Origin of the sequence: Streptomyces pimonensis (assembly GCF_041380215.1) — a bacterium.
In the GTDB taxonomy this organism is placed as follows: domain Bacteria; phylum Actinomycetota; class Actinomycetes; order Streptomycetales; family Streptomycetaceae; genus Streptomyces; species Streptomyces pimonensis.
The window spans coordinates 1-56,866 of record NZ_JAHWZY010000002.1 but is presented as its reverse complement, the minus strand read 5'-3'; the positions used below and the strand labels follow the sequence as shown (position 1 = coordinate 56,866).

General features: G+C 71.5%; 51 protein-coding genes and 1 pseudogene (1 of these 52 cut by a window edge). 16 read left to right on the top strand and 36 right to left on the bottom strand.

Translation table 11 applies throughout. The features are described 5' to 3' along the window. On the bottom strand, positions 1–197 hold the 5' portion of the coding sequence (gene fdxA, locus KYY02_RS02785) for a ferredoxin (RefSeq protein ID WP_004926152.1). The gene continues 121 nt to the left of window position 1, outside the view; the window shows 197 of its 318 coding nt (coding positions 1–197); it begins with the start codon at positions 195–197; the stop codon falls past the left edge of the window. 140 nt (positions 198–337) lie between these two features. On the opposite strand from fdxA, the gene KYY02_RS02780 reads away from it, so the two are divergent. Genes KYY02_RS02780 through KYY02_RS02770 form a run of 3 tightly spaced genes read left to right on the top strand, consistent with a single transcriptional unit; the run spans position 338 to position 2,759 of the window. Next, the gene (locus KYY02_RS02780) at positions 338–1,366 is read left to right on the top strand and encodes a GNAT family N-acetyltransferase (protein WP_371235771.1); all 1,029 of its coding nucleotides are present in this window, start codon (positions 338–340) and stop codon (positions 1,364–1,366) included. A gap of 17 nt (positions 1,367–1,383) precedes the next feature. Then, positions 1,384–2,238, top strand: a complete 855-nt coding sequence (locus tag KYY02_RS02775; protein ID WP_371235770.1) for a transglutaminase family protein — start codon at positions 1,384–1,386, stop codon at positions 2,236–2,238. A 47-nt stretch (positions 2,239–2,285) separates the two neighbouring features. Beyond that, on the top strand, positions 2,286–2,759 hold the full coding sequence (locus tag KYY02_RS02770) for a MarR family winged helix-turn-helix transcriptional regulator (protein ID WP_371235769.1): 474 nt from the start codon (positions 2,286–2,288) through the stop codon (positions 2,757–2,759). 751 nt (positions 2,760–3,510) lie between these two features. Here KYY02_RS02770 and KYY02_RS02765 read toward each other — a convergent pair. The 5 genes from KYY02_RS02765 to KYY02_RS02745 all read right to left on the bottom strand — a co-directional run bounded on the left by KYY02_RS02765 (position 3,511) and on the right by KYY02_RS02745 (position 9,569). After that, entirely contained in the window at positions 3,511–5,793 is a 2,283-nt protein-coding gene (locus KYY02_RS02765) for a hypothetical protein (protein ID WP_371235768.1), read from the bottom strand. Positions 5,794–5,987: 194 nt separating this feature from the next. Continuing rightward, positions 5,988–6,401 carry a DUF6113 family protein gene (locus tag KYY02_RS02760; protein ID WP_371235767.1) on the bottom strand — a complete coding sequence of 138 codons (414 nt, stop codon included), beginning with the start codon at positions 6,399–6,401 and terminating at the stop codon, positions 5,988–5,990. Beyond that, entirely contained in the window at positions 6,398–7,255 is an 858-nt protein-coding gene (gene mshB, locus KYY02_RS02755; protein ID WP_371235766.1) for an N-acetyl-1-D-myo-inositol-2-amino-2-deoxy-alpha-D-glucopyranoside deacetylase, read from the bottom strand. Before mshB ends, KYY02_RS02760 begins: the two co-directional genes overlap by 4 nt. 221 nt (positions 7,256–7,476) lie before the next feature. After that, a complete protein-coding gene (locus tag KYY02_RS02750; RefSeq protein ID WP_371235765.1) occupies positions 7,477–8,904 on the bottom strand; it encodes an amidase in 1,428 nt (475 codons plus the stop codon). Positions 8,905–9,374: 470 nt separating this feature from the next. Continuing rightward, positions 9,375–9,569: a hypothetical protein gene (locus KYY02_RS02745; RefSeq protein ID WP_030830707.1), complete on the bottom strand. Its 195-nt coding sequence runs from the start codon at positions 9,567–9,569 to the stop codon at positions 9,375–9,377. A gap of 184 nt (positions 9,570–9,753) precedes the next feature. On the opposite strand from KYY02_RS02745, the gene KYY02_RS02740 reads away from it, so the two are divergent. Next, the gene (locus KYY02_RS02740; protein ID WP_371235764.1) at positions 9,754–11,892 is read left to right on the top strand and encodes a S9 family peptidase; all 2,139 of its coding nucleotides are present in this window, start codon (positions 9,754–9,756) and stop codon (positions 11,890–11,892) included. Positions 11,893–11,992: 100 nt separating this feature from the next. On the opposite strand, the gene KYY02_RS02735 is transcribed toward KYY02_RS02740, so the two are convergent. The 10 genes from KYY02_RS02735 to KYY02_RS02690 all read right to left on the bottom strand — a co-directional run bounded on the left by KYY02_RS02735 (position 11,993) and on the right by KYY02_RS02690 (position 24,060). Then, the gene (locus KYY02_RS02735) at positions 11,993–13,066 is read right to left on the bottom strand and encodes an ABC transporter ATP-binding protein (RefSeq protein ID WP_371235763.1); all 1,074 of its coding nucleotides are present in this window, start codon (positions 13,064–13,066) and stop codon (positions 11,993–11,995) included. Continuing rightward, complete coding sequence (locus tag KYY02_RS02730; protein WP_371235762.1) at positions 13,059–14,033, bottom strand: ABC transporter ATP-binding protein; 975 nt, start codon at positions 14,031–14,033, stop codon at positions 13,059–13,061. The genes KYY02_RS02735 and KYY02_RS02730 overlap by 8 nt, the downstream gene beginning before the upstream one ends. Before the next feature lie 6 nt (positions 14,034–14,039). After that, a complete protein-coding gene (locus KYY02_RS02725) occupies positions 14,040–15,020 on the bottom strand; it encodes an ABC transporter permease (protein WP_371235761.1) in 981 nt (326 codons plus the stop codon). Continuing rightward, positions 15,013–15,936, bottom strand: coding sequence for an ABC transporter permease (locus KYY02_RS02720; RefSeq protein WP_371235760.1), 924 nt, complete (start codon positions 15,934–15,936; stop codon positions 15,013–15,015). The genes KYY02_RS02725 and KYY02_RS02720 overlap by 8 nt, the downstream gene beginning before the upstream one ends. A gap of 6 nt (positions 15,937–15,942) precedes the next feature. Further along, positions 15,943–17,568, bottom strand: coding sequence for a peptide ABC transporter substrate-binding protein (locus KYY02_RS02715; protein ID WP_371235759.1), 1,626 nt, complete (start codon positions 17,566–17,568; stop codon positions 15,943–15,945). Between the two features lie 216 nt (positions 17,569–17,784). Next, a complete protein-coding gene (locus KYY02_RS02710) occupies positions 17,785–18,915 on the bottom strand; it encodes an ABC transporter ATP-binding protein (protein WP_371235758.1) in 1,131 nt (376 codons plus the stop codon). 27 nt (positions 18,916–18,942) lie between these two features. Then, on the bottom strand, positions 18,943–20,004 hold the full coding sequence (locus KYY02_RS02705) for an ABC transporter ATP-binding protein (RefSeq protein ID WP_371235757.1): 1,062 nt from the start codon (positions 20,002–20,004) through the stop codon (positions 18,943–18,945). A gap of 11 nt (positions 20,005–20,015) precedes the next feature. After that, a complete protein-coding gene (locus KYY02_RS02700; RefSeq protein WP_371235756.1) occupies positions 20,016–20,993 on the bottom strand; it encodes an ABC transporter permease in 978 nt (325 codons plus the stop codon). A 114-nt stretch (positions 20,994–21,107) separates the two neighbouring features. Then, positions 21,108–22,907, bottom strand: a complete 1,800-nt coding sequence (locus KYY02_RS02695; RefSeq protein ID WP_371235755.1) for an ABC transporter substrate-binding protein — start codon at positions 22,905–22,907, stop codon at positions 21,108–21,110. 112 nt (positions 22,908–23,019) lie between these two features. Further along, complete coding sequence (locus KYY02_RS02690; protein ID WP_371235754.1) at positions 23,020–24,060, bottom strand: ABC transporter permease; 1,041 nt, start codon at positions 24,058–24,060, stop codon at positions 23,020–23,022. Positions 24,061–24,499: 439 nt separating this feature from the next. Between KYY02_RS02690 and typA the strand changes: the two genes are divergently transcribed. Next, entirely contained in the window at positions 24,500–26,407 is a 1,908-nt protein-coding gene (typA, locus tag KYY02_RS02685) for a translational GTPase TypA (RefSeq protein ID WP_371235753.1), read from the top strand. A gap of 58 nt (positions 26,408–26,465) precedes the next feature. Here the strand turns inward: typA and KYY02_RS02680 are convergent, their stop codons facing one another. Next, positions 26,466–28,652, bottom strand: a complete 2,187-nt coding sequence (locus KYY02_RS02680; RefSeq protein WP_371235752.1) for an ABC transporter family substrate-binding protein — start codon at positions 28,650–28,652, stop codon at positions 26,466–26,468. A gap of 290 nt (positions 28,653–28,942) precedes the next feature. Between KYY02_RS02680 and KYY02_RS02675 the strand changes: the two genes are divergently transcribed. From KYY02_RS02675 to KYY02_RS02660, 4 genes and pseudogenes are all read left to right on the top strand, one after another. Continuing rightward, positions 28,943–29,236 carry an Rv0250c family protein gene (locus tag KYY02_RS02675; RefSeq protein WP_371235751.1) on the top strand — a complete coding sequence of 98 codons (294 nt, stop codon included), beginning with the start codon at positions 28,943–28,945 and terminating at the stop codon, positions 29,234–29,236. Positions 29,237–29,280: 44 nt separating this feature from the next. Beyond that, positions 29,281–30,117, top strand: a complete 837-nt coding sequence (gene sdhC / locus KYY02_RS02670; RefSeq protein WP_371235750.1) for a succinate dehydrogenase subunit SdhC — start codon at positions 29,281–29,283, stop codon at positions 30,115–30,117. Positions 30,118–30,133: 16 nt separating this feature from the next. Next, positions 30,134–32,118: pseudogene (locus tag KYY02_RS02665) on the top strand (fumarate reductase/succinate dehydrogenase flavoprotein subunit). After that, entirely contained in the window at positions 32,115–32,882 is a 768-nt protein-coding gene (locus KYY02_RS02660; protein ID WP_371235749.1) for a succinate dehydrogenase/fumarate reductase iron-sulfur subunit, read from the top strand. The pseudogene KYY02_RS02665 and the gene KYY02_RS02660 overlap by 4 nt, the downstream one beginning before the upstream one ends. Before the next feature lie 8 nt (positions 32,883–32,890). Here the strand turns inward: KYY02_RS02660 and KYY02_RS02655 are convergent, their stop codons facing one another. The 12 genes from KYY02_RS02655 to KYY02_RS02600 all read right to left on the bottom strand — a co-directional run bounded on the left by KYY02_RS02655 (position 32,891) and on the right by KYY02_RS02600 (position 43,878). Further along, entirely contained in the window at positions 32,891–34,159 is a 1,269-nt protein-coding gene (locus KYY02_RS02655) for a glycoside hydrolase family 18 protein (protein ID WP_371235748.1), read from the bottom strand. Positions 34,160–34,248: 89 nt separating this feature from the next. Further along, on the bottom strand, positions 34,249–34,803 hold the full coding sequence (locus tag KYY02_RS02650; RefSeq protein WP_371235747.1) for a GNAT family N-acetyltransferase: 555 nt from the start codon (positions 34,801–34,803) through the stop codon (positions 34,249–34,251). Positions 34,804–34,835: 32 nt separating this feature from the next. After that, positions 34,836–37,490: a SpoIIE family protein phosphatase gene (locus tag KYY02_RS02645; RefSeq protein WP_371235746.1), complete on the bottom strand. Its 2,655-nt coding sequence runs from the start codon at positions 37,488–37,490 to the stop codon at positions 34,836–34,838. 265 nt (positions 37,491–37,755) lie between these two features. Further along, on the bottom strand, positions 37,756–38,163 hold the full coding sequence (locus KYY02_RS02640; RefSeq protein ID WP_371235745.1) for an ATP-binding protein: 408 nt from the start codon (positions 38,161–38,163) through the stop codon (positions 37,756–37,758). 164 nt (positions 38,164–38,327) lie between these two features. Further along, complete coding sequence (locus KYY02_RS02635; RefSeq protein WP_371235744.1) at positions 38,328–38,741, bottom strand: (deoxy)nucleoside triphosphate pyrophosphohydrolase; 414 nt, start codon at positions 38,739–38,741, stop codon at positions 38,328–38,330. A 49-nt stretch (positions 38,742–38,790) separates the two neighbouring features. Continuing rightward, on the bottom strand, positions 38,791–38,979 hold the full coding sequence (locus KYY02_RS02630; RefSeq protein WP_371235743.1) for an SPOR domain-containing protein: 189 nt from the start codon (positions 38,977–38,979) through the stop codon (positions 38,791–38,793). Between the two features lie 585 nt (positions 38,980–39,564). Further along, positions 39,565–40,317 carry a GntR family transcriptional regulator gene (locus KYY02_RS02625; RefSeq protein WP_371235742.1) on the bottom strand — a complete coding sequence of 251 codons (753 nt, stop codon included), beginning with the start codon at positions 40,315–40,317 and terminating at the stop codon, positions 39,565–39,567. 146 nt (positions 40,318–40,463) lie between these two features. Then, positions 40,464–40,778: a hypothetical protein gene (locus tag KYY02_RS02620; protein WP_371235741.1), complete on the bottom strand. Its 315-nt coding sequence runs from the start codon at positions 40,776–40,778 to the stop codon at positions 40,464–40,466. Positions 40,779–41,186: 408 nt separating this feature from the next. Further along, the gene (locus KYY02_RS02615) at positions 41,187–41,522 is read right to left on the bottom strand and encodes a beta/gamma crystallin domain-containing protein (protein ID WP_371235740.1); all 336 of its coding nucleotides are present in this window, start codon (positions 41,520–41,522) and stop codon (positions 41,187–41,189) included. Positions 41,523–41,682: 160 nt separating this feature from the next. Beyond that, entirely contained in the window at positions 41,683–41,835 is a 153-nt protein-coding gene (locus tag KYY02_RS02610; RefSeq protein ID WP_371235739.1) for a cupin domain-containing protein, read from the bottom strand. A 20-nt stretch (positions 41,836–41,855) separates the two neighbouring features. Then, the gene (locus KYY02_RS02605; protein ID WP_371235738.1) at positions 41,856–42,773 is read right to left on the bottom strand and encodes an aldo/keto reductase; all 918 of its coding nucleotides are present in this window, start codon (positions 42,771–42,773) and stop codon (positions 41,856–41,858) included. 64 nt (positions 42,774–42,837) lie between these two features. Continuing rightward, positions 42,838–43,878: a GlxA family transcriptional regulator gene (locus KYY02_RS02600; RefSeq protein WP_371235737.1), complete on the bottom strand. Its 1,041-nt coding sequence runs from the start codon at positions 43,876–43,878 to the stop codon at positions 42,838–42,840. Between the two features lie 389 nt (positions 43,879–44,267). On the opposite strand from KYY02_RS02600, the gene KYY02_RS02595 reads away from it, so the two are divergent. After that, positions 44,268–44,579 carry a hypothetical protein gene (locus KYY02_RS02595; protein ID WP_371235736.1) on the top strand — a complete coding sequence of 104 codons (312 nt, stop codon included), beginning with the start codon at positions 44,268–44,270 and terminating at the stop codon, positions 44,577–44,579. Between the two features lie 273 nt (positions 44,580–44,852). On the opposite strand, the gene KYY02_RS02590 is transcribed toward KYY02_RS02595, so the two are convergent. The 3 genes from KYY02_RS02590 to KYY02_RS02580 form a co-directional block, all read right to left on the bottom strand. Beyond that, positions 44,853–45,200 (bottom strand): hypothetical protein, encoded by a 348-nt coding sequence (locus KYY02_RS02590; RefSeq protein WP_371235735.1) that lies wholly within the window; start codon positions 45,198–45,200, stop codon positions 44,853–44,855. A 124-nt stretch (positions 45,201–45,324) separates the two neighbouring features. After that, positions 45,325–46,716 (bottom strand): amidohydrolase family protein, encoded by a 1,392-nt coding sequence (locus KYY02_RS02585; protein ID WP_371235734.1) that lies wholly within the window; start codon positions 46,714–46,716, stop codon positions 45,325–45,327. 238 nt (positions 46,717–46,954) lie between these two features. Continuing rightward, complete coding sequence (locus tag KYY02_RS02580; RefSeq protein ID WP_371235733.1) at positions 46,955–47,716, bottom strand: Atu4866 domain-containing protein; 762 nt, start codon at positions 47,714–47,716, stop codon at positions 46,955–46,957. Positions 47,717–48,177: 461 nt separating this feature from the next. Here KYY02_RS02580 and KYY02_RS02575 point away from each other — a divergent pair, with 461 nt between their 5' ends. Further along, entirely contained in the window at positions 48,178–48,477 is a 300-nt protein-coding gene (locus tag KYY02_RS02575) for an Atu4866 domain-containing protein (RefSeq protein ID WP_371235732.1), read from the top strand. Positions 48,478–49,142: 665 nt separating this feature from the next. Next, positions 49,143–49,904 (top strand): SDR family NAD(P)-dependent oxidoreductase, encoded by a 762-nt coding sequence (locus KYY02_RS02570; RefSeq protein ID WP_371235731.1) that lies wholly within the window; start codon positions 49,143–49,145, stop codon positions 49,902–49,904. A 179-nt stretch (positions 49,905–50,083) separates the two neighbouring features. Here the strand turns inward: KYY02_RS02570 and KYY02_RS02565 are convergent, their stop codons facing one another. Both KYY02_RS02565 and ychF read right to left on the bottom strand, forming a co-directional pair. After that, the gene (locus KYY02_RS02565; protein WP_371235730.1) at positions 50,084–50,482 is read right to left on the bottom strand and encodes a hypothetical protein; all 399 of its coding nucleotides are present in this window, start codon (positions 50,480–50,482) and stop codon (positions 50,084–50,086) included. 382 nt (positions 50,483–50,864) lie between these two features. Further along, a complete protein-coding gene (ychF, locus tag KYY02_RS02560; protein ID WP_371235729.1) occupies positions 50,865–51,953 on the bottom strand; it encodes a redox-regulated ATPase YchF in 1,089 nt (362 codons plus the stop codon). A 182-nt stretch (positions 51,954–52,135) separates the two neighbouring features. Between ychF and KYY02_RS02555 the strand changes: the two genes are divergently transcribed. Beyond that, positions 52,136–52,720, top strand: coding sequence for a DUF6542 domain-containing protein (locus KYY02_RS02555; protein ID WP_371235728.1), 585 nt, complete (start codon positions 52,136–52,138; stop codon positions 52,718–52,720). 3 nt (positions 52,721–52,723) lie between these two features. On the opposite strand, the gene ppgK is transcribed toward KYY02_RS02555, so the two are convergent. Next, the gene (gene ppgK / locus KYY02_RS02550) at positions 52,724–53,470 is read right to left on the bottom strand and encodes a polyphosphate--glucose phosphotransferase (RefSeq protein WP_371235727.1); all 747 of its coding nucleotides are present in this window, start codon (positions 53,468–53,470) and stop codon (positions 52,724–52,726) included. Positions 53,471–53,552: 82 nt separating this feature from the next. After that, entirely contained in the window at positions 53,553–54,560 is a 1,008-nt protein-coding gene (locus tag KYY02_RS02545) for a 4-hydroxy-3-methylbut-2-enyl diphosphate reductase (protein WP_371235726.1), read from the bottom strand. A gap of 65 nt (positions 54,561–54,625) precedes the next feature. On the opposite strand from KYY02_RS02545, the gene xseA reads away from it, so the two are divergent. From xseA to KYY02_RS02530, 3 genes are all read left to right on the top strand, one after another. Continuing rightward, entirely contained in the window at positions 54,626–55,834 is a 1,209-nt protein-coding gene (gene xseA, locus KYY02_RS02540) for an exodeoxyribonuclease VII large subunit (protein ID WP_371235725.1), read from the top strand. A 9-nt stretch (positions 55,835–55,843) separates the two neighbouring features. Then, on the top strand, positions 55,844–56,098 hold the full coding sequence (locus KYY02_RS02535; protein WP_371235724.1) for an exodeoxyribonuclease VII small subunit: 255 nt from the start codon (positions 55,844–55,846) through the stop codon (positions 56,096–56,098). Between the two features lie 125 nt (positions 56,099–56,223). After that, positions 56,224–56,814, top strand: coding sequence for a malonic semialdehyde reductase (locus KYY02_RS02530; RefSeq protein WP_371235723.1), 591 nt, complete (start codon positions 56,224–56,226; stop codon positions 56,812–56,814). Positions 56,815–56,866: the final 52 nt, after the last annotated feature.

Below are 56,866 nucleotides of genomic sequence, written 5' to 3'. Positions count from 1 at the left end.
TTCCACTCCTCCGGAGTGTCGTCCTCGTAGAAGATCGCCTCGACCGGGCAGACCGGCTCACAGGCACCACAGTCGACGCATTCGTCCGGGTGGATGTACAAGGACCGCTGGCCCTCGTAGATGCAGTCGACCGGGCACTCCTCGATGCACGCCTTGTCCTTCACGTCGACACAAGGCTGCGCGATGACGTAGGTCACGCTGTCGTTCCTCCTCCATAGGGCGCTGGCGGGCCTCCTCAGGCTCCGCCGCCTGGCGCGCGGGAGCGCGGCGTCGTCGATGCCCGCCCCTAGTATCTCCGTTCCTGGGCATGATCCGAACAGGAGGGGTGAACTGACCTGTGGAAATCTCTGCCGCCGGGCGCCTCGAGGTCCGTATCACCACTGCTGACGTGGGAAAACGGGTCTCCGTACGGAGCCTGATCGAACATGGTCCCCCGGGTGAGAGGTTCACCGACACGGTCGGCGTTCTCACATCATGGGACAATGATGTGTTGCAGATCACAAGAAGGAGCGGGGAGAGCGTCCGCATCGCGGAGTCGACGCTGATCGCGGGCAGGATCGTGCCGTCCGCACCGGCGCGTCGGCGCGGTCCGGCGGCCTCGTACGAGGAGCTGGCGCGGGTCTCCACGCGGGCGTGGCGGCCCGTGGAGAGCGGACGGCTCGGCGAGTGGGAGCTGCGGGCCGCCGAGGGCTTCACGCGGCGGGCCAACTCCGTGCTGCCGCTGGGTGATCCGGGCGTGCCGCTCGACGACGCGCTGACGGCCGTGCGCGACTGGTACGCCGCGCGGGGGCTGCCCGCGTACGCGCAGACCGCGACCGGCGCCGAAGGGACGCAGGAGCTGCTCTGCGCGGAGCTGGAGCGGCGGGGCTGGGCGCGGGAGGTGACCGCCGAGCTGTGGGTGGGGCCGCTGGCGCCGGTCGCCGACCTGGGCGGGGAGCCGTCCGGGGTCGTGCTGTCGCGGGAGGCGGACGGGGCGTGGCTGGCCCGGTACCGGCGCAAGGGGGTGAGCGAGGTGGCCCTGCGGGTGCTGGGGAGCGGTCCTTCGGTGTGGTTCGCCACGGTGCCGGGCGACGGCACGGACGCGCCGGCCGCCATCGGCCGGTGTGTCGTGGACGGGCGGTGGGCCGGCTTCGCGGCGGTCGAGGTGGACCCGGCCCGGCGGCGACGGGGGCTGGCGACCGCCGTGATGGCCGCGCTGGCCCGGCGGGCGCTGGACGAGGGCGCCTCGGCGGCCTGGCTCCAGGTGGAGGACGACAACGCGGGAGCGCGGGCGCTGTACGACCGTATGGGCTTCGCCGCGCACCACGCGTACCACCACTACCGCGCTCCGGAATCGTCGGCTCCGGCAGGTGACGGGGCGTCGTGAGCGGGCACGAACCGGGTATGCCTGCTCCTCGCCCCCCGTCCCCCGAGCGCTCCGCCGAACTGCGCCGGCGGTTCGCCGAGGAGGCCCGCTGCGAGCGGCCGGGCCTGTCCACGCTGTGCCTGCTGGTCGGCGCGGAGGCGGACGGCGCGCTGGACGAGGCGGGGATGGACGCCGTGGAGATGGAGCTGGACCGACTGGCCGGCGAACTGCCCTACCGGCCCGGCTCGCCGCACGCGTGGGCGGTGGCCCTGCGGGAGCTGCTGGGCGAGCGGTACGGCTTCCACGGCGTTCCGGGCGACTACCAGCGGCTGGAGTCGTCGCTGCTGCACGAGGTGCTGCGACGGCGGCGCGGGCTGCCGATCCTGCTGTCGGTGGTGTGGATGGAGGTGGCCCGGCGGGCGGGGGCGCCGGTGTACGGGGTGGCACTGCCGGGGCACTTCGTGGTCGGGTTCGGGGAGGCGAGGGCGGGGCAGGTGCTGGCCGATCCGTTCGACGGGGGCCGGGTGCTGACCGGGGCCGACGCGGAGCTGCTGGTCGCCGGGGCGACGGGGGCGCCGCTGGACGCGTCGATGCTGACGCCCGCCGGGGTGCTGGACGTCGTCCTGCGCGTGCTGAACAACGTCCGGGCGTGGTCGGCGGCGCGTCCCGAGCACTCGGGCGTGGGGCTGTGGGCGGTGGAGCTGTCGCTGCTGCTCCCGTCGCACCCCGCGCGACTGCGGTACGAGCGGGCGCAGCTGCTGGTGCAGCGGGGTGACTTCCGGAACGGGGCCCGGGAGCTGGAGGCGTACGCGGAGGTGGTCGCCGGGGTGGACGAGCCGACGGCTGAGCGCCTCCGCAGCCAGGCACGGGCGGCACGGGCCCTGCTGAACTAACGAGCACCCTTTGACATGGGTACAGACGGATATCTATGCTCATGTACATGTCCGAGACCGGTGCCTCCGAGCAGCGCATCGCGCACGTGGCTTCCGAGCTCACGGCGTGTCTGCCCGCGCTGCACCGGGCGCTGGAGCGGCGGGTCGGGAGCGAGTACCCCCACCCGAAGCCGCCTGAGGGACAGCTGGCGCTGTTGCGGTTCGTCGCGCGGCACGAGGGCGCCACGGTGGGCGAGGCGGCCGCGGCGCTGCTGATGAAGCCCAACAACGTCAGCGCGCTCGTCTCCCAGCTCACGGAGCGGGGCGAGCTGGAGCGCCGTCAGGACGGCACCGACAGGCGGATCGCCCACCTCCACCTCACCGCGACCTCGCGCCGGCGGATCGCCGAGGTGCACGCCCTCGAGGAGCGCCTCCTCGGCCAGGCCCTGCGGTCCGTCACCGACGGGGAGATGGACGCGCTCGGTTCGGCGCTCGGTGCGCTGAAGGCAGTGACGCACCACCTCCACGCCGCGACCCGCTGACGGGCCCGCCGCCGGCCGTCACGCCGGGGCGGGGCCCTGCCCGCGTTCCCGAACGCCCCGTTCCCCCTCCGCGGCCGGGGCCTGCCGAGCGCCCGGACGCGCCCGGGAACCGTGATCCCCCTCGCGTACTCCGTACGTCCCCTCCGAGGAGGGGACGGCCTCCTTTGTGTCGTCCACTTCCGTGGATCGCCCCGCCGCGCGCCGGGCGCCCCCTGGCTCGCTCTGTTCGCCGGGTCGTTCGGTCCGCTCACGGTGCGGCTCGACGGCCCTGTCGTCGCCCTCGCCAACCCGGCGATCGGCAAGGCCTCGGGGCCGGCACCGCAAAGCGCACCTCCGTGCTGGTCACCGTGATCGCCGGAAAGGTCGGTCCCTCGATCTTCGGCGAACTCACCCGGGCGGGACGTCCCCGCCTCCGTGGCGCACGGTCCGCAGAAGGCCGAGGACGCCGTGCCGACGGGGGCGCCCCGGTCTTCGCCGGCATGCCGGCGCGGCTCAGGGCCGCGGTCGTCGAGGGCAGCGGCCAGCGGTTCGCGGGCGGTCCGCACTCCGCACGGCCACCGCCACCGGGATCCCGTGCCTGATCGGTGCCGTGGCGGCGGTGGCCGGCGCCGGGCGCCGCTCCCGGGGGCGGCCGACGACGCGGAGGCGCCGGTGGTCGCCGCCGCCCACCGAGCGACGGAGCACGCCCGCACAGGGGAGCGGCGCCGCACGGATCCGTGCGGCGCCGCTCCCCTGTGCGGTGCAGGCCGCGTCAGCTGGGGTTCGTGTCGATGACGGCGACGCGGTCGGTCCTGCTGACCAGCGCCTGACGGAGGGCTCCGTAGACGTCCTCGGGGGTGACGGCCGTCTTCTTGCCGTTGCCCCGGGTGATGAGCACACCGTCGAACGCCTGGCCGTACAGTTCCTCGAGGGCCTTCAGGTCGGGCTTGTCGACCAGCTTGCCGTTGACGGCCTGGACCCCGAGGAACTTCCACAGCGAGTTCTCGGGACTCATCGGGACCGAGTGCTCCGCGTCCGTCTGCACGGTCACGATGCCCGACATCGCCGGCTCGGCGAACTCCTTCATCATCCGGTCGACCTCGGCCTTGGTGACCTTCGGCTGCTGGGCGGTCGTCGGAACGTTCACCGTGGTGGCCTTCCCGGTCTCGACCTGGGTGCGGTACGCCTCCGCCACCGCGTCGGTCGCCTTGGCGACGTCGATGCCCTGGCCGCCCTTGGGGTACACCGGGACGGCCTTGCCGGACTCGAACGTGATCGAGCCCTCGGTCAGCGAGCCGGAGCCGCCGGCGGCGTCCTCCAGGGCCGCGTGCAGCTTCTCCTCGTCGACGGGCATGACCGGCTCGACGACACGCTGGTTGCCGATGAGGGAGCCGATGACGTTGACCGGGTTGTAGTCGCTGCCGGTGGCCTCGCCGACGGTGGCGTCGGTGTCGAACTGCAGGCCCGCGTTGTCCGGCTCCAGTTCGACGGTCTTGCCGTCGACCGACAGTTTCAGCGGCTGGTCCAGCCGGTCGTCGAGGGCGGCGTCGAGCTTCTTGACGGCCTCGTCGCGGGTGCCGCCGCCGATGTCGACGCCGAGCACGGTGGTGCCCTTCGGCACGTCGGAACGGTTCATCAGCAGTCCGGCGCCGTAGGCGACACCGGCGAGGAAGACCAGGCAGCCGCAGAGCAGGACGAGCTTGTTGCGCCCCTTCTTCTTCGCCGGCTTCGAGGAGGTCGCCGGGGATGTGGGGGACGTGGGGGCCGGCTCGGGCAGCTTCGGGGGCGTGTGCGTCCGCGGGCCGTCGGCCGGACCGCCGGGAGCGTCGAAGTCCGCGCCCGGCGGGACGACCGGGATGCCGCTGGCGACGGTGTCTCCGGAGACGTTGTCGTGGCGGGGGCCGTAGCCCGGGGCACCCGGTTCGGCGAGCCTCTGCGGGGTGAGGATCGCGGTGTCGTCGCTCAGCCCCCCGCCGGGGGCGCCGGGGCGTGCGCCCTGGTCGGCGAAGCCGGCAGGGGTGCCCTGGTCGGCGAAGCCGGCAGGGGTGCCCTGGTCGGCGAAGCCGGCAGGGGTGCCCTGGCCCGGCCGGGCACCGGGGCGCGCGGAGGCGCCCTGGGCCGACCGGCCCGCCTGACCCGACTGGGCGCTGGGACGGACCGGGAGCCCGGGGAGGCCGGGAGCGGGGGGAGTGCCGGATCCCCTGCCCGTCCGGGGAGCGACCGGGCTCGAACCGGTGGCCGGTCCGGTGGTCGGACCCGCGGGGCCCGGCTGTCCACGACGACCGGACTGGCCGGACTGGCCGGACTGGCCGGACTGAGGAGCCCGGCCCGGTCGCGGCTCGTCGCCCTGCCCCGTGCCCGGACGGGTGCCGGGGCCCGCCGGCCCGGCGGCCAGCGCTTCGGTCACGTCGAAGGAGCCGGTGCCGCCACCGTGCCCGGGGGCCACGGGCCCGCCGGTCGCGCCGGTGGGTCCGGAACCCTGCGTGCCGCCGGAGCGGGAACCGCCCGGCGCGCCCGTGGAGCCGACGGCGCCACCGGGACGTTCGGCGCCCGGCCGCGCGCCACCGGACGCGCCGGCGGGGGCGGCCGGGGCCTGCGGGGCGCCGCCCGCGGCGGGGCCCGAACCGCTCGACGCGCCCGCGCCGTTGGCGGAGCCGGCACCCGGACCGCCCTTGCCCGCGCCCGACCTGCGGGGCGCGAACCAGTCGCTGGCCGGCTTCTCCCCGGCCGTCGGCCGGTCGGGCCGGCCGGAGGGCTCGGCCGCGTCGGCGGCCGGGGTGTCCTGGGCCGGGGACGACGCCTCGGCGGCGGTGCCCTTGTTCTCCGCGTCCGTGACGGGCTTGCGCACGACGACCGGCGGAATGGGCCGCGATCCGGGGATGTTGATGCGGATCCGCGTGGTCAGCGTGGTCTCGGTCTTGCGTTCCTCCGGCCGCGCGGCCGAACGGCCCTCGTCCGGAATCGCCGGAATCCCGTAGGGCGGCGTGCCCGACGGGTAGGCGGATCCACCGCGCCCGTTGGACCCGGAGGACGGGGTGTCAGTTTCACGACTCAAGGCAGGTTCTCCCGGTTGGCTCCGCCGCTCGTCACGACCTCACGGTGGGAGTCCTCCCAGCTCTGGCGAAGCCGAGGGTTCGAGGGAGGCTCGGCGGCGCGCACCACCTTACTGGCCATGTCCGACCCGTATTCCAGCACCGCCGGGGAAACCCACACCGGACCCGCACGCACATGACACGGCGAAGTGGTACGTCACTTGCCAAGTCGGGCGGGAGGACCGTCCGGTTGCCGCCCGGGGGCGAGGGTGGCACAGATCACAGCCAAGGCGATGCCGCCGAGGAGGAAGAGGTAGGAGCCGCCGCCCGCGGCGAACAGGAAGTCGCCTTCCGGACGGCTGGTGGTGAGCAGGACGACGGCGAGCGTCCAGCCGCAGGCGGCCCAGACGCCTCCGGCCCGGCTGCGGAGGGCGCGGGTGGCACCCAGGACCAGCCCCGCCTCACCGGCGAGGGCGAGCAGCAGCCCGCCGGGGAACCACGCGGGCTGCACCAGCGCCCCGGCCGCGCCGACCACGGCGCCGAGCAGGAACAGTCCCAGGCAGGCGGCGACCCGTCCGGCGGAGGGCGGTCGCAGCGGCTGGGCGAGCACGGAGGGCGACCGGCCGCTCACGGCGCCTCCCCGATCCCGGCGAACAGGTCGCTCTCCCGCTCCTCGGGGCGTCCCCCGCGCACCAACTCGTAGTACTCGGTGGTGAAGAGCGGCTGGGCGAGTTCGTTGGAGAGCGCGAAGTACGGTTCGGCCACGGTGATCTGGGTGGCGTGCGCCCGCATGGCGGCGGCCTTGGCGGCGGCGTACGCGGTGCCGTCGATCCCGGTGGTGACCCGCTCGTCGGCGACGACACCCGGTACGTCGCCGACGACGGCCGCCTTCTCGAAGGGCAGGCCGGGCAGGTCGTTGTCGAGGCGGGCGAAGGACTCCTCGGCGACGGACCGGGGCACGCGGTTCCAGTAGACCTTGGGGACGTCCCAGCCCCGTTCGGCGGCGAGCTCGACGGCGCGCATGGCGACGCGGTGGGCCTGGATGTGGTCGGGGTGGCCGTAGCCGCCGTGGTCGTCGTAGGTGACGAGGACCTGGGGGCGGACCTCGAGGATCACCTCGGCGAGCAGCCCCGCGGCCCGGTCGACGTCGGCCTGCCAGAAGCAGCCGGGGTCGTCGTTGTCGGGCAGTCCCGTCATCCCGGAGTCGCAGTACCTCCCGGCCCCGCCGAGCAGCCGGAAGTCCGCAACCCCGAGCGCGCGCATCGCTTCCCTCAGCTCCCCGAGCCGGTGCCCGCCGAGGGCGGCCCCGCTCAGGTGCGCCAGCTCGGGCGGGATGACCTCGCCCCGCTCGCCGAGCGTGCAGGTGACCAGCGACACATGGGCACCCTCGGCGGCGTAGCGGGCCATGGTCGCGCCGTTGTTGATCGACTCGTCGTCCGGGTGTGCGTGCACCAGCAGCAGACGCCGGTCGGGCAGTTCCGTCATGGGCTCCACCCTATGAGGCGCGGGACCCTCACCGCCCGCGCCCCGGGCGCGGGGAAGTGCGGGCGCTGCTGCTCCGCCCGGGACTTCGGCCGACGGCAAAGGCGCCGCCGGGGCAGCAGGGCATGCCGGTCGGGCCTCCGCTGGTGGCGCTGTCGGTGCTGGGGGGTGCGGCGGTGCTGCTTCTGCTCTGACGGACGGCGGGGCGGCGCCCGGGCCTCCCCTCAAGAATCCCCGAGACGCCGGAACGGCCGGTCCGCCTCCAGCTCGAACGCCATCTCCAGCAGCTTCCGTTCCGCGCCGGGGCGTCCGGAGACCATGACGCCGATCGGCAGTCCGTCAGCCGTCGTGCTCGCGGCCGGTACGGAGATCGACGGGGTGCCGACGACGTTGTCGACCGGGGTGAACGCCACGTAGGCGAGGATGCGTCCGATCAGGGTGGCGTAGGGGACGGCCGGGTTGAGGTGGCCGATCGGCGGGGTGGTGTGGGCCAGGACCGGGGAGAGGAGCACGTCGAGGCCCCGGAAGCCCGCCGCGTACGCCTCCCGCGTGCGCTTCAGCCTGCGCACGACACCCGGTGTCCGCTTCCACTTCCCCACGTACATCTCGCGCAGGCCCCGGCTCAGGCCGTCCGTACGGCTCCGGTCGAAGTCCGCGCCCAGTGTTCTGCCGGTGACTCCGAGCAGGAACGACAGCATGCCCCAGTAGGTGAGGAAGTCGTCGGTGAAGTGCGGATCGACGGACAGTTCCACCGGCTCCACGGTGTGACCGAGCCGCTCAAGACGTTCGGCCGTCTCCGTGACGGCCGTCCGGGTGTCGGCGTCGGCGCGGACGCCGTTCGGGGAGTCCACCAGGAGGCCGATGCGCAGGCGGCGGTCCGAAGGACCCTCGACGAGGCCCACGGGCGGAAGCCTGGGGTTGCGCCAGTGCCGCTCCGCTGCCGCGAGGAACGCCGCGCTGTCCCGTACCGAGCGGCTCACGACGCCGTCGACGACGAGGTCGATCGGCATTTGACGGCCCTGTGCGTTCGCCACCACCCGGCCGCGGGTCGGCTTGAGGCCGACGAGTCCGCAGGCGGCGGCGGGAATGCGGATCGAGCCGCCGCCGTCGTTGGCGTGCGCGATCGGTACCGCGCCGGCGGCGACCAGGGCCGCGCTGCCGCCCGAGGAACCGCCCGCCGAGTGGTCCGTGTGCCACGGGTTGCGAACGGGCTCGGCCCCCTCGAACTCCGTGGTGGGGCTGAACCCGAACTCGGGCAACCGGGTCTTGCCGAGGACGGTGACACCGGTGCTCAGGAACTGGCGGGTGAAGGGGGCGTGCCGTCGGGCCGCCCGGGGCGCGAAGGCGGCGCTGCCGTGGCCGGTGGGCAGGCCCTGGTAGTCGGTGTTGTCCTTGACGAAGGTCGGCACCCCGGCGAAGGCGCCGACGGGCGCGGAGCCGTGGGCCGGGAGGCCGAGGTGCACCTGGACCGCGTTGAGCCGGGAGTCCACGGCCCTGACCCGGGCCGCCGCGTCGCGGGCGACCTCGGCGACGCCGACCTCGCGCCGGCGGATCGCCTCGGCGAGGCCGACCGCGTCGCGATCACCCAGGGCGTCGTCCCGGAAGGCGTGCGCTCTCGTCCGCACCTCGCTCTGTTCCCCGGAAGTCGTCACCGTCGGCTCCGCCCTGCGCGCGTGGATGATGGCCCCGCCATCATCGCCTGCCGTGGAGTAACAGGCGAGGGGGCGAGGAGCACGGGTCGGGAGCGGCACGGGTCGGGAGCGGCACGAGTCGGGAGGGTCACCCGCTCCAGCTGTCGTCGACGGCCGGCCCCGCCGCTCTCCCCCACCCGCACGGTCCCGGCGGAGTCGCCGCGGACGACGTGAGGGCCGTCGGCCCCCTACGGCCTCACCCTCCCCCTCACAGCCCGCCCTCCGGGTCCCGGCGCCCCGGCATCCGGCCGTGACAAGGAGCGGGGCGGCTCGGCGACGCGTCCGCCCCGTCGGACGGCGCCGGCCCGGAGCCCACGGAGCCCGGCGCGACGGCGGGCGGGGAGGACGGACGGGGTGTGGGCTCCGGCCGGGTCCCGGGACGTACCACGGGGCCCAGCCGGAAGACGGTGCTCAGAACCGGAAGGCGGCGCTCAGAAGTTGATGCTGCCGATCATCCCCGCCAGGTTCGTCGTCAGTTCGCTGATGGTCGGGGCGATCGTCGACGAGGCGAGGTAGAAGCCGAGCAGCATGCACACCACGGCGTGCCCTGCCTTCAGACCCGACTTCTTGATCAGCAGGAAGACGATGATCGCCAGCAGCACCACCGCCGAAATCGAGAGTGCCACGGCGGTTCACCTCCAAAGGTCCCAGGGCGCGGGGTAGGGGGACGTAGGAACATGGGGGCAGGTCAAGCCAGACAGCAGCCAGCAGGTTCATACCCACTGTGCGCTAAAGATCATAACTATCCGTACGTGCGCATCGATCGGCGCACAGCCGCACAAGGGGGCGCACGGCCAATATGGTCATGGCATGACGACCGAGACCGACTCCTTCCCCCGACGGCACGCCCGTACCCTGCGCTTCACGCTCGGCGCGCCGCGTTCGTTCAGCGTGGCTCCCGACGGCTCGCGTGTCGTGTTCCTGCGCTCCGGTTCCGGTACGGACCGGGCCAATTCGCTGTGGGTCCTCGACCCGGAAGGGGGCGGGGAGCGCGTGGCGGCCGACCCGCACGTCCTCCTGCGCGGGGCCTCGGAGAACCTCTCCGCCGAGGAACGGGCGCGGCGCGAACGGAGCCGCGAAGGCGGTGCCGGCATCGTCGGCTACGCCACCGACGCGGCCGTCGAGTTGGCGTCTTTCGCCTTGTCAGGGCGGCTTTTCACGGCCGAACTGCGGGCCGGGACGGCACGTGAACTGCCCGTACCGGGGCCGGTGATCGACCCCCGTCCGTCACCCGACGGACGGTACGTCGCCTTCGTCTCCCGGGGCGCGCTACGTGTCGTGGGGGCCGAGGGCGCGGACGAACACGCCCTGGTGACCCCGGAGTCGGAGGGCGTCACCTACGGTCTGGCCGAGTTCGTCGCGGCCGAGGAGATGGGGCGCTCACGGGGCTTCTGGTGGGCTCCGGAGTCGGACCGGCTGCTGGTGGCGCGCGTGGACGACACGCCGGTACGACGCTGGTGGATCTCCGATCCGGCGCACCCGGAGCGGGAGCCGCAGCGGGTGGCGTACCCGGCGGCGGGCACCCCCAACGCGGACGTCCGGCTGTTCGTGATCGGCCTCGACGGAACGCGCACCGAGGTCTCCTGGGACCGTGCGCGCTACCCGTACCTGGCGCATGTGCACTGGTCAGCGGCGGGTGCCCCGCTGCTGCTCGTCCAGGCGCGCGACCAGCGCGCCTCACTGATCCTGGCCGTGGACCCGGCCTCCGGGACGACCCGGATGGTGCACGCCGACGAGGACCCAGATTGGCTGGAACTTTTCCCCGGGGTGCCCTGCTGGAGCCCTTCCGGGCAGCTGGTGCGGATCGTGGACGAGGGGGGCGCGCGACGGCTCGCCGTCGGTGAACGACCGCTCACCGGGGCACAGTTGCACATCCGCGCCGTACTGGACGTCTCCGCCGACGACGTGCTGGTCTCGGCGTCGGCGGGTGAGGAGGCGGCCGCCCCGGAGATCGGCGAGGTGCACGTCTACCGGGTGAACGAACTCGGCGTGGAGCGCGTCTCGCAGGAGCCCGGTGTGCACTCGGCGGTACGCGCCGGGGGCGTGACCGTGCTCGTCTCCGCGACTCCGGACCGGCCAGGTTCGCGGGTCCGGGTCCTGCGTGACGGGAAACCGACGACGACTGTCCCCTCGTACGCCGAAGACCCCGGTATGTCCCCCCGCGTGACGCTGACACAGGGGGGCGCACGCCGCATCCCGTGCGCTGTGCTTATGCCTCGGGACTACGCCGGTGACACCCTTCTGCCGGTGCTCATGGACCCCTACGGCGGTCCGCACGGGCAGCGGGTGCTCGCCGCCCACAACCCGCACCTGACCTCGCAGTGGTTCGCCGACCAGGGGTTCGCGGTGATCGTCGCGGACGGGCGCGGGACGCCGGGCCGCTCGCCCGCCTGGGAGAAGTCCGTCCGGGACGACATCGCCGACATCGTCGTCCAGGACCAGGTGGACGCGCTCCGGGCGCTCGCCGCCGACTTCCCGCTCGACCTGGACCGGGTCGCCGTCCGGGGCTGGTCCTTCGGCGGTTACCTGGCGGCCCTCGCCGTCCTGCGCCGCCCCGACGTCTTCCACGCGGCCGTGGTGGGCGCCCCGGTCACCGATCTCCGCCTCTACGACACCCACTACCAGGAGAGGTACGTCGGGCACCCGGACGAGCAGCCGGAGGTCTACCGCCGCAACTCGGTGATCGACGACGCGGGCCTGGTCGACGCCGCCGAGCCGCACCGTCCGATGATGATCATCCATGGGCTGGCGGACGACAACGTGGTGGTCGCCCACTCGCTGCGGCTCTCCTCCGCGCTGCTGGCGGCCGGCCGCCCGCACGAGGTGCTGCCCCTGTCCGGCGTCACCCACATGACCCCGCAGGAGGAGGTCGCCGAGAACCTGCTCCACCTCCAGCTCGGCTTCCTCAAGCGCTCGCTGGGACTCGCAAATGGGGACGAACCGCGTTAACACACAGGCAACTCCGCGGAAGCGGTACCGATATACGGACACGGCACGCTGATCTGCGTACGGCCGTGCGGGTGCCGTAAGCGGGCCGGGGTGCGCCATGTCACCCCGGCCCGCTGCCGTGCCCCTCCGACGGGCCCCCGTGCCCCGGCGCGGAGCGCCTGATCGATACGGTCTCCGCGAAGTGGCAGGCCGAGTCGTGCGCCGCCGGGCCGCCGGACGCCTCGAACCAGGCCGGCACCGCGAGCGCCGGCACCTCCAGCGCGCAGCGCTCCCGCGCCTTCCAGCAGCGGGTGCGGAAGCGGCAGCCGGAGGGGATGTCCGTCGGCGACGGGACGTCGCCGCTGAGGACGATCCGCTCGCGGCGCCCCCGGGCCTCCGGGTCCGGTACGGGCACGGCGGAGAGCAGGGCCTGGGTGTACGGGTGGGTCGGGTGCTCGTAGATCTCGGTGTCCGTGCCGGCCTCCACGATCCGCCCCAGGTACATCACCCCGACCCGGTCGGAGATGTGCCGGACGATCGACAGGTCGTGCGCGATGAACACGTACGCCAGGCCGAACTCGCTCTGCAGCCGGTCCATCAGGTTGATGACCTGGGCCTGCACCGACACGTCCAGCGCGGAGACCGGTTCGTCGGCGACGATCACCTCGGGGCGCAGCGCCAGGCCCCGTGCGATGCCGATGCGCTGGCGCTGGCCGCCGGAGAACTGGTGGGGGTAGCGGTTGACGTACTCCGGGTTGAGGCCGACGACGTCCAGCAGCTCCTGCACCTTCCGGCGCCGGTCGCCCTTGGGCGCCACCTCGGGGTGGATGTCGTACGGCTCCCCGATGATGTCGCCCACCGTCATGCGGGGGTTGAGGGAGGTGTACGGGTCCTGGAACACCATCTGGATGTTGCGGCGCACGGCCTTCAGCGCACGCCCGGACAGCCTGGTGATGTCCTCGCCCTTGTAGCGGATCGAACCGGCCGTCGGGCGTTCCAGGTTGACCAGCATCTTCGCGACCGTCGACTTGCCGCAGCCGGACTCGCCGACGATGCCCAGCGTCTCGCCCCGGCCGAGCGTGAAGTCCACGCCGTCGACCGCGCGCACGGCGCCCACCTGCTTGCGGAAGACGACCCCCCGGGTCAGCGGGTAGTGCTTGACCAGGCCGCCGACCTCCAGGAGCGGCTCAGCCATCCAGGCACTCCCTCCAGAAGTGGCAGGCGCTTCCCCGCGCCGCCGAGACCTCGTACAGCGGTGGCTCGTCGGTGCGGCAGACGTCGCGGGCCAGGGGGCAGCGGGGGTGGAAGGCGCATCCCGGCGGGATGTGCGTGAGGCTGGGTGGCAGGCCCTCGATGGCGTAGAGCTCCCGGCCCTTGAGGTCCAGGCGCGGGATGGAGTCCAGCAGACCGCGGGTGTACGGGTGCGCCGGGGCCTTGTAGACGTCGTGCACCGGCGCCGACTCGACGATCCGGCCCGCGTACATCACGGCGATGCGGTCGGCGACGTCGGCGACCACGCCGAGGTCGTGGGTGATGAGGATCAGGCCCATGCCCAGTTCGCGCCGGAGTTCCGCGAGCAGCTCCATGACCTGGGCCTGGACGGTGACGTCGAGGGCGGTGGTCGGTTCGTCGGCGATGACCAGGGCGGGTTCCAGGGCCAGCGCCATCGCGATCATGATGCGCTGGCGCATGCCGCCGGAGAACTGGTGCGGGTACTGTCCGACCCGCTCCCGGGCGGCGGGGATGCGCACCCGGTCCATCAGCTCGACGGCCCTGGCCCGCGCGTCCTTGCGGGACATGCCCCGGTGCACGGTGAACATCTCGGCGAGCTGGTCGCCGACGCTGAGCACGGGGTTCAGGGACGACAGCGCGTCCTGGAAGATCATCGCCATCTCGGCGCCCCGGACCTTGCGCCGCTCCTTCTCCTTCAGCCTCAGCAGGTCCCGGCCCTGGAAGACGACCTCCCCGCCGGTGATCCGGCCGGGCGGGACGTCGAGGATGCCCATGATCGCCTGTGCGGTCACGGACTTGCCGGAACCGGACTCGCCGAGCACGGCCAGGGTCTCACCCGCGTCCACTCCGTAGCCGACGCCGTTGACGGCCTTCGCGATCCCGTCCCGGGTGTGGAACTGCACGTGCAGGTCCCGCACTTCGAGCAGCACGACGGCTCACCTCAGCTTCGGGTCGAGGGCGTCGCGCACCGCGTCGCCGAGCATGATGAACGCCAGGACGGTGATCGCGAGGGCACCGGAGGGCCACAGCAGCGCGTGCGGGGCGTTGCGGATGTACGGGGAGGCGGCGGAGATGTCGATGCCCCAGGAGACGCTGGGCGGCTTCAGACCGACGCCGAGGTAGGACAAGGTGGCCTCCAGCGCGATGTAGGTGCCGAGCGCGATGGTCGCGACGACGATGACGGGCGCGACGGCGTTGGGTGCGATGTGCCGCAGCACCAGCCGGGAGTGGGAGGCGCCGAGCGCCCGCGCGGCCTGGACGTAGTCGTTCTGCTTGGCGGTGATGACGGCGCTGCGGGCGATGCGGGAGATCTGCGGCCAGCCGAGCAGCACGATGAAGCCGATCACGGGCCAGACGGTGTTGCTGGTGATGACGGAGAGCAGCACCAGTCCGCCGAGGACGACCGGGATGGCGAAGAAGACGTCGGTGACGCGGGAGAGGAGGGAGTCCCAGGCGCCCCCGAAGAAGCCCGCCAGGGCGCCCAGGACGCTGCCGAGGACCGCGACGCCCAGGGTGGCGAGGACGCCGACGGCGACGGACGTGCGGGCGCCGTAGACGGTGCGGGTGTAGACGTCGCAGCCCTGGCCGTCGAAGCCGAAGGGGTGGCCGGCCCGGGAGCCCTCCTGAGCCCTGGAGAGGTCGCACGCGAGGGGGCTGCCGGAGGTGACCGCCGAGGGCCACAGGGAGATGAACACCAGGAAGAGGATGACCAGGGCGGAGACGAGGAAGACGGGGTTGCGGCGCAGGTCGCGCCAGGCGTCGGACCACAGGGAGCGCGGCTTGCCCTGCGGTCCGGAGCCGTCCGGGCCCGCCGGGCGCTTCTCCAGGGTCTCGGCCTCCTCGACCCCCAGGTCCATGGCGCCGCCCATACCGGTCCCGGCGATGGCCTGCTCGGGTTCGTGGCGTCCGTCAGGCATACCGGATCCTCGGGTCGAGTACGGCGTAGAGGAGGTCGACGACGAGGTTGGCGGCCAGGAAGACCAGCACCAGCACGGTGACGAAGCCGACGACGGTCTGGGTGTTCTGCCGCAGGATGCCCTGGTAGAGCTGGTAGCCGACGCCGTGGATGTTGAAGATCCGCTCGGTGACGATCGCGCCGCCCATGAGGAAGCCGATGTCGGCGCCGATGAAGGTGACCACGGGGATGAGCGAGTTGCGCAGCAGGTGCCTCACGACCACCCGGTGCCGGGGCAGGCCCTTGGCGATGGCGGTGCGGACGTAGTCGGAGCGCCGGTTCTCGGCGATGGAGGTGCGGGTCAGCCGGGTGACGTAGGCCAGTGAGACCGAGGCCAGGACCAGGCCGGGCAGGATCAGCTCGTCGAAGGGCGCCTCGGAGGAGACCGAGGGCGGGATCCACCCCCACTCCACGCCGAGCAGCAGCTGGAGCAGCAGGCCGGTGACGAACGTGGGCACGGAGACGACGACGAGGGTGAGCAGCAGGACGCCGGTGTCGACGGGGCGGCCCCGGCGCAGTCCGGTGACCACGCCGAGGGCGATGCCGACGACGATCTCGAAGAGGATCGCGATCAGGGTGAGGCGGATGGTGACGGGGAACGCCGTCGACATCAGCTCGGTGACCTCCTGGCCGTTGAAGGCCGTGCCGAAGTCGCCGGTGAAGACGTTGCCCATGTAGGTCAGGTACTGCTGCCAGACCGGCTTGTCGAGGCCGAACTCCTTCTCCAGCCGGGCGGCGGTCGCCGGGTCGCACTGCCGCTCGCCGCACAGGCCCGCGATGGGATCGCCCATCACGTTGACCATGAGGAAGATCAGCAGCGTGGCCCCGACGAACACCGGGACCATCTGGAGCAGCCGCCGGACGACGTAGCGTCCCATGGCGGCTCAGCCCACCTTGATCTGGTCGTACACGGGGACGCTGAAGGGGTTGAGCCTGACGTCGGAGAGCCGTTCGGACCAGCCGGCGCTGCCGTTCTGGTACCAGAGCGGGATGGCGGCCATGTTGTCGCGGACGACCTCCTCGGCCTGCTGGAACAGGTCGACGGCCCTGGCGTCGTCGGTCTCCTGGTTGGCCCGGTCGACGAGGTCGTCGAACTGCTCGTTCGACCACTTGCCGTCGTTGGAGGAGGCGTCGGTGTAGTAGAGCGGCTGGAGGAAGTTCTGGATGAGCGGGTAGTCCATCTGCCAGCCGGCGCGGAACGGGCCCGTCATCTTGCGGTCGGTGATCCGGTTGCGGAAGTCGGCGAAGGTGCCGACCGGGTCGGCGGTGCAGGCGCGCTCGTCGTCCAGCGCGTTGTTGATGGAGTTGCAGACGGCGTTGACCCACTCGCGGTGGGAGCCGGTGTCCGCGTTGAAGGTGATCGTCACCTTGCCGCCGGGCAGTCCGCCGCCCTCCCGGATGAGCCTCTTGGCCTCGTCGGGCTTGTAGGCGCAGGCCTCCCCGCACAGACCGGCCCGGTAGCCGCCGTCCTCGCCGAGGACGGGTGAGGTCCAGTCGGTGGCGGGGGTGCGGGTCCGCTGGAAGATCGTGTCGGTGATCTGCTCGCGGTCGATCGCCATGGACAGGCCCGTGCGGACCTTCTGCGAACCGGGCTTGTTCCAGTCGTCGTCGTAGTGGGGGAAGGCGAGGGTCTGGATGATGCCGGCGGGGGTGTTGAGGTAGCGGTCGCCGAGGTCGTTCCCGACGTTCTTCAGCTGGGCGGCGGGGATGTCGTCGACGAGGTCGAGGTTGCCGGCCATCAGGTCGGTGTAGGCGGTGTTGTTGTCGGTGTAGACCTTGAGGTCGACGCCGCCGTTGCGCGCCTTGTCGGGGCCCGGGTAGTCGTCCCACGTGCGCAGGGACATCTGCGAGCCGCGGGTGTACGAGTCGACCAGGTACGGGCCGTTGCCGACCGGCTTCCTCACCCAGGCGTCGTGGTCGTCGAAGAAGGCACGGGGCAGCGGGGCGAAGGCGTTGTAGCCGAGGGTGTCGGGGAAGGACGAGAACTTCTGGGTGAGCGCGACGGTGAAGGTGCGCTCACCGGTGACCTTCAGGCCGGACAGGGTGTCGGCGGTCTGCTCGCCCTCCTCGGGGTGGACCCGGTCGTAGCCCTCGATGTAGCCGAAGAAGTACGCGTTGCGCTGGTTGTTCCTCAGGCTCGCGCCGTAGTTCCAGGCGTCGACGAAGGACCGGGCGGTGACCTTCTCGCCGTTGCTGAAGGTCCAGCCGTCCTTGACGGTGATGGTGAAGTTCTGCGAGTCGGAGGTCTCGATCCTCTCGGCGAGCATGTCCTCGGCCTCGCCGGTGACCGGGTCGTACCGCTTCAGCCCCCGGAAGACCATGTCGAGGACCTTGCCGCCCTGGACCTCGTTGGTGTTGGCGGGCTCCAGCGGGTTCTGCGGGTCGCCCCAGGAAGCGCTCAGTACGGCGCCGGAGTCGCCGCTGCCGCCGTCCCCGCCGCCGCAGGCGGTCGCGGCGAGGGCGGCCGCCATCGCGCAGACGGCCCATCGGGCGTGCATGGCTCCGCGCATGGGGTGCCTCCTCGTACGTGGGCTGGGCGCGTACGCCGGTCCTTCACGCCAATATCGACGCAAGAGGTGCGATGCGCACACGTACGGCACCTGTACGAGGGTGACTCCAGCCGTATGTACGTATGAGACGCCCGGAAAGGGCGGTCACAAGGGCGCGGGCGCGGGAGTCCTGCGCTCCCGCGCCCGCGCCCCGGGTCCCTTCAGAGGGGCCGACGGTCAGGCCTTGGCCGCATCGCCCTGCTCCAGGGCCTTCAGCCCCGGGTCCATCACCACGTCCTCGGTTCGGACCTCGATCGTGGGCTCCTCCGGGAAGTGGCAGGCCGTCAGGTGGCCCGGCCCGCTGCCGTCGATCCGGACCAGCGGCGGCTCCTGCGTCGCGCACTTGTCCTGCGCCTTCCAGCAGCGGGTGCGGAACCGGCAGCCGGACGGCGGGGAGATCGGCGAGGGCACGTCGCCCTCGAGACGGATGCGCTCCCGCTTCTCCGCGTCGATGTCGGCGTCCGGAACCGCCGACAGCAGCGCGTGCGTGTACGGGTGGCGGGGCCGGTTGTAGATCGAGTCGCGGTCCGCGATCTCCACGATCTTGCCGAGGTACATCACCGCGACGCGCTGCGAGAAGTGCCGCACGATCGCCAGGTCGTGGGCGATGAAGACGAAGGCGATCCCCATCTCCCGCTGCACCTCCTGCAGCAGGTTCACCACCTGGGCCTGGATCGACACGTCGAGGGCCGAGACCGGCTCGTCGGCGACGATCAGCTTCGGCTCCAGCGCGATGGCCCGCGCGACACCGATGCGCTGGCGCTGGCCGCCGGAGAACTCGTGCGGGAAGCGGTTGTAGTGCTCCGGGTTGAGACCGACGATCTCCAGGAGCTCCCGGACGCGCTTCTCGCGTCCGCCGGGCGGGTTGATCCCGTTGATCTCCATCGGGCCCGCGATGATCGTGCCCACGGTCTGCCGCGGGTTCAGGGAGGCGTACGGGTCCTGGAAGATCATCTGGATCTCGGACCTGATCGGCGCCAGCTCCCTGCGGCCGGCCCGGCTGATGTCCTTCCCCTTGTACTCGATGCTGCCCGTGGTCGGCTCGTACAGCCGGGTCAGCAGCCGGCCGGTCGTCGACTTGCCGCAGCCGGACTCGCCGACGAGGCCGAGGCTCTCCCCGGGGAAGACCTCGAAGTCGACGCCGTCGACGGCCTTGACCGCGCCGACGGTACGCCGGATCGGGAAGCCGCCCTTGATCGGGAAGTGCTTCGTCAGACCACTGACCTTCAGCAGCGGTGCGCTGTCACCGTCCCGCTGCTGCGGGACGGTGTCGGCGACCGCCGTGGTCGTCTTGCTGTTGTCGCTCATGGTGATGCCCCAGTCGCCGGTTTCCGCTCAGCCCAGCCGGGGCTGAATCGTCTCGATGAACACCTGCTGCCGCTGTTCCGCCGTCAGGTGGCAGGCGGCTCCGCGCCCTGGGCCGAGCAGCGGGCGCTCGCCCGAGCAACGCTCCCCCGAGACCTTGTCGGTGAAGCCGCACCTGGGATGGAAGGGGCAGCCCGAGGGCGGGTTGAGCAGGGAGGGCGGCGATCCGGGGATCGGCATCAGCGGCTCGTCGACGGAGGCGGAGAGCCTCGGCATCGACCCCAGCAGACCCCAGGTGTACGGGTGCTGCGGCGACTTGAGCACCTCGCGCACCGAACCGCGTTCCACGGCGCGGCCGGCGTACATCACCAGGATGTCGTCGGCCATGTTGGCGACCACACCGAGATCGTGAGTGATCATGATGATCGCGGAGCCGAACTCCTGCTGCAGGTCCTTGAGCAGGTCGAGGATCTGCGCCTGCACCGTCACGTCGAGCGCCGTGGTCGGCTCGTCGGCGATGAGCAGGTCCGGGTCGCAGGAGAGCGCCATGGCGATCATGGCCCGCTGCCGCATACCGCCGGAGAACTGGTGCGGGTAGTCGTCGACCCGCTGCTGCGGGTGCGGAATGCCGACCTTCTGGAGCAGGTCGATGGCGCGCACCCGGGCGTCCCTCTTGGATGCGCCGGTGTGCTTCATGAACGGCTCACCGATCTGACGGCCGACCGTGTAGTACGGCGACAGCGCGGTCAGCGCGTCCTGGAAGATCATTGCCATCTTCTTGCCGCGCAGCGTCTCCAGCTGCTTCTCGCCGGCCGTGGTCAGCTCCTGGCCGTCCAGCGTGATCGACCCGTCGATGGCGGTCTTCTTGCGGTTGTGCAGGCCGAGCACGGCCAGGTTGGTCACCGACTTGCCGGAGCCGGACTCGCCCACGATGCCGAGGGTCTTGCCGCGCTCCAGGTCGAAGGAGAGCCCGTCCACCGCCTTGACGATGCCGTCGTCGGTGGAGAAGTGGACCTTGAGGTCGCGCACCGAGAGGAAGGCTTCTCCCGCGGCGGCGGCCGGAGCCTCTTCGGGCTTGGTCTGAGTGGTCACGGTGGGTTCTCCTAGGACAGGCGCACGCGCGGGTCGATGACGGCGTACAGAGCGTCCACGATCAGGTTGAAGAAGATGATGAGCGCGGCACTGACCAGCATGACGCCCATCAGCATCGGCAGGTCCTTGTTGACGACGGAGTCCAGCGCGAGCCGACCGAGGCCGGCCAGACCGAACGTCAGCTCCGTCACCATGCCGCCCGACAGCAGCGAGGACAGGTCGATGCCGAGAATGGTGATGATGGGGATGAGAGAGCCGCGCCAGGCGTAGCGGAAGAAGACGAAGTTGCCCGACATGCCCTTGGCGCGAGCCGCCTTGACGTGCTCCTCCTGGAGCTGCTCGATCATCGAGGACCGGCTCATACGAGTGTAGTTGGCGGTGAAGATGGTCGCCATGACGAACCAGGGGATCAGCAGGCCCATGAACCAGCCGCCGAGGTCCTCGGAGAAAGGCACGTACTTCGGCTTGTCGAGCCAGCCCGTGCTGTAGACCAGGGCGAGCAGCACCAGCGGGCCGAGGAAGTAGATCTGCATCGAGCTGACGACCAGCGAGCCGGAGCTGAAGGTCTTGTCCACCCAGGTGCCGCGGTACTTGGCGGCGAGCATGCCGGCGCCGAGACCGACGATCAGGAAGACCAGCAGGCTGCCGATGGTCAGCGAGAGCGTCAGCGGGAAGCGGTCGAGGATGGTGTCCCAGACGTTCTGGTCGTTGGCGAAGGAGACGCCGAAGCAGGGGGCGTCGCAGTAGCCGACGGCGAAGTCACGGCCGGTGAAGATGCCGATCAGGAAGTTCCAGTACTGGACGGTGACCGGCTGGTCGAGGCCGAGGTTCTTGTGGATGATCTCCAGCGCGTCCGGAGTGCAGTTCTTGCCACAGGCCAGCATCGCCGGGTCCTGCGGGATCGCGAAGAACATGAAGAAGGTGAACGCACTGATCAACACCAGGATCAGCGCCGCGCCGAATGTCCGGCGAATGAGGAAGGGAAGCATGGCTGGAAGCTGCTCTCAGGACGGCGGCAATTCGGAGGGGGAGGCTGGGAAACGTCCGGGGCCCGGTGGGGGGCGCTCCGCCGCGCGCCCACCACCGGGATCCCGGTCTGGCGGTTACTTCTTGAGGAAGACCCGGGTGACGTCCACGTAGCTCGAGTCGGAGCTGTAGCGGATGCCGCCGACGTTCGAACCGAAGATCTGGAAGACCTTGGTGTAGTAGATCGGGGCGGCCGGGTTGACCTCCTTGGCGATGTACTCGCTCAGCTCGCTCCACGCCTTGGTGGCCTCGGCGGTGTCGGTGATCTTCAGGATGCGCTGGATCTCCGAGTTGACGTGGTCGTCGTTGATGTGCGAGTAGTTCGACGCACCGTCCTGGATCTGCGTGCCGTCGTAGAGCGGCGGGACGACCGTGGAGGCGGACGGCCAGTCCTGGCCCCAGCCGGTCATGTACAGGTCGTAGCCGTTCTTGACCTTGCCGACCTGCTCGTACCAGGTGGCGCTGTCGATCTCCTTCTTCTGGATGTCGAGACCGATCTTCTCCAGGGCGTCGGTGATCAGCACGGCCTGCTGCTGACGGACCGGCGTGTTGGCGTAGGCGTAGACGAGGCTCTTGCCCTCGAAGCCGCCTTCCTTGATCAGCTTCTTGGCGGCCTCGATGTCGCCGTTGGGCTTCTTCTGGCGGTTGAACGGGTCGAAGGACTCGTCGTAACCCGGGGTGGTGGGCGAGGTCAGGGAGTTGGCGACCTCACCGCCGTAGGCGCCGCCGTCGGCCTTGAAGACCGAGGTGGAGGGCATGGCGAGGGTGATGGCGTCACGGAGCTTCTTGTCCTTGACGCGGTCCATGTTGAAGTTCAGCTGCCACACGTAGGGCGCGTAGCCCTGGATCGTGCGCTTCATGGCCTCCTTGTCGCTCACCACCTTCTGCAGCTGGGTGGTGGCGACCTGGCCCGTGAACATCATCGCGTTCTTGGCCTCGCCCTGGTCGGACAGGAGCGTCTTGGTCTGGTCCTCGTCGTCGTGGTTCATCGAGATGTCGAACCCGTCGACGTACTGGTGGCGCACGGAGTCGGACTTCGCGTCCCACTCGGGGTTCTTGACCAGCTTCATGGACTTGCCGGGCTTGAAGTCGGCGATCTTGTACGGACCCGTGGCGACCGGGTCGGTGTCGTACTTCTCCTTGGTGTCCGTCTCCTCCGGGACGATGCTGTAACCGGGCATGGTCAGCATCTGCGGGAGGTCGGGCTGGGCGTTCTTGAAGTGGAAGACGACCGTCTTGTCGTCCGGCGTCTCCAGGACGTCGTCCGGCAGGTGCTTGCCCTTGAACGGACCCTCGTACGCCTTGCGGTAGGTGGTGCCGGCGCCGGACAGCCACTGCTGCAGGTAGGTCGGACCGTCGGTGATGAACGAGGCGTACAGGCGCTCGACCGTGTGGCGGATGTCCGCCGAGTTGATCGGGTTGCCGTTCTCGTCCTTCAGGTCGTCCTTCAGGGTGTAGGTCCAGGTCTTGCCGCCGTTCGAGGACTTGCCCGCGTCGGTGGCGAGGTCACCCACGACGGTCAGGTTGCCCTGGTCGTCCTCGGAGTACTGGGTCAGACCGCGGTAGATGAGGCGGCTGAGCAGCTTGCCGTCCGAGACGTAGATCTGACCCGGGTCCAGGTGGGAGAAGTCGTCCTCCTGGTAGACGGTCATGGTGCCGCCGGGCTGGGCGCCCGGGACCTCGGCGGCCGGACCGTTCGACGCCTTCACGTCACCGATCTGCACCGGCTTCGACTGCGACTTGGCGTCCTCTTTGTTCTTGCTGGTGTCCTTGGCGGGGCTGTCGCTGCCGCCGCCACCGCAGGCGGTGAGAGTCAGGGCGCCGGCGGCGACCGCGACGATCGCGGCCGTGGCGGCACGGTTACGGAAGATGCTCATGAGGACGGATCCACCTGCCTGTGAGTAGTGGGCACTGCTGGTACGTGGCCGGAGCCGGGCCGTACGGCGCCGGAACCGGCCGAGCGGGAGGGTGGGGGCTTCCCTTGTGGGCTCAGCGCCCCGTCTTGGGATCGAAGGCGTCCCGCACCGAGTCGCCGAGGAGGTTGAAGGCCACGACGAAGATCACCATGGCCACTCCGGGGAAGAGCATGTAGTACGGGTCCTGCTCCACGATGCGGGCGCCGATGGAGAACATCCGCCCCCAGTCCGGCGTGGGCTCGACGTAGCCCACCCCCACGAAGGAGAGGAACGCGATGCTGAGGATGGTGGAGGGCAGCATGAGCGTCGCCTGCACCAGCGTCGGCGTGACGATGTTGGGCAGCAGTTCCTTGCGGATGATGCGCCAGGGCGAGGCCCCGGAGATCCGCGCCGCCTCGATGAACTCCCGGTCGCGCAGGGAGAGCGTGGCGCCGCGAACGATCCGCGCCATGCTCATCCAGCCCAGGAAGGACAGCACGATGATGATCGCGCAGGTGCGCACGTAGGTGGGCGTCTCCTTGTCCGGGGCGACGAACACCGTGGTGATGACGGGCATCGCGGCGACGAAGAACAGCTGGCTGGGCAGGGCCATGAAGAAGTCGGTCATCCGGCCGAGCCAGTAGTCGATCTTCCCGCCGAAGTAGCCGCCGGCGAGGCCGATCAGTACGCCCAGCACCGTCATCAGGAGCGTCGCGACCAGCGCCGTGGCGAGCGAGGTCCGGATGCCGTAGATCAGCTGCGTGAACACGTCACGGCCCAGACCGGGCTCGACGCCGAACCAGAACTCCCCGTCGATGCCGCCGAAGGGCTTCGCCGGCATGGTGAAGAGGTCGAGGAGCTCCGGGTTCTCCTGCCCGTAGAGGGTGTAGGGGTCCTTGCCGTACACCTTCGAGATCAGCGGGGCGCACGCGGCGACCACGAAGAAGAAAATCACCACACACGCGGAGACGACTCCGGTACGGTCGCGCTTGAAGCGCTGCCACATCAACTGGCCGGGGGAACGACCCTCGGGCTGCTTGACGCCCTTGACGGCCGTGTTTTCGGCGGTCGCCGCGAGCTCAGGGTCCAAGACAGCCGTGGACCCGGAGTCCTCGGCCTTGATTGGACTGGTCATCGTGTTCGTCCCCCGGGGGGTTGGAGAGTTGAGCGCAGCACAGATACCGGCAGGTTCTGTGGTTTGGGGGAACTTTCGCCAAGATAGTCAACGCGCGTCAAGGGCGGAAGACATAGGGATCTCCCTACCGTTCATATTTTGAGCGAAAATTGCAAAGATTGACACCTACGCGCGCTTGACACCTTCAGAGGTAAACCGGCAATTCGGACAATCAAGAACATTTTTTTGTTTACATGTCCGAAACGCGTTCGCGCGCACCGATATTCGAACGGGACCTCCCGTCTCCCAGGAGCAGCAGACGGCCCGAGGGCTCGCGAGGGCGGACCTCGCGGCGGCCCCGTACCATGGGGTGAGGCCGAGGCATGTCCAGCCCGGCAGGACCCGCACACCACAGACGCTCGTGCGGGGCGTTCCTCAGCACTCCGGGAGTACGCCTTATATGGCCACGCGCCACGACATCCGCAACGTCGCCATCGTCGCCCACGTCGACCACGGCAAGACCACCATCGTCGACGGCATGCTCAAGCAGGCCGGCGCCTTCGCCGCGCACCAGCTCGACCAGGTCGACGACCGCATGATGGACTCGAACGATCTGGAGCGTGAGAAGGGCATCACGATCCTCGCCAAGAACACGGCGGTGAAGTACCACCCCAAGGACGGCGGGGAGCCCATCACGATCAACATCATCGACACCCCCGGCCACGCCGACTTCGGCGGCGAGGTCGAGCGCGGCCTGTCGATGGTCGACGGCGTGGTGCTGCTGGTGGACGCCTCCGAGGGCCCGCTGCCGCAGACCCGCTTCGTGCTGCGCAAGGCGCTCCAACAGCGGCTGCCGATCATCCTCTGCATCAACAAGACGGACCGTCCGGACGCCCGGATCGACGAGGTCGTCAACGAGACCTACGACCTCTTCCTCGACCTGGACGCCGACGAGGAGCAGATCGAGTTCCCGATCGTCTACGCCTGCGGCCGGGACGGCGTGGCCTCCCTGACCAAGCCCGAGGACGGCACGGTCCCGGCCGACTCCGACTCGCTGGAGCCGTTCTTCTCCACGATCCTGGAGCACATCCCGGCCCCCACCTACGACGAGGGCGCCCCGCTCCAGGCCCATGTCACCAACCTCGACGCCGACAACTTCCTCGGCCGCATCGCCCTGCTCCGCGTCCACCAGGGCGAGTTGAAGAAGGGGCAGACGGTCGCCTGGATGAAGCGCGACGGGTCCGTCTCCAACGTGCGCATCTCCGAGCTGATGATGACCGAGGCGCTCACCCGCAAGCCCGCCGAGAAGGCCGGCCCCGGTGACATCTGCGCGGTCGCCGGCATCCCGGACATCATGATCGGCGAGACCCTGGCCGACCAGGAGAACCCGGTCGCACTGCCGCTGATCACGGTGGACGAGCCGGCGATCTCCATGACCATCGGCACCAACACCTCCCCGCTGGTGGGCCGCGGCGGCACCGGCAAGGGCGCCGACAACAAGGCGGCCGTCAAGGACCGCAAGGTCACCGCCCGCCAGGTCAAGGACCGCCTGGACCGCGAGCTGATCGGCAACGTCTCGCTCCGCGTCCTGGACACCGACCGCCCCGACGCCTGGGAGGTGCAGGGCCGCGGCGAGCTGGCGCTGGCCATCCTGGTCGAGCAGATGCGCCGCGAGGGCTACGAGCTCACCGTCGGCAAGCCGCAGGTGGTCACCAAGGAGATCGACGGCAAGGTCCACGAGCCGGTCGAGCGCATGACCATCGACGTCCCCGAGGAGCACATGGGCGCGGTCACGCAGCTCATGGGCGTCCGCAAGGGCCGGATGGACAACATGTCCAACCACGGCTCGGGCTGGGTGCGCATGGAGTTCGTGGTGCCCTCCCGCGGTCTGATCGGCTTCCGCACGGAGTTCCTGACCCAGACCCGCGGCACGGGCATCGGGCACTCCATCCACGAGGGTCACGAGCCCTGGTTCGGCACGCTCACCACCCGTAACAACGGCTCCCTGGTCGCCGACCGCGCCGGCGCCGTCACCGCATTCGCGATGACCAACCTCCAGGAGCGCGGCGTGCTGTTCGTCGAGCCCGGCACCGAGGTGTACGAGGGCATGATCGTCGGCGAGAACTCCCGCTCCGACGACATGGACGTCAACATCACCAAGGAGAAGAAGCTCACCAACATGCGGTCGTCCACGGCCGACGTGGCCGAGTCGATCGTCCCGCCGCGCAAGCTGTCGCTGGAGCAGTCCCTGGAGTTCTGCCGCGACGACGAGTGCGTGGAGGTCACCCCGGAGGCGATCCGCATCCGCAAGGTGAACCTGGACGCCCGCGAGCGCGCCCGCGCCGCGAGCCGCGCCAAGCACGGCTGACCCGGACGCGCGAGCGGCACGTCCCCGGCAGGGGACGTGCCGCTCGCGCGTGTGCGCGTCAGTCGCCGGCCGGCGCCCCGGCGCTCCGCCCGCCCGGGGCGCCCGTCGGCCCCTGTGCGGACTTCTTCAGGAAGCCCATGTCCTCGTACACCGGCGTGCGGAAACCGAACGCGCCGGCGTTGGCCAGGTTCCTGCGGGCGGCGGTGAGCTGGGGTCGCTGGTAGAGGGGGATGGAGCCGGCCGCCGCCCAGATGCGGGAGTCCGCCTTGCGGAGCAGGGCGCGGCGCTCGGAGTCGTCGAGTGTGGTGACGGCCTGGTCGAAGAGCTGGTCGACCTGGTCGGTGCCGACGCGGGTGTAGTTCTGCTCCACGTTCAGGGAGCCGTCCGCGGCCGGGACCGGCTTGGCGTAGACGGGGCGGGCGTCGGTGGCGGGGTAGGCGGTCGCGGGCCAGGAGTACAGGGCGAGGTCGTACTCGCCGGACGCGATGTGGTCCTTGAAGTAGCCGGCGTCGTCGACCTCGGAGATCCTGGTGCCGACGCCGATCCGCTCCAGCATCGCCGAGATCCGGTCGGCCACGGTGCGCAGCGTGCCCGAGCCCGGCCCCGAGGGCACCACGAAGCGGAGGGTGAGCGCCTTGCCGTCCTTGGCGACGCGGGCGCTCCCGGCCCGGGCCGGGGCGGCGGTGCCCCGGGGGGCGTAGGCGCCGGGGGCACCGCCCTGCTTCAGCTGCCCGGTGCCGGAGTCCCGCAGGGCCTTGTCGTCGCCCTCGCCGTCCCCGTTGCCCCCGTCGTCCTCTCCGACGATGTACGTGCCGTCGTCGCCGCCCTCGGACTCGCTCCCGTCGTCCCCCTCCGAGCCGGCCGCCTCCTCCTCGTCCTTCTCCTTCTTCACCGGCCCGCCCGGCTCCCAGCCGGCCTCCGCGAGCAGCGCCCGCGCCTTCTTGGCGTCCTGCTCGCCGAGGGCTCCGCTGCCGTCGGCGTAGGCGGCCTGGCCGGACAGCGCGAGGTGGCTGCCGAGGGGCTCGGCGGGCAGGCCGAGCGGCTCCAGGACGGCCCGGGCGATGGCCTCGCGGTCCAGCGCCCGGGCCACGGCGCGGCGGACCCGCTCGTCGGCGAGGGGACCGCCGACGCCGTTGAGGGCGAGCTGGGTGTAGGCGGGCTCGAGCGACTTGCGCACCTCGAAGCCGCCGAGGGCCTTCTGTTGACGGGCGTGCTCCGCGGCCTTCTCGCGCAGCTTCTCGCGGGCGGAGATCTCCTCGTCGGCGGCCTCCTCGTCGGAGCCGTTGGCGACGGCCCAGGAGCGCAGCGCGTCCGCGGCGGACCGGTCCGCGGCGGGGCCCGCCAGCGGTCCGTTCCCGCCCCGCGGCAGCGCGGCCGCGGTGATGCGGCGGGCGGCGTCCGGGGCGACCTCGGCCAGGTCGACGGTGCCGGCGGCGAGCGCGGGGATCCGCTTGTCGAGGGGCACGGCCCGCAGCACGATCTTGGAAAGCCTCGCCGGATCGCCCCACCAGCGCGTGCTGCGGGCGAGGGTGACCTCGTCCCCCTCGGTGTCGACCTTCTGCACCGTGAAGGGTCCGGCGGTGACCTTGAGCTTCTTGCGGGCCCCGTCGTTGAAGGAGTCCGGGGCGCCCATGACCTCCTTCGGGTACAGCGGCGTGAACAGGGACTTCCAGTCGGCGTAGGGACGGCTGAAGGTGACCTTGACCTCGAGGTCGTTCCGGCCCCGTTCGACCTTCTCGATGTGGTCGTAGCCGGCGTTGCGGGCGGTCCAGTAGGCGGTGTCCTTCCCGGACAGGGCGCGCCACTGGGCGGCGAAGTCGGCTGCGCCGATCTCGCGGCCGTCGCTCCAGACGGCCTGCTGGTTGAGCCGGTAGAGGACCACCTGCCTGGGCTCGGTGTCGACGACCTCGGCGGACTCCAGGTAGTCGGAATTGCGCACCGGCCGGCCCCGGCCGTCCGTCCGGTACATCGACGGCAGGACGGCCTGGGCGATCCGGGTGGTGGTGGCGTCGGCGTCCGACTGGAAGGTGTTCAGGGTGTCCGGGACGGTGTCCACGGCCCAGCGCAGGGTGCCCCCGTCGGCGATCAGGGTCCGGTCGGCGCGCGCGATGTCCGCTCCCGCGAGGGGCTTGCCCGCCGGGTCCTCGGAGCCGCATCCGGCCAGCGCGGGCACCGCGAGCACGCCCGCCGTGAGGAAGGCGACCGAGCGCGGAGCCGCGCGCGGGCCGACGCCGTCGTGGGACATCTCTGAGTACCTCCGGGAAGCCGCGGGCGTTACGATCACTTTTGGTGGTATTTAGAGCTCATCCGATGGATGCGGCCCACTGAAGAGGAAAGGGTTCGGCAACCCGGGGCGACACGGCGACCACGGACGGCAAGCCCACCCGTGCGGCGCAAAGCACCGTCCGGTGCACCCGTACGCCTCGGCCAATCGATGCACATCCCTTCACAGCGCAAGGTGTGACGCGCGACATTCTCAGGCGCATGAACGTCGACGCCTTGGGCCGGAAGGGCCCGTGGAAGTGAGGTCACGTCATGTCCGTGCACGGTGAACTGACATCCGTCCAGCGCTGTCTCGACGACCTGGTCCGGTCGGTGGGCCGCCTGGAGAAGCTGCTGGGCGGCGGCGGCCTGGAGATGCGCCGCGTCCGCACCGACACCGATCACCTGTGCGAGAGCGTCGCGCTGCTGCGGGAGACGGCCGCCACCGGCGCTGCCCCGCACAGACGCCCCGATCTCGTGACCATCTCCGACACTCCGTACGACCCCTCGCTGTGGGTGGACACGGACGACGAGGGGCTCGGCGCCCGCGACCGGCGTGCCCCCTGACCCCTGCCGATCACGGCGCCCCCGACCCCTACCGGAGTGGACAAGTGGCCACTGGCACGGAACCTCCCGCCACGGGACCCCGTCACCGAAGCGGCGGTGTGAGAACCGGTACGCGCGCCGCGATCGCCGCCCCGCACCTGCGGACCGACCGCTGGTGGCTGGCCCCGGCCGCCACCGCGGCCGGGCTGCTCGCCTTCGTCGTCTACTCGACCTGGCGGGCCTTCGCGAACGCCGACTACTACGCGGCGCCGTACGTCTCGCCGTTCTACTCGCCGTGCCTCGCGGAGAACTGCGAGCCGATGAGGGGAGGGCCGAACTGGGAGCTGTTCGGAAGCTGGTGGGGCATCTCGCCGGCGATCATCATCCTGGTCTTCCCGCTCGGCTTCCGGCTGACCTGCTACTACTACCGCAAGGCCTACTACCGGGGCTTCTGGGCGTCCCCGCCGGCCTGCGCGGTGGCCGAGCCGCACGGGAAGTACACCGGGGAGACCCGCTTCCCGCTGATCCTGCAGAACGTCCACCGGTACTTCTTCTACGCGGCGGTCCCGGTCGCCGGCATCCTGACCTACGACACCGTGCTCGCCTTCCGCGACGAGCACTACGCCTGGGGGCACATGGGGCTCGGCACCCTGGTGTTCCTGGTCAACATCGCGCTGATCTGGGCGTACACCCTCTCCTGCCACTCCTGTCGGCACATCGTCGGCGGGAAGCTGAAGCACTTCTCGACGCATCCGGTGCGCTACCGGATGTGGCAGTGGGTGGGCCGGCTGAACGCCCGGCACATGCAGCTCGCCTGGGCGTCGCTGCTGAGCGTGGCGCTCGCCGACCTCTACGTGTACCTCGTCGCGTCCGGTGTCTTCGACGATCCGCGTTTCTTCTAGCTGGGGGGCTTGACCGATGTCCGTGGTCGACCGACAGGAGTGGGACGTCGTCGTGGTCGGGGCCGGCGGCGCGGGCCTGCGGGCCGCCGTCGAGGCGCGCGAGCGGGGCGCCCGTACGGCCGTGATCTGCAAGTCGCTGTTCGGCAAGGCGCACACCGTGATGGCCGAGGGCGGCATCGCGGCGGCGATGGGGAACGCCAGCGCAGGGGACGACTGGCAGGTCCACTTCCGCGACACCATGCGCGGCGGGAAGTTCCTCAACCAGTGGCGGATGGCCGAGCTGCACGCCCGGGAGGCGCCGCAGCGGGTGTGGGAGCTGGAGACCTGGGGCGCGCTGTTCGACCGGACGCAGGACGGCCGGATCTCGCAGCGCAACTTCGGCGGTCACGAGTACCCACGCCTGGCGCACGTGGGCGACCGCACCGGTCTCGAGCTGATCCGCACCCTCCAGCAGAAGATCGTCGCGCTCCAGCAGGAGGACTTCCGCGAGACCGGGGACCACGAGTCCCGGCTGAAGGTCTTCCAGGAGTGCACGGTGACGCGCGTGCTCGAGGACGGCGGGCGGAGCGGGGCGGGGGTCCCCCCGGCCGAGGGCCGGGGAAGGGTCTCGGGCGTCTTCGGGTACGAGCGGGAGTCCGGGCGCTTCTTCGTCCTGGAGGCGCCCGCCGTGGTGATCGCGACCGGCGGGATCGGCAAGTCGTTCAAGGTGACCTCGAACTCGTGGGAGTACACCGGTGACGGGCACGCGCTGGCGCTGCTGGCCGGGGCTCCGCTGCTGAACATGGAGTTCGTGCAGTTCCACCCGACCGGGATGGTCTGGCCGCCGTCGGTGAAGGGCATCCTCGTCACCGAGTCGGTGCGCGGGGACGGCGGGGTGCTGCGCGACTCCGAGGGCAGGCGGTTCATGTTCGACCACGTCCCGGACGTCTTCAAGGAGAAGTACGCCGAGACCGAGGAGGAGGGCGACCGCTGGTACGACGACCCGGACCACAACCGGCGCCCGCCCGAGCTGCTCCCCCGCGACGAGGTGGCCCGCGCGATCAACGCCGAGGTGAAGGCGGGCCGCGGCTCCCCGCACGGCGGGGTCTTCCTGGACGTGTCCACGCGCATGCCGGCCGACGTCATCAAGCGGCGGCTGCCGTCGATGTACCACCAGTTCAAGGAGCTGGCGGACGTCGACATCACGGCGGAGGCGATGGAGGTCGGGCCGACCTGCCACTACGTGATGGGTGGCGTCGCCGTCGACTCCGACTCGGCGGCGGCGCGCGGGGTGCCGGGGCTGTTCGCGGCCGGCGAGGTGGCCGGCGGGATGCACGGCTCCAACCGGCTCGGCGGGAACTCCCTGTCCGACCTGCTGGTCTTCGGACGCAGGGCGGGCCGGTACGCGGCCGAGTACGCGAGCGGGGCGGCGGCCGCGCGGCCCCGCGTGGACGACGCGCAGGTCGACGCGGCCGCCGCGGAGGCCCTGCGCCCGTTCTCCGCGGAGGGCGGGGGGACCGCCGGGGGACCGCCGGGGGACCGCCGGAGAACCCGTACACCCTGCACCAGGAACTCCAGCAGACCATGCACGACCTGGTCGGCATCATCCGCCGCGAGCACGAGATGGCGCAGGCCCTGGAGAAGCTCGCCGAGCTGCGCCTGCGGGCCCGCCGGGCCGGCGTCGAGGGGCACCGGCAGTTCAACCCGGGCTGGCACCTCGCCCTCGACCTGAGGAACATGCTGCTGGTCAGCGAGTGCGTGGCCCGGGCGGCGCTGGAGCGCACCGAGTCGCGCGGCGGGCACACCCGGGAGGACCACTCCGGGATGGACCGCTCCTGGCGCAACGTGAACCTGCTGTGCGCGCTCGCCGATCCCACGGACGGTCCCGCGGCCACCGACCCGGCGCGCGGCCGGATCGCCCTCACCCGTGAGACCACCGAACCCATCCGCCCGGACCTGCTCGCCCTCTTCGAGAAGGAGGAGCTGGTCAAGTACCTGGCCGAGGAGGAGCTCTACGAATGAGCAGCTACGAGGCCCGCTTCAAGGTGTGGCGCGGGGACGTCGGGGGCGGTGGCCTGGAGGACTTCGCGGTCGAGGTGAACGAGGGCGAGGTGGTCCTCGACATCATCCACCGCCTCCAGGCCACCCGGGCCCCCGACCTCGCCGTGCGCTGGAACTGCAAGGCCGGAAAGTGCGGTTCGTGCTCGGCGGAGATCAACGGGCGTCCCCGGCTGCTGTGCATGACCCGCATGTCGGTGTTCGAGCGGGACGAGACGGTCACCGTGACGCCGCTGCGGGCCTTCCCGGTGATCCGCGACCTGGTGACGGACGTCGGCTTCAACTACGCCAAGGCCAGGGAGGTCCCGGCCTTCGTCCCGCCGGAAGGAGTCGGGCCGGGCGAGTACCGGATGATGCAGGAGGACGTGGACCGGTCCCAGGAGTTCCGCAAGTGCATCGAGTGCTTCCTGTGCCAGGACACCTGCCATGTGGTCCGCGACCACGAGGAGAACAAGCCGGCGTTCGCCGGTCCCCGTTTCCTGATGCGGGCCGCGGAACTCGACATGCACCCGCTGGACGCGGCCGGGGAGGCCGGCCTGGACCGGGGGCGCGCGGCCCAGGACGACCACGGCCTCGGCTACTGCAACATCACCAAGTGCTGCACGGAGGTCTGCCCCGAGGGGATCAGGATCACGGACAACGCGCTGATCCCGTTGAAGGAACGGGCGGTGGACCGCAAGTACGACCCGCTGGTGTGGCTGGGGTCGAGGATCGGGCGCCGAACCTGACCGGCCCGTCAGCGGACCCAGTCGTTCCGGTACTCCTCCCAGTTCGTCTCCGTCGCCGCGAAGTCGATGTACGGGGCGACACCGAAGAGCTCGCGGCCGGCGTCCGTGCGGGAGAGGCCGAGGCGGGCGCCGCGGACGGCGGCGGCGACGGTCTCGGCGTGACCCCAGTGGTCGAAGTTGCTCTCGTGGTAGAAGGGCAGGCCGATCAGCAGGTGGGTGGTGGGCGGGGTGACCTCCAGGGCGAGGGAGGTCTGCTGCGCCACGAAGCCGCCGTAGGTGCCCTCCAGCGGCTGCGCCGTGTCGTACGTCATCACGGCGATCTGGTCGACGCGCCGGGCGACCTGGCCGAAGAACTCCTGCGACCACCACTTGGGGTGCTCGGTGAAGACGCCGAAGACGGAGTGGAGACCCGGGAGCGGGTCGATCTGGTGGGCGGCCACGGACAGGGGCGCGTCCTCGGCCCGGGCGACGGCACGCAGGTCGTCCAGGAGGGAGAGGTAGTCCCGGTCGCCGGAGTGGAGGGGCTCCAGGTCGAGGTGGACGCCGTCGTAGCCGGTGTCCAGGACCTGACCGGCGCTGCGGACGACTTCCGCGCGGGTGGCGGCGCGGTCCAGGTGCAGGCCGTCGGGGCCCCCGTTGGCGAGGACGTCCCCGAGGAAGGCCTGGACCCGGACGCCCGGCAGCTCCCGGTGCACGGAGTCGATCAGCCAACGGGCGCGCGGATACTTCGACTCCGGCAGGGTCCCGTCGTGCTCCAGCGGTCCGGAGTGGACGTACAGGTCACGGATCCCGGTGCCCTCGAGGCGGCGGGCCAGCGCGGTGACGTCGGCGTCCTTCTTCCGTCCGTCGACCCAGGCGTGCCCGAGCCACATGGCGTCCCGGTCACGGGTGTACGTGCCGTCCGCCGGGTCTCCCATGTAGTTGACGCGCAGCGCGGTCCCGACGGTGAGAAGGGGGAGGACCAGGAGGAGCGCGACCGCGAGGGCCGTCCGCCGGGCCCGGCGGACCCAGGGCCCGCGGCGCCTGCCGGCCTGCCCGTCGGAGGCCTCGGAGGAGCCGTCGGCGGCGCCCTCGGCCGGCTTTCGCCGGAAAGCCCCGTCGCTCGCGTCGTTTGGGGCGCCCGCTCCGGCCGGCTCCGGCGGAAGGGCCCCGCCGTCCGCGGCCGCCGGTTCCGTGCGCTCGGGCACGTCCGCGGCCGCCGGCGCGGCATCGGACGCCGGTTCCGGGGACGGGCCGTCCACCGCGGCCGCCGGTTCCGTGCGCTCGGTGCGTTCCATGCCGGCTCCCCTTGGCTCGTCGGCTCCCGCGGGCAACCGCGTCGTCGATGTCGAGGGGAGGACGAGGGGAACGGGTGTTCCGGTTGCGATCACGCGGGGGAAGGCGCCTGCCGTATGTGCCGGTGGCCGTCGAGGGGGAAGGCCGGCGGGGCGGCGGGGAGCAGGCCGGACAGCGTGAAGCCGCTCTTCTCGGCGACGCGACAGGAGGCCGTGTTGTCGACCTGGTGCAGCAGGTCCAGGCGGGTCAGGCCCTCCCGGGCAAAGGTGACGAAGGCCCAGTCGGCCACGGCGGTCAGGGCGCGCGGCGCCACTCCCCTGCCCCGTGCGTGGGCCGCCGTCCAGTAGCCGACCTCGGCCGGGGCGGTGGACGCGGCCGGCCGTTTGAGCACGACGTGGCCCGCCGGCCGGGCGTCGGACACCTCCTCCACGGCGAAGGCGAGGCGTTCGCCGGTCTCCCAGCCGCGCCGCTGCTCGGCCACCCAGCGCGCCGCGCTCGGCTCGTCGTGCACGGGCGCGCCCGCCCAGCGGCGCATCGCCTCGTCCTCGTACAGCTCGGCCAGGACGGCCGCGTCCTCGGGCGCCCAGGGGCGCAGGGTGAGAGGGCCGGCCGTCAGCCGCGCCGGGGCGGTCGGGGTGAGGTGCACGGCGCAAGCGTACGCATCACGCCGACGGGCCGTCAGAACAGGCTCAGCAGGGCTTCCGCCGGGTCGGTGAGGACGGTGTCGGCACCGGGGAGGGGGAGTTCGAACCAGACCGTCTTGCCCCGGGGGGTGCGGCGGGAGCCCCAGGCCGCGCTGAGCAGGCCGACCAGCTGGAGGCCCCGGCCGCCCTCGTCGGTGTCGCGGGCGCGGCGGCGGCGGGGCTGGACCAGACCCGCGTCCCAGACCTCGCAGACCAGGGTCCGGTCGAGGAGGAGACGGAGTCTGATCTCTCCCTCGCCGTACCGCAGGGCGTTGGTGACCAGCTCGCTGACCAGGAGTTCCGTGGTGTCGACCAGGGGCTCCAGGTCCCAGCTGAGCAGCTGCGCGCGGGCGTACTCGCGGGCGCGGCCCACGCTTCGGGGCTCGCGGGGCAGGGTCCAGTCGCCGACGGAGTCGGCGGGCAGTCCCTGGACGCGGGCCATCAGCAGGGCGATGTCGTCCTCGCCGTGGTGGGTGTCGAGGGTGTTGAGGACGTGGTCGCAGACGTCCTCCAGGTTCTTCGGGGGGAAGTCGGCGCGCCGTGCCGCCGTCGAGGGGTGGGCCGGGTTCGTGAGCGCGCCCACGAAGGCCTGGAGGCCCTCGTCGAGGGGGTGGTCGCGGCTTTCGACCAGGCCGTCCGTGTAGAGCGCGAGAAGGGCGCCTTCGGGCAGCTCGACCTCCACCTCCTCGAAGGGTTCGCCGCCGACGCCGAGCGGCATGCCGGGCGGTACGTCCAGCATCAGCGCGGGCTCGCCGGGTTCGACCAGGACGGGCGGCAGATGGCCCGCGTTGGCGAAGGTGCAGCGCCTGGTCACCGAGTCGTAGACGGCGTAGACGCAGGTCGCCAGGTAGACCTCGGAGAGGTCGGCCTCGCGGGGGCGGCGGGCGGCGCGGGTGGCCTGCTGGACGCCTCCGGGGGCGCCGAGGCCCCGGGCGATCTCGTCCAACTGGGAGAGCACCTCGGCGGGCTCCAGGTCGAGCTGGGCCAGGGTCCGTACGGCGGTGCGCAGTTCGCCCATCGCGACGGCCGCGCGCAGACCGCGCCCCATGACGTCGCCGACGACCAGCGCGGTGCGGTGGCCGGGGAGCTCGATGACGTCGAACCAGTCGCCGCCGACCTCGCCGGTCCGGCCGGTGGCCGCGTTGCCGGGCAGGTAGCGGCAGGCGATGTCGAGGCCGGATGCCTCCGGGTCGCCGGGCGGGAGCAGGGAGCGCTGCAGTATCAGCGCGCGCTCGTGCTCCCGCCGGTAGAGGCGGGCGTTGTCGATGCAGACGGCGGCGCGTGCGGCCAGTTCGACCGCGAGGTCGCGGTCGCGGTCGCCGAACGGCTCGCTGCCCTTGGTGCGGGCGAACTGGGCGAGGCCCACCACGGTGTCGTGGGCGACCATCGGCACGGCGAGCGTGGACTGCACCAGGCCGCCGTCCTCACCGGGGACGCTCTGCGGGCGGGCGGTGCGCAGGGCGTCCGCGCAGGGCGAGTTGAACGGGTAGTGGTGGACGGCGCCCAGCTTCACCGGATCACCGGTACCGCCGAGCGGTGCGTCGGACACCGCGCTGGCGAAGGCGACGCGGCGCACCTCCGCGCTGCCGTCGGCGAGCCCCGGCGGGGTCTCGTCGCCGGCCAGCAGCCCCTGGTACAGGTCGACGGTGGCCAGGTCGCAGAAGCCGGGGACGACGACGTCGAGGAGTTCTCGCGCGGTGGTCTCCAGGTCGAGGGTGTTGCCGATCCGGGCGCCCGCCTCGTTGAGGAGGGCGAGATTGCGCCGCGCGGCGGCGGCCTCCCGGGCGGCGGCGCGGCGGTCGGTGATGTCGGTTCCGAGCCAGGAGATGCCGATGGGCCGACCGCTGCCGCTGTGCACGCGGTAGAGGTTGACGGACCAGTGGCGGCGCTCGTCGGAGCCCGGTACGTGGCCCGTGACGTGCATGTCCGTGATGGAGTCGCCGGTCTCCAGCACCCGGCGCAGGGTCGCGGCGACCCGCTCGGCCTCGCCGCGCGGCAGGTAGTCGTGCACGCTTTTGCCGCGGTGGTCGTCGGGGGTGCCGCCGAAGACGGAGGCGAACCGCTGGTTGGCGCGGCGTACCCGCAGGTCGGGGTCGATCAGCAGGAAACCGAACGGGGACTGACCGAATATGGCCTGCGAGGCGGCGAGGTCGGTCTCGATGCGGCGCAGGGTGCGGACGTCGATGACGATGCAGACGGCGGCCTTCTGCCCCTCCTCGGTCCGCGTCGGCATGACGTAGACCTCGGCGAGGCCCTCCCGGTCGCGCTCGTCCACCACCAGCGAGTCCGGCAGCCGGAAGGGCACCACTCCGGTCCACTCCCGGCCGTCGAGGATCTCGGCCATCTTGCGCTGGCCGCGCTCCCGGCGGACGGGCTCGACGAACGCCTCGATGGGGTCCGTGCCGACGGCGCGCTCGGCGGGGATGCCGAAGATCTGCTCGGCGCGCAGGCTCCACTGGTCGACCAGCCCGTCCGGGCCGATGGAGAAGGAGGCGACCTTGATGTAGTCGTACATCGAGCCGGGCGGGCTGGTCTGCCACATCGCGTCGCCGGACGGAGCGTCGCCGGAGAAGAGGCCGTCGGCGGCCCCACTCCTCGCGCCGCCCGACGGGTCCTCGGACTCCGTGGCCTTCGCTGGTATCTCGCTCACGCGAACCGTCCCCTCCAGCTCACCGCGTCCGGCACCGGTCACCGGGGGCGGCTGCCCGCAGTATCCAGCACTACGGTGCCGTACAACACGGTGTTCACGATCACAGCACGGTCCCGATGCTTTCCGGTCCGCGCCGTGAGAACACTTCCAGTCTTCTAACCAGCGGACACATCGTCGAACCCCCTCTTCGACAAGCTCCGCGGCCTCGGACCGGCCACTCGACGGAAGGGGCGGGCGCGCACACCCTGAACGGGCGTGCGATCCCTCATCTCGGCACCGCGAGTTCGAACCACACGGTCTTGCCGACGGTACCCGGCCGGGTGCCCCAGCGGCGGGAGGCGGAGGCCAGCAGCTGCAGCCCGCGCCCACCCTCGTCCTCGGGCCGGGCGACGCGTTCGTGCGGGGGCTCGGGGAGGGGGTCGGAGACCTCCACCAGGAGGATGCCGCCGAGGTCCGTGGGGCGTGTCAGGCGTACACCTATGGGGTCGGTGGCGTACCGCAGGGCGTTGGTGACCAGTTCGCTGACCAGCAGGGCAGCGAGATCGACGATGTCGTCGAGGTCCCAGATGCGCAGTTGGTCACGGACGGCGCCGCGGGCGGCGCGCACGGTGCCCGGGTCCGCGGAGAAGGTCCACGCGGCGTGGTCGCCGTCGGTGTCGATCACGTGGATCACCTCCCCGCCGCGGGAGTCGACCCATGTCCGTTTTCATGGGGTTAATGGGCTCATACCCGGTATTCCGAACGACGTATCGCGCTCAACGGCGCACCGTGGTACGGGCGGCGCAGGAAGGCGCTCACGCACCGTCGCCCCTGCCCCCTGTGCGCCCGCCCCATGCCTCACACGCCTTCACGGAGACCGAGGTGGGTGAGGGTGGCGCGGACCGCGGGCACATCGTGGTCGAGCCAGTCGACGTCCCAGATCCGGTCGGGGGTGAGCCAGCGCAGCTCGTCGTGGTCCTCCAGGGGCCGGGGTGCGGGGGATCCGGGGCGCAGACGCACGGTCCACACCCGCATCACGTACGGCGTCCGCAGCGGCCACTCCCCCGGGACGCGCTCCGCGGCCTCGGCGTCGACGCCGAGTTCCTCGCGCAGTTCCCGTACGACGGCCGCCTCGGGGGCCTCGCCCGGTTCGACCTTGCCGCCGGGCAGCTCCCAGCGCCCGGCCAGTTCGGCGGGTGCGCTCCGGCGGGCGGCGAGCAGCCGCCCCCCGTGCCACAGGGCCGCACCGACCACCACGATCCGCTCGCTCATGCGCCGGAGCCTACGGGAGGGGCGGGCGGGGGCCCGCCGGCGGTCCGGGTCAGTCGGCGGACGTTCCGTTCCGGCCGATCCGCTCGACCCAGTAGAGCTGCTTGTGCCCGCGCCCGTCGAGGCTGTCCGCGATCCTCTCGGCCTCGGCGCGGGTCGCGTACCTGCCCACTCGGTAGCGGTTGCCGTTGTCGTCCTGGCGCACGACGAGCCAGGGAAGAGTCACCGTGCCGTCGTTCATCGCTCCCCTCCACTTCCCGTCCGCGGCCGGTGTCGCGTCCCGCCCGATAAGGAAACCCCAGTCCGCATATGCCCGAGCCTACGCCTTCGCTTCACTGAGCGAATACGCCTTTTCACAAAGAGGCACGCAACCAGCCAGAACGCGGGGGGCGCACGGTGGTGGATGCGCCGTGCAGGGAGGCCGACGCGTCCGGTCAGCGGCATGGCGCCCGGTGCGCCGCGCTCCGGGGGTCACCTGGGAGAACGGCCAGATTGCTACGGCGCCGGGGCGACGGCGCCACGGCCGACGCGCCGGAGCGGAGGCGGGCCGGGGGCGCGGAAGGGCTCGCGGCGGGTCGAGGAAGGCGCGTGACGATCGCCACCGGGGCGCGGACCAGGAGACGCGGGGGCCGTCCCCGGCGCGGAGAGACAGGGACCACCCCCGGCACGCGGAGACAGGGGCCACCCCGACACGGCGAAACAAGGACCGCCCCGGCACGCGAGGGCCGTGGTGAAGGCCTGTCGGCCGACGCCGGGGCGCGCTGGACGCGGGCGCGGGTCGCCGGAGACGACGGGCGGGAGACCCGCCCCGTCACCACCGGGTCCGCTACTTCACCGGGAGGTGGTAGGCGGCTCGGTAGCGGTCGGCGGGGATGACCACGTCGGCGGTCTCGACCGGCCGTCCCGAGGCGAAGTAGGTGCGCTGGATGACCAGGACCACGTGTCCGGGGACACCGCCCAGCAGCACCAGTTCCTCGGCGAGGCCGGGGCGGGCGCCGACCTCCTCGGTGACGTTGTCCACGATCACGTCGATGGCGCGCATGCGTTCGACGACGCCCATGCCGCCGAGCGGTCCCTCCTCGGGAAGCATCACGGGGGTCCGGCCGGTGAGGGCGAGCGGCTCCCAGGAGGTGGAGAGCATCATCGGCTCGCCGGCCTCCCGGAAGAGGTACCTGGTGCGCATCACACGGTCGCCGGGCTCGATGCCGAGCCGTTCGGCGACGGGACCGCAGGCCTCGGTCCGCTCGCTGCTGGACTCCCAGGTGCCCCGCACGTCCGCGTCGGCCTGTTCCTGACGGAACGGCGTGGCCCCGCGCTCCGGACGGAACCCCGAGCGGGCGACCCGCCGGGGCACCGGCCGCTCGCGCACATACGTCCCCGAGCCGGAGCGGCCCTCGACGAGCCCCTCCGCCATGAGCACCTTGCGCGCCTCCAGCGCGACCGTGTCCGAGACGCCGTACTCCTCGCGGATCCTCGCCTGGGAGGGCAGCCGGGTGTGCGGCGGCAGTCGGCCGTCGACGATCTTCTTGCGGAGATCACCCGCGACACGCAGGTACGCCGGCTGCTCACCGAATGTCACGGACCACTCCCATCAGGTTGCACAGACAGCAACAGCGTGACAACCGTAGGTTGTCCTGGGCAAGCAAAGGCCAGAGAATCACTCGATGTGATGACATCTACCAGGTGAGGGCTTTACGCAGGCACTTTCTCCCGCTATGGCAGCCCTCACACCTTCATTCCGCCGCCGTCGGTGTCGCGTTCGGCCTCCTCGTCGTACTCGGGCGGCGTGGCGGTCAGGCCCAGGGCGTGGCGTGCGGTGACCGAGACGTAGGGGTCGGTCACGTCCCAGCCGACGGCCGGGGGCCTGGGTCCGTACGGCCCGTAGAGCCCGTACGGCGCGAAACCGGACGGACCCCCGTGGGTGGACAGCGGCGGCGGGTACGGGGCCCGACCCCAGGGGGCGGGGCGTCTGGGATCAGGGCGCCGGCCCTGGGGGTCCTGAGGCTCCTGCGAGGGCCCGTGGGGCGGAGGTATGGACACGAGCCGCATCGTAGGCGCAGGTGACGGGCCTCGTCCCCGGGGCGCCTCCGCCGCGGACGGGGCTCTGCCCGCAGTCCACCGAAGGGTTGCCGACCGGCCCGCGGCCCCCGGTGCCCACCACGCGGCCCGCCTCACCCGGTCCGACGGCCTCCGGGCCAGTGGGTCAACGCCCTGGGCCACCTCCGCGACGACCTCGACTGCCCTGCCGAGCAGCACCGCCGGACGGACCTCCAGGCCCCTGGCCCGTTTCCTCCGGGCCAGGGGGACCTTTCTGAGATCATGACGACAGCGCCGTCGGTTACCGGCCGGTCCCTCTCCCCGTGCTCTGCACAGCGTGCGTCAAGCCGGCGGGGTGAAGCGGGACGGGCCGCGGCCGGGCGGGCCGGTGCACCGTCCCGGGCTTTTCGATCAGAAGATGCGCAGACGGGACAGCAGCTTGGCGGAGCCGTCGACATCCCGCTTGGTCGCCCACTTGGGCATGGTGTGGATCTCCCCGCCCAGAACCATGCGGATGCTGTTGTTGCCGGACGAGACCCTGACGGTGTTGGGGAAGTGGACGTCCTGGACACCCGCATTGGCGAAGCAGGCGACGTTGCTGCCGTGGTTGTACCAGACCTTCACGAAATCGGTTCGGTCCTGGCAGCTGACCCTGTTCATTGCGGCGGCGGGACTTGCAGGCGTAAGAGCCGCCAGCACCCCCACGGTGACCACGGCGAGCGACGTACGCAGGGTGACACGCTTCACGATGAAGCTCCTTCAACATGATGGAACGGCACTGCGATTCAGTGCCTGGATTACGGACACCGCTCCCCGCGACAGGCAGGGACCGGCATCACTCGGGTGTGTCGGGCGGCGGAACGGGCCGGCCCGGGGGCCGGACCGGATGCCGCAGCGGGGCCGTTGTTCAGCCGAGGGTGTAGCCGTACTTCCCGGCCACCTCCGCCATGGCGACCACATCGACCGGGTCGAGGGGAGGACCGACTCGGCCCCGGACACCGGGGCGGCCGATCTCCTGGAACATGCCGTCCATGCCGCCGGGGACGTGGAGGAAGTACATGCGGGCGGGGTGGCCCGGGCTCAGCTCTTCGGGGCGGAGCCGACTGCGGCAAGCGCCGCGAGCTCGTCATCGGTCGACTGCAACGAGGCGAGGCGGGAGAGGTGCTCGTCGGCGAGTCGCAGCGTGGATGCGGCAACGTTCTCCTCGAGATGCGCGATCGAGGAAGTACCGGGGATGGGACAGATCACCGGTGACCGGGCCAGCAGCCAGGCGAGGGCGATCTGTGCGGGCGTCGCGTTCAGGTCCGCCGCCACATCGGCGACGAGGTGGTCGGCGCGGGCCAGCTCACCGCTCATGATCGGAAACCAGGCGACGAACGGAATCCGTTCCCGTTCGCAGTGGTCGAGTACGTCCTCGCCCACACGGGCCGCCACGTTGAACATGTTCTGCACGGCCGCCACATCGATGATCCTCCGTGCGGCCTCGATCTGGTCGACGGTGACGCCCGACAGTCCGAAGTGTGCGATCTTCCCCTCGTCCTGGAGTTCCCTCATCGTCCCGATCTGCTCGTCGAACGGCACCTGCGGATCGACACGGTGCAGGTAGAAGAGATCTATCCGCTCCCGACCGAGACGCCTCAGACTCGCCTCGCACTGCTGACGCAGGTACGCGGGGCGTCCGAGGGGCTCCCATACCCCTGGCCGCACCTGAGCCTGGCCTGCCTTGGTCGCGATCAGCAGATCGTCGGGATAGGGGTGCAGAGCCTCACGCAGGATCCCCTCGGTCACGCCGAAGGCGTAGGAGTCCGCGGTGTCGATGTGGTTGACGCCGAGTTCGACCGCACGACGCGCGACGCGAACCGCGTTCGCGCGGTCGGCGGGCGGCCCCCAGACGTCCTTGCCGGCGAGACGCATCGCGCCGAAGGACATGCGGTGAACCGTACGGTCGCCGATCCGGACAGTACCGGACCGCTCGATCCGCTTCTGTACGTCGTTCATGTTTTCCATGATCGACGCGCGGGTCCGGCACGGGCCACGCAACGACGGACACAAAAGTTGAACATCACGCCACTCCGGCCGTTTCGGGGCGCCGCCCGCGCGCCGCGCCGAACGTGCGGCGATAACGGCCCGGTGGCATCTCCGTGAGCCGGGTGAAGTGGTAGCGGAGTGCCGCTTCCGAACCGAAGCCACTGGCTTCGGCGATCCGGTCTATGGTCCAGGCGGTGCGCTGCAGCAGCTCCTGCGCCCGGCGCACCTTGGCGCGTTGCAACCATTCCATCGGCGAGATGCCGACCACGTCGCGGAATCGACGTGTGAACGTGCGCGTGCTCATGCACGCGTGCTCCGCGAGTGCGGCAACCGTGGACGCCTCGTCCAGATGTTCCTCCGCCCATCGCAGGGTGTCCTGCAGGGAGCGCGTCCGGCCGGTCACCTTCCATCTCGCGTACTGCGTCTGATCACCGTCGCGGCGGAGCGGGACGACCATGAACCGTGCGATCTCCGCTGCGAGCGCCGATCCGTGGTCCTGCTCGATCAGGTGCAGCACCAGGTCCAGGGCCGCTGTGCCGCCTCCCGACGTGAAGAGGCCGCCGTCCTCGACGAACAGGCGCTCCGGTTGCACCCGCACCATCGGGTGGAGCGCCGCGAGCCGGTCGGCCCAGTGCCAGTGCGTTGTGGCCCTCAGGCCGTCGAGCAGACCCGCAGCCGCGACGAGGAAGGTTCCCAGGCACAGGGACACCACGCGCGTGCCCCCGGCGTGCGCACGTTGAACCGTCTCGATGAGTGCGGCCGGTGTACGCAGTTGCTCGGGATAGGCGGGCACGATCAGGGTGTGCGCCGACTCCGCCCAGGACAGGAGCCGGTCGGGGACGAGGCGGAAACTCGTGGCGTATCCCGTACGCGTGACAAGGGCACGTTCGGGCCCGGCCACGGCGACTTCGTACAGCACATCACGCGCGTGATCGTTCGCCGCTGCGAACGCCTGCACGGCCAGAGCGACCTCGAACGCTCCGACACCGTCATGGCTGAGGACTGCTACGCGATGCGGGCTCGCCTGATTGGTGGAGGTGAGCGAGGGATGAACCATGAGGTCATTCTTCTGCAACTGCAGTTCCTCTCGTTGACAAAGGACCGTAGGCCCCGCGGGCACCGTGCCCCGCCCGGGCCGGAGACGTTCCGTGTCCGGCAGGTGCTCCGCGCGACGGCCCGCGGGCCTGCCCGGCCTGACCACGGATCACGGCGCGCGAAGGGGAGACGGTGGATGCGGCGGTGGCCGCCGCGCAGGACCCCGTTCGGCGGCACGGGTCGCTGCGGGTGGACGAGCGGATCCCGGTGGCCGCTTCCGGGGAGCCGATGTCACCGCTGGGCGCACGGGTCCGGGCGTTCGCTCGGGGCCGGCCCCGGCGTCGTACCGTCGGTCTATACCTTGCGGACCAGACGGGGTTCCTCCTGGTGGCCGACACCGCGGCGGGTTGCGCGCGAAAGGATCGGCACATGGAACGAATCGATGCCGCAGTCGCCCTGATCGCCGCTCTGGCCCTCGCCGTCACCGCATGGTCCAAGCCGCTCAAGGTCCTGCCCTTCTGGCAACTCATCATCGTGTGCGCGGTCTCCTACCCCGTGGGCGCGAAGCTGTTCTCGGCACTCGGGTCCGGTCGGGCCGGCGCGGTGTGGGCCGAGTGGACCTTCCTGATCAGCGTCGGCCTCCTGTCCACCGTGCTGACCGCGTCGGCCCTCCGGTGGATCAGGAGCTTCCAGGGCACACGCGCCGACCGTCACACCTACCACCAGGACTTCGACGTGTGAGCGTGCGTCCGCCCGACCTGTGACGACATCAGGCCGGTAGGAGCCTGCCCGCACATCACCGCACGTCCCGGACGCCCGTCGTCCACTCGGAGCCGGCGGGGGTTCCGGGCTTTCACAGGTCAGCCCGTGGTCCGGCGGGGGCAGCGGTCGGCCCGAGGATGTCGGGGAGGCCTGTCCGGCACCTGTGCGCCGTGTGCCGGGCCGTGGGCGGAGCCACGGGCTCGCGCTGGTGACGGAGGGCCGGCAGGGCCGGCAGGGTGCCCAGGACGAGCGTCACGGCGATGACGAGCAGGTGCCGCCGAAGCCGATCCCTGTGAGGGCGCCGGTGGGCTGCGGCCCCGGGCCGGCGCCGGTGGACGTGCTGCATCCGTGGAGGGGGCGACCGTCGCGCCATGTGCATGGGGCGGCGGTGTCGACGGTCTCGACGACGGCGGGTGCCGCTACCGCGACGGCTGCCACGAACAGCATCAGGGCGACGGCCGGCGACACCGTGTGGCCGCCGAGGAAGGACCCGGCGGCCACGGTGAGGGCGGCCGGGGCGAAGGCGAGGACGGTGCGCAGGGGCGCGAGGAGCCGTTGGAGGAAGGGGACGAGCAGGGGGACGGCGATCAGGGCGGGCAACGCGCTGGTGGAAGGGCCGTCCGGTAGCGGTCCCGGGTGCGCGGCACGATCGGCCGATGACGGCGTCGGGGCCCGTGGGCGCCCCCGGCCGGAGGAGGGCCGGCCGGGGGCGACGAGGGGGTGCTCAGGCTGCCGGCGTGTTCAGCACGTACTCGCGCGAGACGTGGACCTCGCGGCGCAGGGCGGGCAGGTCGACGTCGAGGACCTGGCCGTTCCACTTGCGCACCTCACCGCCTATGAACACGGCGCTGATGTTGCGGGCGTCGGAGCCCAGCACGACGGTGCCGATGGGGTCGTTGAGCGGCATGTTGTTGAGGTCCTCGGCCTGGACGACCAGCAGGTCGGCCTTCTTGCCCGGGGTGAGCGAGCCGGTGACGGCGTCCAGGCCGTTGGTGCGGGCGCCCTGGAGGGTGGCGAAGTCCAGGACGTCGTGGGTGGTGATGCGGCGGGGTTCCCGGCCGGTGCCGTGGGCGGCGTTGACGGCCCGCATCCGCTGGATGGCGTGCAGGGCCCGCATCTGGGTGAACATGTCGCTGGCGAGGGCGACTTCGACGTCGATGCTCAGTCCGGGGCGGATGCCGGCGGACAGGGCCTCGTCGACGGCGGGGATCGCGGTCTCCAGGCCGATCTGCGCGTCGGAGGTGGGGGCGAGAGCGACGGTGGTACCGGTCTCCCCCATCGCCTTCCATGCCTCGGAGGTCAGCCCGGTGGCGTGGATGAGGGTGACGTCGGGGCTGAGGATGCCGTCCGTGGCCCAGCGCAGGATCGCCTCGGAGGAGGCCGTGCCGAAGACCGCGTCCACGCTCACTTTGATGCCCAGGTCCTGCGCGACGCGGGCGAGTCCGGGACCGTAGGCGAGTGCCGGTCCGGCGATCTCGTCGGTGGCGAGCGTCGCCAGACGCAGGGTGAGCAGCTGGTCGTCGGTGCTGAAGTACTGTTCCCTGAGGCGGGCCAGGTCGCCGGGCCACTGCTCGTCCCAGTCGCCGAAGTGCGGGCCCATGGAGGCGTGCACGCCGCGGATGCCGGTGTCGATCAGGGCCTCGACGGCGGCGTCGGAGTGCTCGGGGGTACGGGAGTTGTGGGAGAAGTCGAGCATGGTCGTGATGCCGCCGTCGATCGCGGTGAGGGCGGCCAGCCTGGTGCCGGTGTACATGTCCTCGGGCCGGTAGACCGTGGCGTAGCCGGCCAGGGTGGACATGACGTAGGCGCCGAGGTCGTCGACGTCCGGCATGATCCGGCGCAGCTGGGTCTCCCAGGCGTGCCGGTGGGTGTCGACGAAGCCGGGGCTGAGGACGGTGCCGGCGACGTCGACGACCACGGCGTCGCCGGCGTCGAGGTTCGGGCCGACGGCAGTGATGGTGTCGCCCTCGACGAGCAGGTCGGCGTCGGGCAGGACACCGAGGGCGGGGTCCATGGTGACGATGGTCGCGCCGGTGAACAGGGTGCGCCGGTCGTCCGCGGGGCGGCGCCGGAGCTGTTCGAGGACGGCCGCGCCGGTGGTGTCGTTGACGTGCATGAGGGATCCGCTTTCCGTGGGTCGGGGAGGGGGTGACGGGCTGCCGGCGACAGCGTCGCTGCTCAGGTTTCCCGTCCTGGCCGGGGCCGGCCCCGGCCCCGGCCACCAGGGCGCCGTTTCCCCGGGTGCCGCGCCCCCGGGATCAGGGCGTGCCCGGGCAGGGCCCTGGAGCCGGTCGTCCGTGGGCTGCACGGGGCCGGGTCGCCGTGCCTGCCGCACGGCGTCCGCCGTCCGGCGGTCAGCCCCGCTTCATGACGTAGCTCGCATGGTGCAGCTCGTCGCCCCTGAACTCCCCGTAGGCCCAGAAGCCGAGGTCGTCCAGGTAGTCGATGCGGTCGCCGTCGATCCAGAACCGGCCCTGGTAGGCGTGGGGGCGACCGCCCCGTGTCTCGTCGTAGCGGCCGTCCGCGGTGAGCTCCTGGTGCAGGAAGTCCTCCCGGTCGATCCAGACGCCGAGCCGCGGGCTGCCGGTCAGGTCCGGTGCGGCGGGGATGCCCGTCTCGATCGCGGTGACCCGGCCGGGGACGTCGGCGCCCGCCCACCGGACGGGCCGGCCGGCTGCGACCAGGGCGCGGACCTGTTCCGGGCGGGACACGAGGGCGGCCACCGCGCTCGGCACATCGGCGGCGAGTTCGTCGGGCACCACCAGGAAGTCGGTGGCGTTGCCCGGGGTCAGCGTCGCGACGCACTCCGCGCGTCGGCCGCGTCCGCCGGCCAGGGCGACGGTGTCCACGACGGCGGGGACGATGGTCGTGCCCGTGCAGTCGACGACGATGGCGTTGTCGTCCTGTGCCGCGGTGACGATGGAGGGGCCGACGCCCGCGATCAGGGGGCCGACGAACAGGATGTCGGCACCGGTCATGGTCCCGATCAACGGGTCCATCGTCATGATCCGGGCGTTGGTGAACAGGACGGGCCGGCCGCCGTCGTTCGAGACGATCTCGTCGAGGGCCTCCGGGTTCCAGCTCACGGCGTCGGTGTCGGTGTCGGTGATGGTCATGGTGTTCCTCCGGGAGAGTTCGGGAGCACGGTTCGTCGGGCGGCCCGGCGAACCGGGCGGGCACCGATGCGGGTGGGGCGGCTGCTCTGCGGTCGCGGCAACTGCACGGCCACCAGATTCGTCGCACTGCGGGATCGGAACCAGGCCGCCGTGTCCCCGGGTGCGCGGCACCCATGGTCGGCCCCCCTGCCCGCGTCGCCCCGCGAAGCGACCCCGGCGGACTGCCGGTGCGGAAACGACGGGTCGGAACCAGCGCTCGACGGCGGTGAGATCCCGGCGCCCCACGGTCGCGCCCCCTCGCAGGTTCCGGGTTCACCGCGTCCGGGGGGGACCCGTCCGTCCCGGCGCCCCGTTTCACCTCGCCGTTCCGCTCGCGATCGTGGGTGCACGCCTCCCGGGGACCCCGCACCCGGGGAGACGGCGGCCTGGCTCCTTCCCGTCGCGGGCTCAAGAGTGGAGCCATGACCAGCAACGACACGCCCCACGACCCGCACCCGTACGTCGGCATGTGGGTGACCGCGGACGGCTTCATCCGCCAGGAACTACTGCCGGGCGGCCGCTACGACGAGGCCCGCGGAAAGCGCCGGAGCGCCTACACCGGCCGGTACACCGTCACCGGCGCCCACATCGACTACGTCGACGACACCGGCTTCACCGCCACCGGCGACGTCCGCGACGGTGTTCTCTTCCACGAGCACCTGGTGCTCTACCGCGAGGGCGACCAGCGCGTCCGCCGGGACGGTACGGTGTCGTACGACTGACAGGTCACACGGACTTTCCGTCGAGGCCGCCCGCTCCGGGCACCGGCGCCCGGAGCGGGCGGCCGACGCCACGGTGAAAGGATCGAGCCCATCGCAAGGACGCCCATGTGCACAGGCGGGGGGAGACGGGGCGAAGCCGCGGCGCCGGCCGGAGCCGTCCGCCACCAGGCCCCCTCAGCCGTCCGTTCCCGAGCCCCCGGTCCGCGAGCCGCCGGTCCGCGCAGCGAGGTCACGATTTCGGCCCCGACCGGCACGGCGTCCCCCTTTGCCATCGCTTCCCCCGCCGACATCGACGTCAGCGGCATCGTCGTGCGTTCGCTCACCGGCCGTGCCCGAGTCGCTCCCCTTCCCTGCCTCCACGCGCAATGGGCCGTGCCACCACCCCGCGCAGACGCCGGGACGCTCCCCGGGCGCCCACGTACCGCTTCCACGGGCGGGTCGCACGGCAGGCCAGGTGCCGCTGGGAGCCGGGCCGGACTCCTCCCGCACCATCTGCACGGATTCCCCTCCGCGGACGCCGGACCGGAGTTCGGCGAAGGCGGTCCCGGTGGAACTCCTCGGCTCGGCCTGGTGGACGACGAGCTGCCGGGTGAAGGAACTGTCGCCGGCGAAGGACTCGTTGCGGGGTTCAAGTCCCTCCGGGACGAGTCGATGGGGTTCGCCCGATGAGGGGCGTACTGGTCACCGGCGGATCGCGGGGCATCGGCCGCGCCGTCGCGATGGTCTTCGCCGCCGGCGGTGACCGCGTCGCGGTGCAGTACGCCGGCCGCCGTGCGGACGCCGAACAGACGCTGCGGGAGCTGCCCGGCACCGGGCACACGCTGCTCCAGGCCGACCTGGGCGAACCCGGCGCGGCCGAGCGGCTCGTGACCGAGGCGGTGGCCGCACTCGGCACGGTGGACGTGCTGGTGAACAACGCGGCCGTGGCACCCGCGGCGGACACCCGGCACCCGATCGCCCAGACCCCGCTGGCGCACTGGCAGCAGGTCTGGCGGCGGATGGTGGACGTCAACCTCCTGGGCGCGGCCGACTTGAGCTGGGCCACGGCCCGCCACCTCATCGACCGGGGCGCCGGCGGCGCGATCGTGAACATCGGCTCGCGCGGCGCGTTCCGGGGCGAACCGGACTTCCCCGCCTACGGAGCGACCAAGGCGGCGCTGCACGCCCTCGGCCAGTCGCTGGCCGTGGCACTGGCCCCGCACGGCATCGCGGTCACCTCCGTCGCGCCCGGGTTCGTGGCGACCGAGCGGCAGACGGCGAAGCTGTCCGGACCGGAGGGCGAGCGCCTGCGTGCGGAGAGTCCGTTCGGACGGGTCGGCACACCGCAGGAGATCGCCGCCACCGTGCATTTCCTCGCGTCCCCGGCGGCGGCATGGGCCTCGGGAACCATCGTCGACCTCAACGGCGCATCCCACCTGCGCACCTGATCCGAGGGCCCGGCCCCGGTGCGGTGGAAGCCGCACGCCGGGGCCGGCGAGCGGCACGGGGGAACGGACCGGTGGCAACACCGCCACCGTGTCCCGTGCCGACTCGACAACCCCCGTCGACGCACCTGAGGGGTTCGCTGCTGCCCGCGCCGACATGGTCGGCGCCGGTGCCGGGTACCTCATCGGCACGGGGCGTCAGCCGCGTGAACATCCCTTACCTCTACGACGCCGGTGCGCTGATCGCCATCGGCGACGACCGGCGCATGTGGGCCCGCCACAGCCTCGCCCTCGAGGACGACAGGGACATCCACGTGCCCGCCGTGGTCGTCAGCCAGGCGTGGCGGGACTCCCACCGCCAGGTCGGGCTCGACAAGTTCCTCGCCGGGTGCCACGTCGTACCCGTGGGCCTCGAAACCGCCAAGGCCGCAGGCATTCTCTGCGGCAAGGCCGCCGCCGACATCGTCGACGCCACCGTCGTCGTCCTCGCTGCCAGCCCTGGGGCGATCCGTCCGGGCCTCCGGTCCGGACGACGTCCGCGCCCTGATCGACGCCCGGAACGTCAAGTCCGCTCCGGTCATCCGCACCGCCCGACCTCCGGAAATCTGTGCCGGACGTCTCGCCATCAGCCCAGCGCAGGACCGGCTCAAGTGCCCCGCTCGCGTCGCCGGCCCTTCCCCGGTGCCGTACGACATCTCACTCATATCCCGAGGTGTCAAACGAGTAGGAAAAGCGCCACGCCCCAGAGCCGCACGGAGTCCCGGAATCGTGAAGAAGATGCGCGGACGGAGCCTCTCCCGCCGCCCCCCTCTCATCGGGCAGCACAACATCCGAAATCCGCACGGGTGTTCCCATCACGTCCCGGCATCATCCCGGCACGGAAAAAAGGGCCCGTCTCCGAAGAGTCGAGCCCTCTCCGACCTGCATGTTCGCCAGATCAGCGAAGTGTTGTCATGTCACCGGCTACACGTTGAAGCGGAACTCCACCACGTCCCCGTCCTGCATGACGTAGTCCTTGCCCTCCATGCGGGCCTTGCCCTTGGCGCGGGCCTCGGTGACCGAGCCGGTTTCGACCAGGTCGTCGAAGGAGATGACCTCCGCCTTGATGAAGCCCTTCTGGAAGTCGGTGTGGATGACACCGGCGGCCTCGGGGGCGGTGGCGCCCTTCTTGATGGTCCAGGCGCGGGATTCCTTCGGGCCGGCCGTGAGGTAGGTCTGCAGGCCGAGGGTGCGGAAGCCGACGTGGGCGAGGGTGGCGAGGCCGGGCTCTTCCTGGCCGACGGACTGGAGGAGCTCGAGGGCCTCGTCCTCGTCCAGTTCGACGAGGTCCGCCTCCAGCTTGGCGTTGAGGAAGATCGCCTCGGCGGGGGCGACCAGGGCGCGCTGCTCGTTCTTGAAGTCGTCGTCGGTCAGCTCGTCCTCGTCGACGTTGAAGACGTAGAGGAAGGGCTTCGTCGTGAGGAGGTGCAGGTCGTGGAGGAGCTCCGCGCGCTCCGTGCCCTGGACGACGCCCTGGGAGAACAGCGTGTCGCCCTTCTCCAGGATCTCCTTGGCCTCCTCGACCGCCTTGACCTTGGGCGCGACGTCCTTCTTGATCCGCGATTCCTTCTGGAGGCGGGGAAGGACCTTCTCGATGGTCTGGAGGTCGGCGAGGATCAGCTCGGTGTTGATCGTCTCGATGTCGTCCTTCGGCGAGACCTTGCCGTCGACGTGCACGACGTTCTCGTCCTTGAAGGCGCGGATGACCTGGCAGATCGCGTCGGACTCGCGGATGTTCGCGAGGAACTTGTTGCCGAGGCCCTCGCCCTCCGACGCGCCGCGCACGATGCCGGCGATGTCGACGAAGTCGACCGTGGCCGGGAGGACCCGCTGGGAGCCGAAGATCCCGGCCAGCTTGGTCAGCCGGGGGTCGGGGACGCCGACGACGCCGACGTTCGGCTCGATCGTGGCGAACGGGTAGTTGGCCGCCAGCACGTCGTTCTTGGTCAGGGCGTTGAACAGGGTCGACTTGCCGACATTCGGCAGACCGACGATTCCGATCGTGAGCGACACGTTGCGACTTCCCGTACGTGAGGATGGGGACGAGGACCGGTCGACGGGGCTGCGTGGACCGATCCACCAGTCTACGGCGTACCCGCCCGCGACCCGGCGACGTAGTCGAACGTCCGGCCGGGCTCCGGTCCCCGGCGTGTCTGACGGGCCGTTCCGCACATAAAACGACCTACGTTGGTGCAGTGGAGCAACACAGGACGCGACCCGCGTGGTGCGGACGGTACGGACCGCGACGTGACAGCCCGGCCGGGCCGGCCGAGCCCCCGCTGCCTCCGCAGGAGGGAGGGGCGGCGGGAGACGGGGGCGCGCGGTCCGCCCGTGCGCCGGAGGACCGGCCCGCTCCCCCGCCCGCGCTCCGGCAGCTGCCCAGCCCGCGGCTCACCGGCCTGGGGTCGGTCCTGTTCTGCGGGCTGGTGATGCTCGTCCTCGGTCTGCTGACCGAGGCGCTGTTCGGGGCGTCGCAGACCGTGTACGGCGTGCTCTTCCTGCCGGTGTGCGTGCTGACCGCGCTGTGGGGGCGCGAGGGGGACCTGCTCGTCGCACCCGTCGTGGTGCCGATCGCGTTCGCCGTGGGACTGGTCCCGCTCGCCGACGAGGGCGGCGGCACCGGCGACCGGCTGACGGGCATGGTGACGGGCCTCGCCACCCAGGTCGGGTGGCTCTACGGCGGGACGCTGGTCGCGGCTCTGATCGTGCTCGCCCGCAGGATGCGCCGGGTCCGCGCGGCCAACCGGCGCACCGCGCGGAACCGTCCCGCCCGGCCGTAGGCCCTAGGCGCCCGTCGCCGCCCGCATCGCCGCGCCCACGATGCCCGCGTTGTTCTGCAGCTGGGCGGGGACGATCTCCGCCTTGATGCCCTGGATGTGGTCCAGGAACTTGTGGGACTTGCGGCTGACGCCGCCGCCGATGATGAACAGCTCGGGCGAGAACAGCATCTCCACGTGGGCCAGGTACTCCTGCACCCGGTGCGCCCAGTCCTCCCACGACAGGTCGTGGTCCTCCCTGGCCTTGCTGGAGGCCCGCTTCTCCGCGTCGTGGCCCTGCAGCTCCAGATGGCCCAGCTCGCTGTTGGGGACGAGGACGCCGTCCACGAACAGGGCGCTGCCGATGCCGGTGCCGAAGGTCAGCAGGATCACCGTGCCCCGGTGGTGTCGTCCGGCGCCGAAGTGCATCTCGGCGACGCCGGCCGCGTCCGCGTCGTTCACCACCGTCACCGGCAGGCCGCCCAGGCGGTCGCCGAGCAGCACGCGCGCGTCGGTGTCGATCCAGCGTTTGTCGACGTTGGCCGCCGTACGGATCGTGGTGCCGCCGGTGACGACACCCGGGAAGGTGACCCCGACCGGTCCGGTCCAGCCGAAGTGGTCGACGACCTGCTTCACGCCGTCGGCCACCGCGTCGGGTGTGGCCGGGTGCGGGGTGAGGACCTTGTGGCGCTCCTGCGCCAGGTCCCCCTTGTCCAGGTCGACCGGGGCACCCTTGATCCCGGAACCGCCGATGTCCACGCCGAAGATCTGCATGGCCCTACGTTACGACGTACGACGCAACGTCACGGATCCGGCCTCCTCGGCCGTCACACCCGCTCCACCGTCACCGTGTGGATCACGCCCCGGAGCCACCGCGCTCGGCCACCAGGGCCGCCGCCTCCTCGCGCAGGTCGCGACGGAGCTCCTTGGGCAGCGAGAAGGTGATGGACTCCTCGGCGGCCTTGACGATCTCGACGTCCTCGAAGCCGCGCCCCGACAGCCATTCCAGCACCTGCTCGACCAGGACCTCCGGCACCGAGGCGCCCGAGGTGACGCCGACCGTGGTCACGCCCTCCAGCCAGGCCTCGTCGATCTCGTCGGCGAAGTCCACCAGGTACGCCGCGCGGGCGCCGGCCAGCTTGGCGACCTCCACCAGCCGCTTGGAGTTGGAGGAGTTGCGCGAGCCGACCACGATCACCAGGTCCGCCTCGGCGCCCATCTGCTTGACCGCGAGCTGGCGGTTCTGCGTGGCGTAGCAGATGTCGTCGCTGGGCGGGGAGATCAGCTGGGGGAACTTCTCCTTGAGGGCGTCGACGGTCTCCATGGTCTCGTCGACGGAGAGGGTGGTCTGGGAGAGCCAGACGACCCTGGAGGGGTCGCGGACCTCGACCTTGGCCACATCGCCGGGCCCGTCGACGAGCTGGATGTGGTCGGGGGCCTCGCCGGACGTGCCGATGACCTCCTCGTGGCCCTCGTGGCCGATCAGGAGGATGTCGTAGTCGTCGTTCGCGAAGCGGACGGCTTCCTTGTGGACCTTGGTGACCAGCGGGCAGGTGGCGTCGATGGTGGCGAGCCGGCCGCGCTCGGCCTCCTCGTGGACGACCGGGGCGACGCCGTGCGCGGAGAACATGACGATGTTGCCCGGCGGGACCTCCTCCGTCCGTTCGACGAAGACGGCACCCTTCTTCTCCAGGGTCTGCACGACGTATTTGTTGTGCACGATCTCGTGCCGGACGTAGACGGGGGCCCCGTACTGCTCCAGGGCCTTCTCGACGGCGATCACGGCGCGGTCCACTCCCGCGCAGTAGCCACGGGGGGCGGCGAGCAGGACACGGCGGCCAGGCGAAGCGGTCATGCGTCCCATCGTAAGGCCGCGCGCGGAGGCCCGGTCACGGTGCGTTGTCGGCGGGGCGCACTACCCTCGCGGACATGGCTCTCAACACGTCTGCGGAAGCGCCGCTGCCCGTCGGTGAGGTGTCGCGGCTGATCGGGGGGTGGATCGACCGGCTCGGCGCGGTGTGGGTCGAGGGGCAGATCACCCAGCTGTCGCGGCGGCCGGGCGCCGGGGTGGTGTTCCTGACGCTGCGCGACCCGTCGTACGACGTCTCCGTGAGCGTGACCTGCTACCGGCAGGTGTTCGACGCGGTCGCGGACGTGGTGAGCGAGGGCGCGCGGGTGGTGGTGCACTGCAAGCCGGAGTGGTACGCGCCGCGCGGGCAGCTGTCGCTCCGGGCCGCCGAGATCAAGCCGGTCGGGGTGGGCGAGCTGCTGGCACGCCTCGAGCAGCTGAAGAAGTCCCTCGCGCGGGAGGGCCTGTTCGCGCCGGAGCGGAAGAAGCCGCTGCCGTTCCTGCCTCGGCTGATCGGGCTGGTGTGCGGGCGGGCCTCGGCGGCCGAGCGGGACGTGCTGGAGAACGCCCGGCTCCGGTGGCCCGCCGTCCGCTTCGAGGTGCGCAATGTGCCCGTGCAGGGGGTGCACGCGGTGCCGCAGGTGGTCCAGGCCGTGAAGGAGCTGGACGCGGTCGACGACGTGGACGTGATCATCGTGGCGCGGGGCGGCGGCAGCGTGGAGGACCTGCTGCCGTTCTCCGACGAGCAGCTGGTGCGGACGGTGGCGCAGTGCCGTACGCCGGTCGTCTCCGCGATCGGGCACGAGCCGGACAACCCGCTGCTCGACCACGTGGCCGACCTGCGCGCCTCCACGCCGACCGACGCCGCCAAGAAGGTGGTGCCGGACGTGGGCGAGGAGCACGAGCGGGTACGGATGCTGCGCGACCGCGCGCGGCGCTGCGTCCAGGCGCTGCTGGACCGGGAGGAGCGCGGGCTGGCGCACGCGCTGGCCCGGCCCTCGGTGCAGGATCCGCACCGGATGGTCGACGCGCGCGCGGAGGAGGTCACGGCGCTGCTGGAGCGGGTCCGGCGCTCGCTGCGGCACCGGCTGGACCGGGCCGACTCCGAGCTGACGCACACGCACGCGCGCGTGGTGGCCCTGTCCCCCGCCGCGACCCTGAAGCGCGGGTACGCCGTGCTCCAGCGGGCGGACGGGCACGCGGTGCGGGATCCGGCCGGGGTGGAGGCCGGCGAGGTGTTGCGGGCGCGGGTGTCCGAGGGCGAGTTCACTGTCCGAGTCGATGTTTAGGGTGTGCGGATGACCAGCAAGGCGGAGCAGACGGCGGCGGCCGAGGCGCTCGGGTACGAGCAGGCGCGGGACGAACTGATCGAGGTCGTGCGACGGCTGGAGACGGGCGGTACGACGCTGGAGGAGTCCCTCGCGCTCTGGGAGCGGGGCGAGGAGCTGGCCAGGGTGTGCCGGCGCCGGCTGGACGGAGCGCGGGCCCGGCTGGACGCGGCGCTCGCGGAGGAGGAGAACGGGGCGGAGGACGCCGGGGAGACCGATCAGTGAAGTGGATCACCGAGTTCCACATTTAATTGAACATTGAACTTCGAGGGCGTACGGTCGGACCCGCCAACAGGCCCGTGTTCCCTACACGGAAACACGGGCCGACGTACCCCCGAGAAGGTTCACGCATGCATCTCGCACTTGACCCCGTCGCCCAGGACCTGCTGTTCCGCGAGGCGCGCACCGCCAACACGTTCACCGACGAGCCGGTGACCGACGAGCAGATGCGGGCGATCCACGACCTGGTCAAGTACGGCCCCACCGCCTTCAACCAGAACCCCCTGCGCATCACCCTGGTCCGCTCCCCCGAGGCCCGCGAGCGCCTCGTCCGCCACCTGGCGGAAGGCAACCGGGCCAAGACGGCCGCCGCCCCGCTGGTCGCCGTCCTGTCCGCGGACAACGAGTTCCACGAGGAGCTCCCCGCCCTGCTCCCGCACTTCCCGCAGGCCAAGGACCTCTTCTTCGGCGAGCGCCCGGCGCGGGAGAGCGCCGCCGCGCTGAACGCCGCCCTCCAGGCCGCCTACTTCATCATCGGCGTGCGCGCCGCGGGCCTGGCCGCCGGCCCGATGACCGGCCTCGACTTCGAGGGCCTCCGCAAGGAGTTCCTGGACGACGACCACACCCCGCTGATGGTCGTCAACATCGGCCGCCCCGGGCCGGACGCGTGGTTCCCGCGCTCCCCGCGCCTGGAGTACGAGCAGGTCGTCACCACCGTCTGAGCCGCGTCGGGACGGACCACAGGGGGCGGGGCCCCCCCCCCCCGGGGGGGGG

What these genes read in the sequence shown, in the direction of transcription:
- KYY02_RS02775 (WP_371235770.1), top strand. Translation starts at nt 1,384, where the DNA reads ATGCCTGCTCCTCGCCCCCCGTCCCCCGAGCGCTCCGCCGAACTGCGC.
- KYY02_RS02770 (WP_371235769.1), top strand. Translation starts at nt 2,286, where the DNA reads ATGTCCGAGACCGGTGCCTCCGAGCAGCGCATCGCGCACGTGGCTTCC.
- mshB (WP_371235766.1), bottom strand. Translation starts at nt 7,255, where the DNA reads ATGACGGAACTGCCCGACCGGCGTCTGCTGCTGGTGCACGCACACCCG.
- KYY02_RS02740 (WP_371235764.1), top strand. Translation starts at nt 9,754, where the DNA reads ATGACGACCGAGACCGACTCCTTCCCCCGACGGCACGCCCGTACCCTG.
- KYY02_RS02735 (WP_371235763.1), bottom strand. Translation starts at nt 13,066, where the DNA reads ATGGCTGAGCCGCTCCTGGAGGTCGGCGGCCTGGTCAAGCACTACCCG.
- KYY02_RS02725 (WP_371235761.1), bottom strand. Translation starts at nt 15,020, where the DNA reads ATGCCTGACGGACGCCACGAACCCGAGCAGGCCATCGCCGGGACCGGT.
- KYY02_RS02720 (WP_371235760.1), bottom strand. Translation starts at nt 15,936, where the DNA reads ATGGGACGCTACGTCGTCCGGCGGCTGCTCCAGATGGTCCCGGTGTTC.
- KYY02_RS02715 (WP_371235759.1), bottom strand. Translation starts at nt 17,568, where the DNA reads ATGCGCGGAGCCATGCACGCCCGATGGGCCGTCTGCGCGATGGCGGCC.
- KYY02_RS02710 (WP_371235758.1), bottom strand. Translation starts at nt 18,915, where the DNA reads ATGAGCGACAACAGCAAGACGACCACGGCGGTCGCCGACACCGTCCCG.
- KYY02_RS02700 (WP_371235756.1), bottom strand. Translation starts at nt 20,993, where the DNA reads ATGCTTCCCTTCCTCATTCGCCGGACATTCGGCGCGGCGCTGATCCTG.
- KYY02_RS02695 (WP_371235755.1), bottom strand. Translation starts at nt 22,907, where the DNA reads ATGAGCATCTTCCGTAACCGTGCCGCCACGGCCGCGATCGTCGCGGTC.
- KYY02_RS02690 (WP_371235754.1), bottom strand. Translation starts at nt 24,060, where the DNA reads ATGACCAGTCCAATCAAGGCCGAGGACTCCGGGTCCACGGCTGTCTTG.
- typA (WP_371235753.1), top strand. Translation starts at nt 24,500, where the DNA reads ATGGCCACGCGCCACGACATCCGCAACGTCGCCATCGTCGCCCACGTC.
- KYY02_RS02680 (WP_371235752.1), bottom strand. Translation starts at nt 28,652, where the DNA reads ATGTCCCACGACGGCGTCGGCCCGCGCGCGGCTCCGCGCTCGGTCGCC.
- KYY02_RS02675 (WP_371235751.1), top strand. Translation starts at nt 28,943, where the DNA reads ATGTCCGTGCACGGTGAACTGACATCCGTCCAGCGCTGTCTCGACGAC.
- KYY02_RS02660 (WP_371235749.1), top strand. Translation starts at nt 32,115, where the DNA reads ATGAGCAGCTACGAGGCCCGCTTCAAGGTGTGGCGCGGGGACGTCGGG.
- KYY02_RS02655 (WP_371235748.1), bottom strand. Translation starts at nt 34,159, where the DNA reads ATGGAACGCACCGAGCGCACGGAACCGGCGGCCGCGGTGGACGGCCCG.
- KYY02_RS02635 (WP_371235744.1), bottom strand. Translation starts at nt 38,741, where the DNA reads ATGAGCGAGCGGATCGTGGTGGTCGGTGCGGCCCTGTGGCACGGGGGG.
- KYY02_RS02630 (WP_371235743.1), bottom strand. Translation starts at nt 38,979, where the DNA reads ATGAACGACGGCACGGTGACTCTTCCCTGGCTCGTCGTGCGCCAGGAC.
- KYY02_RS02610 (WP_371235739.1), bottom strand. Translation starts at nt 41,835, where the DNA reads ATGTACTTCCTCCACGTCCCCGGCGGCATGGACGGCATGTTCCAGGAG.
- KYY02_RS02605 (WP_371235738.1), bottom strand. Translation starts at nt 42,773, where the DNA reads ATGAACGACGTACAGAAGCGGATCGAGCGGTCCGGTACTGTCCGGATC.
- KYY02_RS02595 (WP_371235736.1), top strand. Translation starts at nt 44,268, where the DNA reads ATGGAACGAATCGATGCCGCAGTCGCCCTGATCGCCGCTCTGGCCCTC.
- KYY02_RS02585 (WP_371235734.1), bottom strand. Translation starts at nt 46,716, where the DNA reads ATGCACGTCAACGACACCACCGGCGCGGCCGTCCTCGAACAGCTCCGG.
- KYY02_RS02580 (WP_371235733.1), bottom strand. Translation starts at nt 47,716, where the DNA reads ATGACCATCACCGACACCGACACCGACGCCGTGAGCTGGAACCCGGAG.
- KYY02_RS02575 (WP_371235732.1), top strand. Translation starts at nt 48,178, where the DNA reads ATGACCAGCAACGACACGCCCCACGACCCGCACCCGTACGTCGGCATG.
- KYY02_RS02570 (WP_371235731.1), top strand. Translation starts at nt 49,143, where the DNA reads ATGAGGGGCGTACTGGTCACCGGCGGATCGCGGGGCATCGGCCGCGCC.
- KYY02_RS02565 (WP_371235730.1), bottom strand. Translation starts at nt 50,482, where the DNA reads ATGACCGGAGCGGACTTGACGTTCCGGGCGTCGATCAGGGCGCGGACG.
- ppgK (WP_371235727.1), bottom strand. Translation starts at nt 53,470, where the DNA reads ATGCAGATCTTCGGCGTGGACATCGGCGGTTCCGGGATCAAGGGTGCC.
- KYY02_RS02545 (WP_371235726.1), bottom strand. Translation starts at nt 54,560, where the DNA reads ATGGGACGCATGACCGCTTCGCCTGGCCGCCGTGTCCTGCTCGCCGCC.
- xseA (WP_371235725.1), top strand. Translation starts at nt 54,626, where the DNA reads ATGGCTCTCAACACGTCTGCGGAAGCGCCGCTGCCCGTCGGTGAGGTG.
- KYY02_RS02535 (WP_371235724.1), top strand. Translation starts at nt 55,844, where the DNA reads ATGACCAGCAAGGCGGAGCAGACGGCGGCGGCCGAGGCGCTCGGGTAC.
- KYY02_RS02530 (WP_371235723.1), top strand. Translation starts at nt 56,224, where the DNA reads ATGCATCTCGCACTTGACCCCGTCGCCCAGGACCTGCTGTTCCGCGAG.